General features: G+C 50.3%; 53 protein-coding genes, 1 other RNA gene and 1 riboswitch (1 of these 55 only partly in view). Of the genes, 14 read left to right on the top strand and 40 right to left on the bottom strand.

Annotated elements, in window-relative coordinates:
* Window positions 1-34: 34 nt before the first annotated feature.
* The 3 genes from EKM96_RS05760 to EKM96_RS05750 all read right to left on the bottom strand — a co-directional run bounded on the left by EKM96_RS05760 (window position 35) and on the right by EKM96_RS05750 (window position 2,176).
* Entirely contained in the window at window positions 35-685 is a 651-nt protein-coding gene (locus tag EKM96_RS05760) for an endonuclease III domain-containing protein (protein ID WP_125641037.1), read from the bottom strand.
* Between the two features lie 186 nt (window positions 686-871).
* Window positions 872-1,411 (bottom strand): hypothetical protein, encoded by a 540-nt coding sequence (locus EKM96_RS05755; RefSeq protein WP_125641034.1) that lies wholly within the window; start codon window positions 1,409-1,411, stop codon window positions 872-874.
* A 282-nt stretch (window positions 1,412-1,693) separates the two neighbouring features.
* Window positions 1,694-2,176: a hypothetical protein gene (locus EKM96_RS05750; protein ID WP_125641031.1), complete on the bottom strand. Its 483-nt coding sequence runs from the start codon at window positions 2,174-2,176 to the stop codon at window positions 1,694-1,696.
* A 280-nt stretch (window positions 2,177-2,456) separates the two neighbouring features.
* Here EKM96_RS05750 and EKM96_RS05745 point away from each other — a divergent pair, with 280 nt between their 5' ends.
* Window positions 2,457-2,966, top strand: coding sequence for a VanZ family protein (locus EKM96_RS05745; protein WP_125641029.1), 510 nt, complete (start codon window positions 2,457-2,459; stop codon window positions 2,964-2,966).
* A gap of 46 nt (window positions 2,967-3,012) precedes the next feature.
* Here EKM96_RS05745 and EKM96_RS05740 read toward each other — a convergent pair whose 3' ends face one another.
* The 4 genes from EKM96_RS05740 to EKM96_RS05725 form a co-directional block, all read right to left on the bottom strand.
* The gene (locus EKM96_RS05740; RefSeq protein WP_125641026.1) at window positions 3,013-3,456 is read right to left on the bottom strand and encodes a GtrA family protein; all 444 of its coding nucleotides are present in this window, start codon (window positions 3,454-3,456) and stop codon (window positions 3,013-3,015) included.
* A 278-nt stretch (window positions 3,457-3,734) separates the two neighbouring features.
* Window positions 3,735-4,262, bottom strand: a complete 528-nt coding sequence (locus EKM96_RS05735) for a folate family ECF transporter S component (protein ID WP_125641050.1) — start codon at window positions 4,260-4,262, stop codon at window positions 3,735-3,737.
* 39 nt (window positions 4,263-4,301) lie between these two features.
* A riboswitch (THF riboswitch) is annotated at window positions 4,302-4,398 on the bottom strand.
* A 50-nt stretch (window positions 4,399-4,448) separates the two neighbouring features.
* Window positions 4,449-5,315, bottom strand: a complete 867-nt coding sequence (locus tag EKM96_RS05730; RefSeq protein ID WP_125641023.1) for a DegV family protein — start codon at window positions 5,313-5,315, stop codon at window positions 4,449-4,451.
* Window positions 5,316-5,527: 212 nt separating this feature from the next.
* Window positions 5,528-5,956, bottom strand: a complete 429-nt coding sequence (locus EKM96_RS05725) for a MarR family winged helix-turn-helix transcriptional regulator (protein WP_125641020.1) — start codon at window positions 5,954-5,956, stop codon at window positions 5,528-5,530.
* Window positions 5,957-6,158: 202 nt separating this feature from the next.
* On the opposite strand from EKM96_RS05725, the gene EKM96_RS05720 reads away from it, so the two are divergent.
* The gene (locus EKM96_RS05720; RefSeq protein ID WP_125641017.1) at window positions 6,159-7,865 is read left to right on the top strand and encodes an NFACT RNA binding domain-containing protein; all 1,707 of its coding nucleotides are present in this window, start codon (window positions 6,159-6,161) and stop codon (window positions 7,863-7,865) included.
* 55 nt (window positions 7,866-7,920) lie between these two features.
* Here EKM96_RS05720 and EKM96_RS05715 read toward each other — a convergent pair whose 3' ends face one another.
* From EKM96_RS05715 to EKM96_RS05685, 7 genes are all read right to left on the bottom strand, one after another.
* Window positions 7,921-10,494, bottom strand: coding sequence for a carbamoyl phosphate synthase preATP-grasp domain-containing protein (locus tag EKM96_RS05715; protein WP_125641014.1), 2,574 nt, complete (start codon window positions 10,492-10,494; stop codon window positions 7,921-7,923).
* Window positions 10,495-10,496: 2 nt separating this feature from the next.
* Window positions 10,497-11,573 carry a carbamoyl phosphate synthase small subunit gene (locus tag EKM96_RS05710; RefSeq protein WP_125641011.1) on the bottom strand — a complete coding sequence of 359 codons (1,077 nt, stop codon included), beginning with the start codon at window positions 11,571-11,573 and terminating at the stop codon, window positions 10,497-10,499.
* Between the two features lie 28 nt (window positions 11,574-11,601).
* Complete coding sequence (gene pyrR, locus EKM96_RS05705) at window positions 11,602-12,138, bottom strand: bifunctional pyr operon transcriptional regulator/uracil phosphoribosyltransferase PyrR (protein ID WP_125641008.1); 537 nt, start codon at window positions 12,136-12,138, stop codon at window positions 11,602-11,604.
* A gap of 136 nt (window positions 12,139-12,274) precedes the next feature.
* Window positions 12,275-13,201, bottom strand: a complete 927-nt coding sequence (locus EKM96_RS05700; protein ID WP_125641005.1) for an RluA family pseudouridine synthase — start codon at window positions 13,199-13,201, stop codon at window positions 12,275-12,277.
* Window positions 13,198-13,665 carry a signal peptidase II gene (lspA, locus tag EKM96_RS05695; RefSeq protein WP_125641002.1) on the bottom strand — a complete coding sequence of 156 codons (468 nt, stop codon included), beginning with the start codon at window positions 13,663-13,665 and terminating at the stop codon, window positions 13,198-13,200. Before lspA ends, EKM96_RS05700 begins: the two co-directional genes overlap by 4 nt.
* Window positions 13,666-14,004: 339 nt before the next feature.
* On the bottom strand, window positions 14,005-15,660 hold the full coding sequence (locus EKM96_RS05690) for a formate--tetrahydrofolate ligase (protein WP_125640999.1): 1,656 nt from the start codon (window positions 15,658-15,660) through the stop codon (window positions 14,005-14,007).
* Window positions 15,657-16,067 carry an EbsA family protein gene (locus EKM96_RS05685; protein WP_125640996.1) on the bottom strand — a complete coding sequence of 137 codons (411 nt, stop codon included), beginning with the start codon at window positions 16,065-16,067 and terminating at the stop codon, window positions 15,657-15,659. Before EKM96_RS05685 ends, EKM96_RS05690 begins: the two co-directional genes overlap by 4 nt.
* A 38-nt stretch (window positions 16,068-16,105) precedes the next feature.
* Here EKM96_RS05685 and EKM96_RS05680 point away from each other — a divergent pair, with 38 nt between their 5' ends.
* Window positions 16,106-16,513 carry a ribonuclease HI family protein gene (locus EKM96_RS05680; protein WP_125640994.1) on the top strand — a complete coding sequence of 136 codons (408 nt, stop codon included), beginning with the start codon at window positions 16,106-16,108 and terminating at the stop codon, window positions 16,511-16,513.
* On the opposite strand, the gene EKM96_RS05675 is transcribed toward EKM96_RS05680, so the two are convergent.
* The 3 genes from EKM96_RS05675 to EKM96_RS05665 all read right to left on the bottom strand — a co-directional run bounded on the left by EKM96_RS05675 (window position 16,489) and on the right by EKM96_RS05665 (window position 19,008).
* On the bottom strand, window positions 16,489-17,613 hold the full coding sequence (locus EKM96_RS05675) for an NAD(P)/FAD-dependent oxidoreductase (RefSeq protein ID WP_125640990.1): 1,125 nt from the start codon (window positions 17,611-17,613) through the stop codon (window positions 16,489-16,491). The two genes, EKM96_RS05680 and EKM96_RS05675, sit on opposite strands and share 25 nt — an antisense overlap.
* A gap of 130 nt (window positions 17,614-17,743) precedes the next feature.
* Window positions 17,744-18,346, bottom strand: a complete 603-nt coding sequence (locus EKM96_RS05670) for a nitroreductase family protein (RefSeq protein WP_125640987.1) — start codon at window positions 18,344-18,346, stop codon at window positions 17,744-17,746.
* Window positions 18,347-18,459: 113 nt separating this feature from the next.
* Window positions 18,460-19,008 carry a TetR/AcrR family transcriptional regulator gene (locus EKM96_RS05665; RefSeq protein WP_125640984.1) on the bottom strand — a complete coding sequence of 183 codons (549 nt, stop codon included), beginning with the start codon at window positions 19,006-19,008 and terminating at the stop codon, window positions 18,460-18,462.
* A gap of 157 nt (window positions 19,009-19,165) precedes the next feature.
* Between EKM96_RS05665 and EKM96_RS05660 the strand changes: the two genes are divergently transcribed.
* Window positions 19,166-19,831, top strand: coding sequence for a CPBP family intramembrane glutamic endopeptidase (locus EKM96_RS05660; RefSeq protein WP_125640981.1), 666 nt, complete (start codon window positions 19,166-19,168; stop codon window positions 19,829-19,831).
* Between the two features lie 47 nt (window positions 19,832-19,878).
* Here the strand turns inward: EKM96_RS05660 and EKM96_RS05655 are convergent, their stop codons facing one another.
* From EKM96_RS05655 to EKM96_RS05620, 8 genes are all read right to left on the bottom strand, one after another.
* On the bottom strand, window positions 19,879-20,358 hold the full coding sequence (locus EKM96_RS05655; RefSeq protein WP_125640978.1) for an 8-oxo-dGTP diphosphatase: 480 nt from the start codon (window positions 20,356-20,358) through the stop codon (window positions 19,879-19,881).
* Window positions 20,359-20,464: 106 nt separating this feature from the next.
* On the bottom strand, window positions 20,465-20,653 hold the full coding sequence (locus tag EKM96_RS05650) for a hypothetical protein (RefSeq protein WP_125640975.1): 189 nt from the start codon (window positions 20,651-20,653) through the stop codon (window positions 20,465-20,467).
* A gap of 114 nt (window positions 20,654-20,767) precedes the next feature.
* A complete protein-coding gene (locus tag EKM96_RS05645; protein ID WP_125640972.1) occupies window positions 20,768-22,111 on the bottom strand; it encodes an ammonium transporter in 1,344 nt (447 codons plus the stop codon).
* Window positions 22,112-22,263: 152 nt separating this feature from the next.
* Window positions 22,264-22,647, bottom strand: a complete 384-nt coding sequence (locus EKM96_RS05640) for an HIT family protein (RefSeq protein ID WP_125640969.1) — start codon at window positions 22,645-22,647, stop codon at window positions 22,264-22,266.
* A gap of 2 nt (window positions 22,648-22,649) precedes the next feature.
* The gene (locus EKM96_RS05635) at window positions 22,650-23,792 is read right to left on the bottom strand and encodes a THUMP domain-containing class I SAM-dependent RNA methyltransferase (protein ID WP_125640966.1); all 1,143 of its coding nucleotides are present in this window, start codon (window positions 23,790-23,792) and stop codon (window positions 22,650-22,652) included.
* Window positions 23,793-23,940: 148 nt separating this feature from the next.
* An RNA gene (rnpB, locus tag EKM96_RS05630) (RNase P RNA component class B) lies at window positions 23,941-24,320 on the bottom strand.
* A gap of 19 nt (window positions 24,321-24,339) precedes the next feature.
* A complete protein-coding gene (gene gpsB, locus EKM96_RS05625; protein WP_125640963.1) occupies window positions 24,340-24,693 on the bottom strand; it encodes a cell division regulator GpsB in 354 nt (117 codons plus the stop codon).
* Window positions 24,694-24,748: 55 nt separating this feature from the next.
* Complete coding sequence (locus tag EKM96_RS05620; RefSeq protein ID WP_125640961.1) at window positions 24,749-25,318, bottom strand: DUF1273 domain-containing protein; 570 nt, start codon at window positions 25,316-25,318, stop codon at window positions 24,749-24,751.
* A gap of 194 nt (window positions 25,319-25,512) precedes the next feature.
* Here EKM96_RS05620 and recU point away from each other — a divergent pair, with 194 nt between their 5' ends.
* Together recU and EKM96_RS05610 are read left to right on the top strand one after the other, a co-directional pair.
* Complete coding sequence (recU, locus tag EKM96_RS05615; protein WP_125640958.1) at window positions 25,513-26,127, top strand: Holliday junction resolvase RecU; 615 nt, start codon at window positions 25,513-25,515, stop codon at window positions 26,125-26,127.
* Between the two features lie 33 nt (window positions 26,128-26,160).
* Entirely contained in the window at window positions 26,161-28,440 is a 2,280-nt protein-coding gene (locus EKM96_RS05610) for a transglycosylase domain-containing protein (protein WP_125640955.1), read from the top strand.
* A 113-nt stretch (window positions 28,441-28,553) separates the two neighbouring features.
* Here EKM96_RS05610 and EKM96_RS05605 read toward each other — a convergent pair whose 3' ends face one another.
* The 5 genes from EKM96_RS05605 to EKM96_RS05585 all read right to left on the bottom strand — a co-directional run bounded on the left by EKM96_RS05605 (window position 28,554) and on the right by EKM96_RS05585 (window position 35,248).
* Complete coding sequence (locus tag EKM96_RS05605) at window positions 28,554-29,252, bottom strand: DnaD domain-containing protein (protein WP_125640953.1); 699 nt, start codon at window positions 29,250-29,252, stop codon at window positions 28,554-28,556.
* Between the two features lie 73 nt (window positions 29,253-29,325).
* The gene (asnS, locus tag EKM96_RS05600) at window positions 29,326-30,621 is read right to left on the bottom strand and encodes an asparagine--tRNA ligase (RefSeq protein WP_125640951.1); all 1,296 of its coding nucleotides are present in this window, start codon (window positions 30,619-30,621) and stop codon (window positions 29,326-29,328) included.
* Window positions 30,622-30,652: 31 nt separating this feature from the next.
* Window positions 30,653-31,834 (bottom strand): pyridoxal phosphate-dependent aminotransferase, encoded by a 1,182-nt coding sequence (locus EKM96_RS05595; RefSeq protein ID WP_125640949.1) that lies wholly within the window; start codon window positions 31,832-31,834, stop codon window positions 30,653-30,655.
* A gap of 21 nt (window positions 31,835-31,855) precedes the next feature.
* Window positions 31,856-32,359 carry a cell wall elongation regulator TseB-like domain-containing protein gene (locus EKM96_RS05590; RefSeq protein WP_125640947.1) on the bottom strand — a complete coding sequence of 168 codons (504 nt, stop codon included), beginning with the start codon at window positions 32,357-32,359 and terminating at the stop codon, window positions 31,856-31,858.
* A gap of 48 nt (window positions 32,360-32,407) precedes the next feature.
* Window positions 32,408-35,248: a helicase C-terminal domain-containing protein gene (locus EKM96_RS05585; RefSeq protein ID WP_125640945.1), complete on the bottom strand. Its 2,841-nt coding sequence runs from the start codon at window positions 35,246-35,248 to the stop codon at window positions 32,408-32,410.
* A 231-nt stretch (window positions 35,249-35,479) separates the two neighbouring features.
* On the opposite strand from EKM96_RS05585, the gene mvk reads away from it, so the two are divergent.
* The 4 genes from mvk to fni are packed head-to-tail and all read left to right on the top strand — an operon-like array spanning window position 35,480 to window position 39,559.
* Window positions 35,480-36,430, top strand: coding sequence for a mevalonate kinase (mvk, locus tag EKM96_RS05580; RefSeq protein WP_125640943.1), 951 nt, complete (start codon window positions 35,480-35,482; stop codon window positions 36,428-36,430).
* Complete coding sequence (gene mvaD, locus EKM96_RS05575) at window positions 36,430-37,413, top strand: diphosphomevalonate decarboxylase (RefSeq protein WP_125640941.1); 984 nt, start codon at window positions 36,430-36,432, stop codon at window positions 37,411-37,413. Before mvk ends, mvaD begins: the two co-directional genes overlap by 1 nt.
* Before the next feature lie 24 nt (window positions 37,414-37,437).
* Window positions 37,438-38,511, top strand: a complete 1,074-nt coding sequence (locus EKM96_RS05570) for a phosphomevalonate kinase (RefSeq protein ID WP_125640939.1) — start codon at window positions 37,438-37,440, stop codon at window positions 38,509-38,511.
* A 10-nt stretch (window positions 38,512-38,521) separates the two neighbouring features.
* Window positions 38,522-39,559: a type 2 isopentenyl-diphosphate Delta-isomerase gene (gene fni, locus EKM96_RS05565; protein WP_125640937.1), complete on the top strand. Its 1,038-nt coding sequence runs from the start codon at window positions 38,522-38,524 to the stop codon at window positions 39,557-39,559.
* Window positions 39,560-39,613: 54 nt separating this feature from the next.
* Here the strand turns inward: fni and EKM96_RS05560 are convergent, their stop codons facing one another.
* A complete protein-coding gene (locus EKM96_RS05560) occupies window positions 39,614-40,978 on the bottom strand; it encodes an RsmF rRNA methyltransferase first C-terminal domain-containing protein (RefSeq protein ID WP_125640935.1) in 1,365 nt (454 codons plus the stop codon).
* Between the two features lie 213 nt (window positions 40,979-41,191).
* On the opposite strand from EKM96_RS05560, the gene EKM96_RS05555 reads away from it, so the two are divergent.
* Entirely contained in the window at window positions 41,192-42,004 is an 813-nt protein-coding gene (locus EKM96_RS05555) for a Cof-type HAD-IIB family hydrolase (protein ID WP_125640933.1), read from the top strand.
* Between the two features lie 58 nt (window positions 42,005-42,062).
* Here EKM96_RS05555 and EKM96_RS05550 read toward each other — a convergent pair whose 3' ends face one another.
* From EKM96_RS05550 to EKM96_RS05535, 4 genes are all read right to left on the bottom strand, one after another.
* A complete protein-coding gene (locus EKM96_RS05550) occupies window positions 42,063-43,211 on the bottom strand; it encodes an ArgE/DapE family deacylase (RefSeq protein ID WP_125640931.1) in 1,149 nt (382 codons plus the stop codon).
* 118 nt (window positions 43,212-43,329) lie between these two features.
* Window positions 43,330-44,832, bottom strand: coding sequence for a glycerol kinase GlpK (glpK, locus tag EKM96_RS05545; RefSeq protein WP_125640929.1), 1,503 nt, complete (start codon window positions 44,830-44,832; stop codon window positions 43,330-43,332).
* A gap of 175 nt (window positions 44,833-45,007) precedes the next feature.
* Window positions 45,008-45,196: a 2-hydroxymuconate tautomerase gene (locus EKM96_RS05540; protein ID WP_061776434.1), complete on the bottom strand. Its 189-nt coding sequence runs from the start codon at window positions 45,194-45,196 to the stop codon at window positions 45,008-45,010.
* A gap of 326 nt (window positions 45,197-45,522) precedes the next feature.
* Window positions 45,523-46,110 carry a restriction endonuclease subunit S gene (locus EKM96_RS05535; protein ID WP_125640926.1) on the bottom strand — a complete coding sequence of 196 codons (588 nt, stop codon included), beginning with the start codon at window positions 46,108-46,110 and terminating at the stop codon, window positions 45,523-45,525.
* Between EKM96_RS05535 and EKM96_RS05530 the strand changes: the two genes are divergently transcribed.
* Entirely contained in the window at window positions 46,103-46,726 is a 624-nt protein-coding gene (locus tag EKM96_RS05530) for a restriction endonuclease subunit S domain-containing protein (RefSeq protein WP_164510978.1), read from the top strand. The genes EKM96_RS05535 and EKM96_RS05530 overlap by 8 nt on opposite strands.
* Here EKM96_RS05530 and EKM96_RS05525 read toward each other — a convergent pair.
* From EKM96_RS05525 to EKM96_RS05505, 5 genes are all read right to left on the bottom strand, one after another.
* Window positions 46,719-47,636: a site-specific integrase gene (locus EKM96_RS05525; protein ID WP_125640919.1), complete on the bottom strand. Its 918-nt coding sequence runs from the start codon at window positions 47,634-47,636 to the stop codon at window positions 46,719-46,721. The genes EKM96_RS05530 and EKM96_RS05525 overlap by 8 nt on opposite strands.
* Before the next feature lie 156 nt (window positions 47,637-47,792).
* Window positions 47,793-49,025, bottom strand: a complete 1,233-nt coding sequence (locus tag EKM96_RS05520; protein WP_225417638.1) for a restriction endonuclease subunit S — start codon at window positions 49,023-49,025, stop codon at window positions 47,793-47,795.
* On the bottom strand, window positions 49,022-50,671 hold the full coding sequence (locus EKM96_RS05515) for a type I restriction-modification system subunit M (RefSeq protein ID WP_125640916.1): 1,650 nt from the start codon (window positions 50,669-50,671) through the stop codon (window positions 49,022-49,024). The genes EKM96_RS05520 and EKM96_RS05515 overlap by 4 nt, the downstream gene beginning before the upstream one ends.
* Window positions 50,668-53,796: a type I restriction endonuclease subunit R gene (locus EKM96_RS05510; protein WP_125640913.1), complete on the bottom strand. Its 3,129-nt coding sequence runs from the start codon at window positions 53,794-53,796 to the stop codon at window positions 50,668-50,670. Before EKM96_RS05510 ends, EKM96_RS05515 begins: the two co-directional genes overlap by 4 nt.
* A gap of 21 nt (window positions 53,797-53,817) precedes the next feature.
* On the bottom strand, window positions 53,818-54,702 hold the full coding sequence (locus tag EKM96_RS05505) for a YitT family protein (RefSeq protein ID WP_125640910.1): 885 nt from the start codon (window positions 54,700-54,702) through the stop codon (window positions 53,818-53,820).
* Window positions 54,703-54,987: 285 nt separating this feature from the next.
* On the opposite strand from EKM96_RS05505, the gene EKM96_RS05500 reads away from it, so the two are divergent.
* Both EKM96_RS05500 and yjeM read left to right on the top strand, forming a co-directional pair.
* The gene (locus tag EKM96_RS05500) at window positions 54,988-56,403 is read left to right on the top strand and encodes a C69 family dipeptidase (protein WP_125640907.1); all 1,416 of its coding nucleotides are present in this window, start codon (window positions 54,988-54,990) and stop codon (window positions 56,401-56,403) included.
* Between the two features lie 53 nt (window positions 56,404-56,456).
* Window positions 56,457-57,671, top strand: the 5' portion of a protein-coding gene (gene yjeM, locus EKM96_RS05495) for a glutamate/gamma-aminobutyrate family transporter YjeM (protein WP_125640904.1). The gene runs 297 nt beyond the window's last position; only the first 1,215 of its 1,512 coding nucleotides appear in the window; it begins with the start codon at window positions 56,457-56,459; its stop codon lies off the right edge, out of view.

The raw sequence follows: 57,671 nt of genomic DNA, 5'->3' as shown, positions 1-57,671 counted from the left end.
GCAACATATGCTGGTCGCATACGGATTCGACCGCCTACAGCTCCGCCTCGTTTTCCTCATTCAACTGGTCACAGTCAATAATGAGCTGACAGACTTCTTTTTCTGGCGGCAACTTCATGGAATACTTTCGACCATACTCAATCATCGTGTGATGCGCCTGATGTAGGTCCTCAGGTGCCAGTACGCCCACAATCTTCGTTTCCACCTGTAACGGCGTCGCTGTCCGCGGCACAAAGTGCAGTCGCTTAGAAATTGCCGACACATGGGTGTCCACGGCAAACGTCGCCTGTCCAAAAACATCGCTCAGCACCACATTGGCCGTCTTGCGGCCGGCACCCGGCAAAGCCATGATCCCCTGACGGTCGGTTGGCACGACATCATTTAAATCCTCGTGAACAATTCGCGCAGTCTTGATAATATTCTTGGCCTTGTTGTGAAATAGGCCAACGCTCTTAATAATCGTTTCGACGTCACCAACGTCGGCGGCCATCAGGTCCTGTGGACTGGGATATTTACCAAATAGCATTGGGGTCACCTTATTGACGGATACATCGGTCGCCTGAGCACTTAGGATAACGGAAATTAAAAATTGAAACGGCGTCCTGGCGTCCAGTGAAGGCCCAACTGGCCCGATATCGTCCTCCATTTGATGAATGGCCCAAACAATCTGTTTGTCTGTTAACATGCTTGCCCAACTCCCTTTTTCCATTCCGATTCATTAACCTTATCTTACCGCAAAAAGAGAGGTCGTCCTAGCGTTGGTCATTTGCATAATCGTTGTCAATCCCTGTTGATCCAAAAAACAGTAACGGCGATCGCGGTCGTTACTGACATGAGTTACGCCTTCTATTAGCAGATCCCTGGTGGTCGCTTAACCGACTGTGAAACCAGCACCATGACCACCAAATTTATGGAAAACACCATTATGCTCCTGCATACCACGAATATAGGTTCTGTTGCCCACGCGCTTCACGTGTTCTCTCATGAAAGCAACGGTTCCATCCGGGTCATAGTAAACCGCATAGTGGATGTCCGCCGGATCTTTGCGTTTTTTCAACTGATTTAATTTATGACGATACTTTTTATTTAACTTATTAATCTTGGCGGTTAGCTGCTTAGCTTGATGCGTCGTATAGACCGATCCTTGCTCCCGACCGATTGTTTTCTTGAGGTTCCTGAGCAACTTGATCTTATGGTCAATAACCGCCCGCCAAGCTAACGATAAGCCCTTGCCATTCAGGGTAGCATCTTTTAATGCCCGCTTGTCGGCCTTAATCGCCGTAGTCTTTTCGATTCGGGCACCAGAAGTCCTGGCGGCTAGAACGGTCGTAGACGGCGCCATCAGTCCAAATGCAATGGCCAGAATCATGAGCCCACCGGTAATCCAGTGTGCCACGTTGGATTGAGTCATAGTATTTCCTCCTAATTGCCATAATCACTTCTTTAGCAGATATAGACGCTATTCTTTCAAGCCTTTAATGCTTAAACCATAGCATCTCCCACACCCACTGACAAGTCGCTAATCACTGTCCCAAGGCAATTGTTCCCATTGGTCTGACAATGATTCTTCATTCTTACCGGACGGAGTTACCTCACTAACTAGAATGGTCTGACTTGATAAATAAATACCCTTGTCTGGACTATTTAAATATAACTGACTCGTGGGCGGCCATCGATGCCAAAAGAAAAGCCTTCAATGACTGAAGGACTTTACCAGCCATTTAATTCCTTGTCCGACCATCAAGATCGGACCGAATACAATCAACAATAGTGAATACCAAAGATGCTCAACAAAAATAAATATAGGATTTAAAATTTCGTCAGTACTCTGAGTCGTGTCCGACATGTAGGTCCAAGGGTTAGCCGTCACCCCATTCGGTGTCCAACGACGGTCCTTATGGTTGGCATTCAAATCGCGTTGATGAAGGTCCAGTGCCCGCGTCTTAAAAGACCGCAGATCCGGATCATTCTTCTTAAACATCCTCATATAATGTCGCCGAAGGAATGGGTAGCAGGTTAACCAGCTCAATATCACCCAAACCGTAAACGCTGACAGGTCAATCGTCCAGTGACTTCCCCGATGAACCAAGTTTGATGTGAGTAAAATCATGACTGCTAAGAGACCATAAATTAAGCTCTTTAAATACCGCCAGTATTGCAATCGCTTAAGGCTCATACAGATCACCGTCCTTCACCCCAATAATAGCTGTTAAGTTGAAACCATTATACACCGACACAACGCGAGAAAAACACTTAGATTTGGACAGTTGCGGCATTAATTAGGCTTCATACTTAACGAATTATGATGAAACTGTGAGCAACAACTTATGATTTTTCTAAAGGCGCCAAGAATCGGTTAAGCTCTGTGAGAAATGCCCTCGTAAGGCTAATTCTGCGGTATTCTATAAACATGTTAATCAGAAGCACTCATCGCTACCATCAACGGAGGTGATCACATGCGTTGGGAACCCTTAATCATTATCACCTTAATGGCCAGTGTCGCTGGCCTCTTCATTCTTGCCACCGGTCGTCGTCACCGTTGGGCAGGCATCATTGTGCTAACCTACTTAACCGGTTTAGCCGTGATTCTTTTTACCCCGTTATCCTTCTCGGGAACGGCCGTCTACATCATGCCGCCTGGCATGGGGCGCGTTAACTTGACGCATTTAGACCTATTCAACTTAGGCTTTGCCGAAAACATTGCCTTAACATTACCCATCGGTTTAGCGCTGAAATGGCTGGCACCAAAATTATCGCTCTTAAGCGTTGGGGTCTTCGGCCTCTTCGTGGGAAGCGGGATTGAAACGTTCCAGTATATTCTCTCCAACCATTGGCTAATCAATCGAAGCAGCGACATCAATGATGTCTTAGCCAACGCGCTAGGCATTCTAATCGGCGGCACGATGGTCGCCATCTACCTGCGACTATCTAACAAACAACACACCCGGCAACGAGCCCTAGCTTAATAAAAAATCCCTTCACCAATTTAAACTTGGTGAAGGGATTTTTTCATTAATCATCGATTTCGTTACGGCTAAGCGCCTTCGTCTTACGAAAAACGAACCACTTACTGAAGAAGTAGTTTGCTAGAACAACCACGACTTGGTCGACTAATTTCGTTAACATTTCATTTTGTTGGAGCAGTGATACCCCAATCCACATGATACCGGCATCCATCACTAACGTTGCCGCCCGCACCGAGAAGAATGAAACAACTTCCTTAGTCAGTGCACTCATGGTCGTGAAGTGAGAATGGAAGACCCAGACCCGATTGGTCACGTACGCGAATAGCACCGAAATAAACCATGCCATGGCATTGCCGACCTGGTAGTTCCAGCCCCATAGGGTTGCCGTTAAGTAAAAGACGACGATATTGATCACGGTGGTCAGGCCACCGAAGACCAGATAAGCGAGAACATCTTGATATTTTTGAAAAAGTTGGCGTAATTGTGTCATGAAAAAATCCTCCCCGAATTGCCTCTACCAATATTCGTTATAAAGGACTTTATGCCGTGACGCAAGGGAGTCCCCCGATTTAATAGAAAAAGTTAAAGGTTCGATCGCTAGATACCGAAACTTTGATGGTCATTGGTGTGTCATTATTAGCAGTTGCTGTTATGTTGCCAATTTAGGTTGTTTGGTTGTCTAAAGTTAAAGTAATAAATTTATTGTAACCACTATTTGACCATTGAAAAACACCTTCCAGCCAACCTAATGGTAAGAAGGTGTTCTATTTAGCCTTTTAATCGTGCTTGAACCATCTTAATCATCTGACTGTTCAACAGCCAGTAGACCAAGACAATTTGCAGCGGTGTGACAATCAATTGTTTGATAACCCGTGCTGGTAATAGGCTCCAGAATGGCGTGTGATACATGATGGTCACCCACCACGTATTCAGGATGGCATTGACAACCACCGCGATAACCACCGAGGCCAGGATCACCCGCACCCAGGTTACCGGCTTACCATACAGGAACAACGCGTAAGTCAACGATCCCAGGACCGCCGAAACCGTGAAGCCAACGAAGTACGGCCCACCAGAAATCAGCGTACCGACTACATCGAAAACCACCGCAGTCATCATGCCCCACCACGGTCCATACCATTTGGCAATCAGCGCAACAATCAAAAAGGTAAAACTAACCTTGATCAGGTTGCTGCCAACCGAGAAACGACTAAGGACCAACTGTAGGGCCATTAACATGCCCAAAGTAACCATATTCAACGTGTCCAGCTTGGGTAGCCGGGTATTTGTCATCATTTTCAATTAAGACATCTCCTAAGGGAGTTGCCACATCGCTGCGGCCAATGCGGAAATAGAATCGCGGGGCCCAACCCTTCGTCCGACGTTCACATTGCGTTCCATCGGCACTTAACGCTCTATTTCCTACTCCGTAAATTTAATTACAGGAAACATCATAACATATCCATAACTGGTGTGCACGAGTTATGCCCGGTCGAAGTCCTTCATCCAGGCGAGCGCTAACGCCTTCTCACCAAGGTGGGTCCCAATAACCGGACCGAAGTACGACTGTTCTACCGGAATTTCTGGGTACTGCGTGGCAATCTTATCCGCCCAGGTCTTGCCACCCTCAGGATCGTTAGCATTAATCACCAGCGCCCGTAATGGGTAATCGACCTGTGCCTGCGCCTCAACAAACAAGTCTTCAACACGAGCCAAGGCCTTTTTCCGCGACCGAACCTTTTCAAACGCCACAATTTCATGGGTATCATCGTCAAAGGTCAGCAGTGGCTTAATTCGCAGGACACTCCCAATGAATGCCGAAGCATTCGAGAGCCGACCGCCGCGAACCAAGTTTTGTAAATCATCCACAACGAAGTACTCGCCAATCGTTGACCGCAAGTCATCTAAGCGCGCAATGATTTCCTCGGGTTCAGCACCCTTGTCAGCCATTCGGGACGCCTCAATGGCCAAATACCCCATCAATTTAACGGTAATTTGGCTATCGTAAGGAATTACCTTAATGTTCTCAATGGTTGGGGCAATGTTCTTCAGTTGGTTCACAAAGCCAGAAATCGTGCTGGCTAAATGAATGCTGATCACAGCATCATAACCCTCATCCGCCAATTCATTATATAAGTTAATCATTTCGCCCAATGGCGGCTGGGAAGTACTTGGAAATGACTTGGAATTTCTTAACCGATCGTAGAATTCACTGGTCGTAATATCAACATCTTCATCATAGGAGCGACCATCAATGATCACCGGGATAGGAACAACGTGAATGTGATACCGCTCAACCTCTTCTGCGGACAAATAGCTGGTACTATCGGTGACCACAGCAATCTTCATTATTACACCTACTTTATCTTTTCATTCATCTACCCAGAATAACATAAAACACCCCTGACGACTAGGAATTACCTGCCTCTTAACAGAGACTTAAAAGCCGCGCCACAACAGTCTTTCTCTGCGAAAGCGGCTCCATTCCCGGTTCATTCAGGGATGTTACAAGATTCACTATTCAAAATCGTCCTAAAAAATAACCAACATTAAGACATCGATTACTTTTTAAGCACGCGATGCCGATCAAAACTTTTGTCTAAGCGATTCAATAAAATCTGGAGTAAATTCCGCTCATCGGTCGACCAGTGCTCAAATACATCGTCCGATAGGCCTTCAAAGGCGGCATGAATTTTTTCGGCCGTATTCCTGCCATCATCAGTTATTGTATATAGCAACTGTCGTTTGTCTCGTCCCACGGCCTCTTTAGTCACCATCGACTTGGCCAACAAGCCCTTCAACTGTCGACTCAGTGTTGAGGTATCTAACTTGGTGTTTTGAGCGAGAATCTCCTGCGTGTTCTCTCCACTAGCGATGTGATCAAGCAGCTGCCATTCAGAAACGGTCAGGTGATATTGCTTAGTCATGCGCTGGAGCAACGTTTGTTGCACCTTATTGATGGAAATTAGCGCTGAAAGACTGGATTTCATGACTCCTCACTCCTTTTGATTGTATTGTACAACGATCCCGTTGCTACTCACAAGCGTTAATTCAATAAATTTATCAATAAGGGGCCGCTTAAATCGATAGTTCTTCTTTGCACTTCCGGCGCAGGCCCGGTATACTTGATCTTGTGTTGCCTTTTCGACTCAATTATTTAAAAACTTTTAACTAGAAAGGTGTTGTTTCACGATGTCCTTTGATGGTTCTTTCACCCACGCCATGGTTCAAGAACTCAACCAATCATTGGCTACCGGTCGCGTTAGTAAGATTAACCAACCCTATGCCAACGAAGTTGTTCTGACCATTCGGGCCAACAGCCACAATTATCCCATTCTTCTTTCGGCTAATCCCACCTACGCGCGGATTCAAGTGACGCAGATTCCTTACGTGAATCCACCCGTTCCCACAAACTTTACAATGATCCTACGGAAATACCTGCAGGGGGCCATTCTAAAGGAAGTCACGCAGTCCGCTAATGACCGCGTGGTGCACCTGCATTTTACCTCCCGTAATGAATTAGGTGACCAGCAGGAATTACTCCTAATTATCGAAATCATGGCTCGTCACAGTAACGTCATCCTGGTGGATAGCGCCACCGATAAGATTCTCGATGCCATTAAGCACGTTGGGTCCGATCAAAACCGTTATCGCCTATTGCTTCCCGGTGCACAATACATCACGCCACCCAAGCAGGACCTGGATGACCCCTTCCAGGGTCCGCGTCCTGATCTTGCGCAAACGATTCGTGACTTCCCCAACGAAGATGTCCTGGCCACAACCCTGCAGCATCAATACCAAGGGCTAGGCAAGGACACGGCGGCGGCACTGGCTGCTGCCCTACACGAATCCGGTTCGGCCGAGGATCTCTTCACCAAGTTCTTTGCCGGCTTCAATCAACCGACACCAACCTTGGAAATTTCCCCAAAGCACAAAACCAGCTTTACGGCCTTCCCTTATCCAACAGACGGCACACAGGAGTCGGCCGAAACCCTCAGCGCCCTCTTGGATCACTATTACCAAGATAAGGCCGAACGCGATCGGGTTCAACAACAGGGTAGCGTGCTGATTCGAGTAGTTCGCAATGAACTCAAGAAGAACCGGACCAAGCTGAAGAAGCTACAACGCACCCTGGCCGAAACCGAAAACGCCGACGAGTATCGGATTAAGGGTGAGGTCCTGACGACCTATCTCCATCAGGTCAACCGCGGCGATACTGAAGTGTCGTTGCCAAACTTTTACGACAACAACGCTTCAATTAAGATCGCCCTATCCAATCAGCTCTCGCCCAACCAGAACGCGCAGAAATACTTCAAGCGTTATCAGAAGGCCAAGAACGCGGTCATTTACGTCAATGAACAGCTGAAGATCACCCAGGCTGATGTGGACTACTTTAGCAACATCATGGCGCAAATCGAGCTGGCAGCACCTAAGGACCTGGTCGACATTCGACTAGAACTCCAACAAGGTGGCTACCTGCGGGACCACGATCACCAAAAGAAGGCCAAGAAACAAAAGCGGCAAAAGGTCAGCAAGCCCGATCAATTCACGGCGACCGATGGCACCAAGATCTCCGTGGGTAAGAATAACTTACAAAACGACCAATTGAGTCTGCATACCGCCAAACGAACCGATATCTGGCTACACGTTAAGGACATGCCCGGATCTCACGTGATTGTCCACGATGAGGATCCGAGCGAGGCCACCATCTTGGAGGCCGCCCAGTTGGCTGCGTACTTCTCCAAGGGCCGTGAATCCAGCAACGTGCCCGTCGATTACGTTCCCGTTAAGCGCCTACGTAAGCCCAACGGCGCTAAACCTGGTTTCGTGATCTTTACCGGCCAACGCACCGTCTACGTCACGCCCGACAGTGACTTGGTTGAACGGCTGCAAAATTAATTTAAGAACATATGCAAATGGCGCCACATCCTGAAATAGGATGTGGCGCCACTTTTTATATTGTTCGATTAATAATTTGATCGAGTTCCGCCGTGTCGCTAAGATTCGTCAGGGTTAAGGCCTCACTAGAGCCAAAGGCAATCGTGGCGCCGACCTCTTGGTCCGTGCTCCCTGGTCGATTCAAAACGTGTAATTGGCGGAATGGGAAGGCCGCGTTCATCAGGGCCACCCGTTGGCTATTCAAGTCAATGTTGACCGCCGTTAATTCAGCATCATCTAACGTCCCAATGTGTTGACGCGTCAGCATCCGCACCCAGTTAATCCCCGTGACCTTACTCAAGAAGGCCATTTCGGTCAACCGAGTTGGCCGCACGCCAACGACTTCCAATTGCTTCGATTCGGCACTCTTAGGCGCAAAGAGCACTTGGACCATCCCCGTCAGTTGCCGTTCACTCACGGCCTGCTTGGCCTGTTCAACCAGGTTAAGCCGCTTAGCCTTGGGCAGTTCTGCCGGCATTCTAAATGCGGTCACCTGCGAGAGCTTCTTATTCATCCCGGGGGCAATCAAATCCATGACCCCAATTGCCACCTTCTGGTCATCATTAACGAATAGGCTGACACCAATGGTGGCCGATTCTGGTAAGGGTTCCCCGGTCTCTTGATCGGGTGGCAAGACATGCAGATTAAGTGGTAGCTTCGCCAATTCACGTGCTAAGAAGTGGCGGTTGCCGGGAACGATCACGATATCCGGTTGCTCGACATGAATAACGTTCAAGACATCCCCTAGCTGAATGGGATCGACGTACTGTTTATCCGAGAACTCGGGGGCAATGGCAATCGCATTCGGATTGGTGTTCATCAGGATGGTATGGTATCCGGCGCGCTTCAACTGCTTCAACATTTCTGTTGTGAAGTATTCTGCGGCCGAGTTCGGTCCTAATTGATTCCCACCACGCCCCAAGACTAACGCCGTGCGATCGCCTAATGGCTGGCTTTCATTCTCATATTCGAAGGTACTGTAGTACCCGCTGGTCTCCTCGTCGAACTCACCAGCGGTTGGCTCAATCATCTTGTAGGTTGGCATAATCTTGGCACTCGCGGAGAGTTTCCGAATGGCGGCCGTATCCGTTTGCCAGATCCGTGCAATCATCCCATCCCCAAAGCCATAATACCGGCCCGCCCGCAACGTTTCAACGTCCATCGGGTTAGCCTGAATTTGCTTCTCAATCTCTAAAAGATGTTGCAGCTTCACGAAGTAGAAATTATCAATCTTCGTCAGTTCACTGAGTTCGGCTGGTGAGTACCCCCGCCGTAAGGCTTCGATTAAGACCAGAATCCGGTTGGCCAAAGGATGAATCAACTGCCGAATCATTTCACCATCGGTTAGGTTGCTCACACTAGGCAAGACATCCCGTGGTGAAAACTGTGAGCTGCGGACCGCCTTTAGCATGGCTTCTTCCACCGAACGGCCGAGCCCAACCGTCGATCCCACGGCCTTCATGACCGTGTCCAAATGTTGATCGGCATCCGGCACCTCTTGGAAGGGCCAAATGGGAATTCGGACACTGACATGGTCAACCGTGGGTTCGATCACCGCCGTCTGCTTCACGTAGCGACTGGGAAGCTTAACATCCACTAGTCGTTGCCCTAATAGCAGGCTCCCAACGACTAGGGCCACAGGGTAGCCCGTGGTTCGTGCGGCCAAGGCCACTCCCCGCGTAAAGTATGGGGCAACCTTGGTCACATAGAAACGCTGGTCGGCGGGATTCAGAGCAAAGCTCAGATGCAGGACCCCAACGACCCCCAGCTCCGTGGCAATCCGAAACGTTGCGTCCCGGAGATTTTGATATTCCCGGTCGTTTAACGTCTGGGTAGGCGCCACCAGGATGGAATCGCCCGAGTGAATCCCAATTGGGTCGACGTTCTCCAGGCCGCTGATCAGAATCTTGGTATCGGCAATATCCCGAACGGCCACCATTTCAATTTCCTTAAACCCAACGACACTGTGTTCCAATGTGCATTGATCGAACCGTGATTGTTGGAAACCTTGATTTAAGGCGGTAATCATCTCATCGACATTTTCACAAATCATCCGATTGGTATCTAATCGAGGAGCAACCGGCTTGACGATCAATGGGAACCCGATATTCTCGACCAGTCCCATGGCCTCGTCGGTCGTCTCGACAATCTTAGCCTCGATGACCGGTTCATGAATTTCCTTTAACGTGGCGTTTAACGCGGCGGGATTATTCACCTGATTCATCGTGGTCGTTGGCATCCCCAATAGGGTAATTCCCAACCGCCGAATATCACCATTTTCAATGAGTTCTTGGACAATTCGGATCCCCACCAAGCCACCTAACGTGGGAATGATGGCATCCGGCATATCCTTCTCCAGTATATGCCGGACATTTTCAGTCGTCACAGCCTGGATATACATGTTCGTGGGTTGAATCTCTTCGAGCGCGACCGAAAACGGATTATTATCAATGATTGATGTCCGAATTCCTTGTTTCTTCAATCGCGTAATAATCTGGACAGTGGCACTATCTAGTTCGGTCTCATGGCCAATCTCGGTCGGACCGCTCCCAATGATGAGAACCTTTTGTAGGTCGTTTAAGTTCTGCAAACCTATCCCTCCCGTGCCGTCATGGCTTCCATAAATTCGTCAAATAAATCGCGACTTTCGTGGGGACCGGGCGCCCCGTCGGTAAAGAACTGTACCGAAAAGGCCGGGTAATCCCGGTGACGGAGTCCTTGGACGGTCCCATTGATCAGGTCAACATAGGTGGTAATCAGTCGGTCACGGTCAATGGTCTTATCATCCACCGCATACCCCTGACCCTGGGCCGCATAAATAATATCGTTCGTAATGATTCGCCGAATGGGATGACTACTCCCATGATACTCCACCGGTAGTGGTCGCAGGCTCGCCCCATTCGCCAAGGCAAAGAGCTCATGGCCTAACCCAATGGCAAACAAGGGGATCTCGGCCTGGATGGTTCGAATCATCTCCAGCACGCCTTCACCCAAGTCCAGTGGTGACCCAGGTCCTGTCGACAGTAATACCCCGTCCGGATCCAGGTTCAAGACGTCTTGGGCACTGGCCGTCCACGGTAACACCGTCACATTACAACGACGCTCCGAGAGCTGCCGGAGAATCCCGTGTTTCAAGCCAAAGTCGATGACAACGACATTTTTCCCGGTATCCGGGTTCGGATACGGCTTGGGTGTGGCCACCTGGTCAACCTGCCGATTGGTCAGTACCGTGGCATTCAACTGGTCAAAGGCATGGGCATCGGCAACATCCACGATACTACCCTTGACCGGGCCATCCATGTGGCGCAGCTTACGAATCAGGTGACGGGTATCGATGCCGCTAATCCCCGGGATGTTATGTTGCTGGAGAAACTCATCCAGTGACAGCCGGGATAGCCGATTGGTCGAAATGTTGGTGACGTCACGCACCACCATCCCCTTAGCCGTAGGCAGGATTGACTCGTAACTATCGTGGTTGATCCCCACGTTACCAATCGCCGGCTGTGAAAAAATAAGTATTTGATTATGATAGATCTGGTTGGTAATAATTTCTTGGTACCCTAAAAGACTTAAGTTAGTGATGACCTCACCACTCGTCGTCGCGCCAGCACCAAACCCTTCACCGGCGTAAGCCGAGCCGTCTTCTAAAATTAAATAGCGTTTTGCCATGAAAAATCGGCCCCTTTACCAGTTAGTCCTATGCCTGTTGGATTTCGACAGCGTCACGGTCATCGATCTCGCTAACGGAGACCCGAATCCGTTCATGCTGGGAACTGGGAATGTTCTTGCCCACAAAGTCGGCGCGGATCGGTAATTCGCGGTGACCCCGGTCGACTAGGACCGCCAAGTTAATACTCTTGGGCCGGCCTAAGTCCATGATGGCACTCATTGCCGCCCGAATGGTCCGCCCGGTATACAAAACGTCATCAACCAGGATGACCTTCTTGCCCTCAACGGAGAAGTCAATGTTAGCCGCAGTGACTTCTGGTTCGGCGGAATCGGCATCGTGTTCAATATCGTCACGGTAGGGGGTGATGTCCAAGTCACCCACCGGCACCGTCACATTTTCCAATTGCTGAAGGCGGCTAGCAATGCGCCGTGCTAAATAAACGCCTCGTGTCTTAATCCCGAGGATGACGAGGTCATCGACCCCTTTATTACGTTCAATGATTTCGTAAGTAATTCGGGTTAACGCCCGCTGCATGGCCATTGCATCCACAACTACCTTTGCCATCTGTGTTTCCTCCTTCAAGTTCTGGGTACCGGCAGGTGCAGGAAACGGGCGGGATTCTTCCGTAGGTGATGAAGTCCCCGCCCGCCTGTTTTAACCGGCAAACCCGTTCTGTTGGTTATATTTTAGCATAAAACCGCTAAATTTCCTTATCAATCGGCAGACCAGCCTGTTGCCGCAACCGTTTAACGACGGCCGCGAAGTTGGCTGGCACCGGCGTGCTGAAGGCTAGCTCTTCACCTGTGGCCGGTTGTTTGAAGCCGAGGGTCTTGGCATGCAAATACTGCCCGTCGCCCTTCAGCGTCTTCTTAGGCCCGTATAGTGGGTCACCAGCCACCGGATGATTAATGTAGGCCATGTGAACCCGAATCTGATGGGTCCGGCCGGTTTCAAGGCGACAGGCAATCAGTGAGTAGTCACCATACCGTTCTAACACCCGGAAGTGCGTAACCGCTGGCCGACCGTCGGCAACCACCGCCTGTTTCTTGCGGTCCTTGGGCGACCGACCCAGTGGTGCCTTGATAATCCCGGTTTCTTCCTTGAAATTACCATGGACGATCGCCACGTATTCCCGCAGATTAGTCTTAGCCTGCAACTGTGCCGACAGACTTTGATGGGCCTGGTCATTCTTGGCGACCATCAACAATCCCGAGGTATCCTTGTCGATCCGGTGAACAATTCCGGGCCGCAACTCACCATTGATTTCCGAGAGTGGGCTGTGATACAGCAGGGCATTAACCAGCGTATGGTTGGGATGCCCCGGTGCGGGATGGACGACCATCCCTTGTGGCTTATTGACCACAATCACGTCATCATCTTCATAGACGATATCTAAGGGAATGTTCTCAGGTTCTAAGTCAATCGGCTCTGGATCAGGCAAGCTAATGGCCACCTTAGCGCCAACACTCGCCTTAAACTTAGGCTTAACCGTTTGACCATCCACCGTAATCTGGCCGGCCTCAATCGCCGCCTTGGCCTGTGACCGTGAAATGGTTTCCTCTGTATCTGCAACTAATTTATCAAGTCGTTCTGCGGCTGTTACCGTAAACGCCATGTCTTGTGTCATTTTTGGTCCTCCCGTCGGTCAGCTATGAAGACGCCAATGGCAATTGCCACGACGCCGATTGTCAGACAGCTGTCCGCAAAATTAAAGATTGGAAAATTAACGAAATCCAGTTGGAACATATCGACCACGTAACCTTGCAATAACCGATCAATGAAGTTCCCAATGGTCCCGGCCATCATGAGCGCCAGTCCCAGCTCTTCCAGCCAATGGTCGCGATTCGACCGATATTGCCAGAAGAAATAACCCATGATCCCTAGCGCGGCAATCGCGATCACCGTGAAGAACCACATTTGGCCTTGTAAAATGCTCCAGGCGGCCCCATCGTTACGTAAATGGGTCAGTGATAAGAACCCCGGGATTAGGACGTGTTGTCCCCCTAAGGCAATATTTGCCACCACGGCGTGCTTAATAAGTTGGTCAATGACCACGAGTACGATGATTAAGATTGTATCGACAATCAGCATAAATTAGGGAACACCTTTCCTATAAGTCGTTGTTAAAAAGTATAACAGAAAATCTGAACAACCGAGCGTTGACGCCCGATTAATTTCGATAAATCCCGGGTAAATTGGGGATCTTCCCGGTCATTTGCCGCCTACTCATCCCCCGGAACCCGAATTTCTTTCATATGACCCTTTCTAGTACTCACAAATCCATCTCGAGCATACCGGTCCAGCACCTAAAACCGGTCAAACTTGACCTAATTGCGGTGTTGACTAAACCAATCCGCCCGTAGGCCAATCCCCTGATCAGCCCACAAAAAAAGCCGGAACCTAGGTTCCAGCCGCGTGATTCAGGTGAGTTTAAAATAGTCCGGTAATCTTACCATCGGCATCGATATCCATGTCGAGGGCCGCCGGATGTTTAGGCAAGCCTGGCATCGTTAAGACGTTCCCGGTTAAGGCAACGACGAAGCCGGCTCCCAGCCGGGGGGAAAGCTCCCGCACGTTAATTGTGAAGTCACTAGGTGCCCCCAAGGCATGAGCATCATCCGTTAAGGAATACTGCGTCTTCGCCATGCAGACTGGCAACTTGTCCCAGCCATACTTAGCAAAGGTCTTCAGCTGACGTTGGGCCTTGGCCGACAACTCGACGCGGGCGCCACCGTAAATTTTCTGCGTAATCGTGGTCATCTGCGTCATCAGGTCGGTCCCCGCCGGCGTCAACCGGTGGAAGTCCTTAGGCTGCTGCGTTGCCGCAACGACCTTGGCCGCCAGGTCACTGGCACCGGCACCACCGTCGGCCCACACCGTGGTCGTCGCAACATCAACGTCGAGGTCGGTGACAATCTTGGTCAGGGTCGCAATCTCAGCATCGGTATCACTCGTGAAGCGGTTAATCGCCACGACAACGGGCACACCATACTGTTGCATGCTGGCAATGTGCCGTTTCAAGTTGACGCTCCCTTGTTCTAGGGCGGCAACGTTTTCGTCGGTCAGGTCGGCGCGCTTCACACCACCATTGTACTTAAGGGCCCGCACAGTGGCTACCACAACCACGGCATCCGGCGTCTTGCCTAAGACGGGCGTCTTGATGTCCATGAATTTCTCGCCACCGAGATCGGCACCGAAGCCCGCCTCCGTCACACAATAGTCACCCAGTTGCAGCGCCGTTTGCGTTGCCAAAACCGAGTTACATCCGTGGGCGATATTCGCAAATGGCCCACCGTGAATGATCGCCGGGTTGTGTTCCAACGTTTGAACCAAATTAGGCTTAATGGCATCCTTCAATAACAGCGTAATGGCGCCGCCCACCTTCAAGTCGCCAACGGTGACGGGTTCACGGTCATAGTTATAGCCGATTAGGATGCGGTTAACCCGTTCCTTCAAGTCGCTGAGGTCTTCGCTAAGACACAGGACCGCCATCAATTCACTGGCCACGGTGATGTCAAAGCCATCTTGACGAGGCACCCCGGAGGTCCGGCCACCAAGGCCGATGACCGTCTGCCGTAACTCGCGGTCATTGATATCCAGGACCCGTTTCCAGACGATCTGCCGAGGGTCCAGGTTTAGGGCATTTCCTTGATGAATGTGATTATCGATGAGTGCCGCCAGGGTATCATGAGCCTCCGTTAAGGCGTGCATGTCCCCGGTGAAATGTAGGTTGATGTCTTCCATCGGCACCACCTGGGCGTAACCACCCCCGGTAGCGCCACCCTTCATCCCCATGACGGGGCCCATCGAGGGTTCACGTAAGGCCAGGACCGTTGAGTGGCCCGCCCGATTCATGGCATCCCCCAGACCAACAACGACCGTGGACTTGCCTTCACCGGCCGGCGTCGGGTTAATCGACGTCACCAACACCAATTTACCTTGGGGCTTTGGGTTCTTCAGCGGTAAGGTAATCTTGGCCTTGGTATGACCATAAGGCTCAATCTGATCGGCCGTTAACCCAACCTTGGCCGCAATTTTTTCGATGGGTTCTAATGTCGTTTGCTGTGAAATTTCAATGTCGTTCAAGCTTTTTCCTCCTCAATCCCGGTGGCTTCACTAATCAATCCGGCGAGTTCGATCGCCGAGTTACGTGGCAACAGGAATTGATAAATCTTGCCCTGTGCCACAATTCCCAACCGGTAGCGACTGAGATGGACGCTACTGATTTGCTTTAAGGGAATGACCAAGTGACGATGATTCAAGACGGTACTAACCGTCAAGACCCCCTTGGCCATCGTGATATTTCTGAAATGAATCTCGAGCCAGCACAGAAAGGCAAAGGCAACGAAGAAGCCCAGTGTATACCAATTAAAATGCGTAACTTCCAGCCAGAAGATGGCCCCCATCATCAACACAATCAGGGTCCAACTCCAGTTAATCACGGAGCTAAGCGGATTGGGTTGATATAAAAAACGTCGTTCTTGGGTTATCATTAACTACAACACCTCATCAATAGATTGGAGTGATTCTTGTGTATACGTTGTATACCGATGCCGCCACCCAGCCCCAAACGGGCCTAAGTGCCGGCGGAATCCTAATGGTTCATGACCATCATCAGACCCAGCTCAAGCTCCCTCTTACCGCGATGACGAATCACACCGCGGAATTTGAGATCGCCCGCCTAGGCTTTGAACACCTGGCACGGCTGGTGGGTGACGATGCGGCCACGACCACTGTTTTATTTTATACCGATAGCCAGATCGTCAGTGACAGTTTGACGAAACATTATGCAAAACATTACCAGATTTGGGTGGACGACCTATTGGCCGCCCAGGCACCGTTTCAACTAGTTCTGACCCAATGGGTACCAGAAAAGCAAAACCAAGGGGCCCATACCTTAGCCAATCAGGCCCTTCATTCCGCCGAGGAAGACAGATAAGTCGTCAACGGCTTTTCGTACTCGCTCCAGTCGGGCTCGCCACCGTATAAGGCGGAGCCGGCTAACAGCCGACCAATCTCTGGGCCCGTGGTCAATCCTGATGATCCTAAGCCGGAGGCCACCAGTAACTTCTCGTGTTCCGGTACCGGCCCAAAGAACGGGGCAAAGTCTGGCGTATAGGCCCGAGTACCCACGCGCATCCCTGTAATACTGTCGGCGCTCAGACCGCTAACGAGTCGTTGGGCACTGGCCAGCAGATCCGCCTTAACCGCGGGATCGCGACTCAGGTCAAACTTGCCGCCGTCCTCGTGCGTGGCACCAACGATTAATTTACCATGGCCAAATGGAATAAAGTCCCGTTCACCTTCCGGCATCAACACGGGCATCTGTTCTTGCAATGGATAATCCTTGACGGCGAGCTCGATGAGCTGGCCTTTTTGTGGTCGGACATCCGCCGTAATTCCAACGGGAGCCAAGACCTCTTTTAACCAGGCACCAACGGCAACGATCACGCGATCGAAGCGTTGAGGCCCCATCGAGGTCACAACATCCCCGTCGGTCGTCAGGGTAACGCGCTCACGCTTGACGCTGAGGTTGACCGCACTCGCCCGGTCCAATAACCCTTGCACCAATGCGGGCCCATCGACTCTGGCACCCCCACTGATCAAGACCCCGGGTTGTGGATTGGTTAGCAAGGGAATCTGGGCCTGCACGTCCTTCGCCGACAAGACGCTGACGGTTCCCATGGTCGGTGCTGTCCGTCGTCGTTCCTGGGCCAGATCGGCTAACACCTCGAGATCCACGGCGGCCTCACGCGTCACGATGGTGCCGGTCTGCTGATAAACCTCGGTCCCCAATTGGGCATCGTGCATTAACTCCGGATACAGGGCCGCGCCTGCCTTCGCTAGGCGATACCACCGTTGATTCCGACGCTTAGATAGCCAGGGCGAAATGATGCCTGCCGCCGCGCTGGTTGCTTGACCAACGCCATCGTCAAACAAGGTCACCTTCACCTGTTGTGCGCCTGGTAACTGACTCAGATAAAAAGCAGCCGTGGCCCCCACAATACCGCCACCAATAATTGCAATTCTCTTTTGCATCCTTATCTTGCCTCCTGACCCATTCATGACCAAACTTACTGAGACCATTTTAGCATATCTCCCGGGCGCCACCACAAATGTTGGCGCAGAAAAAAACGGCGACCTGCCTAGCAGATCGCCGAGTCTCTAATTAATTAAAAACCTTGAATAACTCATCGTCAGCCAAGTGGTCCTTGTCGCCGGCAGGCGTTTCAATGGACCCAAAGTCCATTTCTGCCCGTAACCGCCAGCTGGCAGGAATATTAAACGCTGCCCGAACATCATCATCAATCAGTGGATTGTAATGTTGCAGGTTTGCCCCGATGCCATTCTCGGCTAAGGCCGTCCAAACGGCATATTGCGCGTTCCCCTGAGCCTGTTCGGACCAGTCTTGGAAGTTTGCCGCGTACAGTGGGAAGTTATTTTCAAATTCCGTAACCGTCTTCGTTTCGGTGAAGTAAAGAATGGTCCCGAAGGCCGCCTTGAACGCGTTAACCTTAGCACTTGTCTTAGCAAAGGCCGCCTCGTCCGGCACCTCGCTCTTCAACCGGTTAATCACAATGTCCCATAACTTTTCATGCGAATCGCCGAACAGAATGACCGCTCGAGTCGTTTGATTGTTAAAGGAAGAGGGCGACTGCTTGATGGTGTCCTTGATCAAGGTCGTCAATTCATCCTGCGTGAATGAAACGTTGCGGCCCAAATCATAGATGGTCCGTCGTTGCTTAGCTAATTCTAAAAAGTTTGTTTTCATATTTAAGATTCCTCATTTCTCCGGCCACCTGACTCGCGTTATCGTCAGGGGCATTAATTAACCCAATAGCCCTAGTTTATCACTTACTTTTTGGAAGTAAAGAATTTACTCACCTAATCGCGATCGTTACCGATTGAATCTGTGAAGGGCCGCAACAGGTGTTCGCAGACGGCGAACACGGACGCAGCCGAAAGCGAACAGTCCGGTTGGGCCACTACACCAATGAGGAAGGCCCAGACGCTGGCCGCCTGGTGAGGCAGTGTCGTCCGGCCATTTGCTGTGTTCACAAGGTTGATGACCGTGGCCAGTCCCTGCGGCAGCGTCAGTGGCCCTTGTAAATAAAACGCCACCATCAAGGGCTGTTCCTGTCGGAGCGTCAATATGTTCTGAATCATCTTCCGATACATCGCGGTGGCATCACTGGAAACCAGGACACCCACCTGAAGGGTCGCCTGGACCTCTTCGCTAACGGTCTCCTGTAATTGAGCCAGCAAGGCTTGTTTGTCCGGATAATGCCGATAAACGGCCGCCGGTGAGACCCCCAGATCCCGCGCAATCTGGCGTAATGACAGCTGATCGACGCCTTCACTTCCCAATTGCTGGCGCGCCTGTTGCGCAATCGCTGCCGCAAGATTTTTCCGATGATAGGATGACTGTACCATGAAATCACGTCCTTTCCTCCAATGTTATCACTGATTACATCAAATGTAAACAGTGACAACATCAGTCGTATTTGCCACCTCGCGGAAGTTTTTCAGCATTCCCCCACCACGTGACTTATAATGAAAAGTAAACCTGTTAAAAGAAAAGAGTGGCAACATGAAAAATCGTCTTTCCCTGGCGCGACTGGGCATTCAGTTCGCCGGTTTTTGGCTATTATGGCTAATCGTTCAAAGCCTGCTAAACACACCCATTGAGCGTCGTTTGACCGGTTGGCCACAGGAGTTTGCCCTGGATGCCATTAAATTGATCGTTTGGTTGGGAGCTGCCTGGTGGTTCATCCACCGGGCCGGCGACCAGCCACTGGCTACCGGCAGTCGTGAGCAGTGGCGACCTAACTGGCGGTTCGCTGCCGGCTACTTTGTCTGGGGACTCGTCGTGGTCTACCTGGTCGGTCAAGCCTGGCTGGCGCACCATGGCCTGCGCATCAGTCCCACCTTCATCCCTCAGTACTGGGGACGTTACTTCCTGGTTGTTGGGGTTGCCGAGGAGTTCTTGTTTCGGGGCTACTTCTATAACGCCCTGCGAAACCGATTCAGCTTCGGTCTGGCCAATACCATTCAAGCGCTGGCCTTCGCTAGCATGCACATCCCCCGCTACCTCACGACCGTGCCTGCCATGAGTCCCCTAGCCTGGATCACCAATCTCATCACGGTGGCCATGCTTGGGTTACTCTTCGGGTGGCTTTACGAACGCAGCCACTCGCTATGGCCTGGCATCGTCGTCCACATGACTTGGGACATCTTGGTCACCTTATTAGGTTAACGAAAAATGCGAACCGATCCGTCAAGTTGACGATCAGTTCGCATTTTTTAATTATTTGCCTTAAATTGACCGGTGTCGGCGGCCAAATCACCGTTCCATTCGCCGCTCACAACTGCAGGAATCTCCCGGTTGAAGACCCGCAACATTTCAGGTAATCCGGTGGCCGTGTTATCTGGCGTCAGGTCGCTCATTGGTAGCCAATGAATCTCTCCCTCATCACTCGCCTGCAACTGACCGCTAAAATCCTGACCACGGTAGAGCAGACCCAGCTTACGCCGACCAGCGGCCGTGTCGAACCATTCACAGGTGCCACAGAAGCTCACCGCCGTCAGTCGGAGTCCGGTTTCCTCATAGACTTCCCGAATAGCGGCAGCCGCACAGCTTTCACCAACTTCAACGTGCCCTCCGGGAAAACTATGGCCAGCCTTCCAGGGAACGTGACGTTTATCTTCTACTAAGACCCGGTTGGTCGTGGGATCGGTCACCAAGACCATTGTCACCAATTCAACGGGTTGCGTCCGTGCCATCTTGATTCCTCCTCAAATAGTAAAGCTATTGTCATTCTAGCAAGTGACGGCCAGTCCTGTAAAGACCAACAAAAAAGACGGCTCACCGGCCGTCATTATTTTCTGTCTATGCTTCGCGATCGCCGCGGTTATATTTTGCCATCAATGAATCTACGCCGTAGCATACCAATGCCAGCGCTGCAAAAGCCAGTGGGAATAAGGCCCAGAAGACCGACTTCATCAGAACTAACACGAGCCCTAAAAAGATGACGGCTAAAACAACTAAAATACTCAGAACCATTTTGTCGTTTTTCATTTTTGCTCCCCCCAAGCTAATTGATTAAATTGTGGCCCCTAACCACAGTTTCAGAATATCAGGTTCACGCCCATTCAGCAATCATTCTGAACAACCTTAATAAAGTCACTATAATTACCAATCATCCGGATGAGCTGAATCCTTACCCGGATGCCTTAGCCGCTGTAGTTGTCCCTTAAATTCAGGACCGAACCGCGATTGATCGGGCTCCAGTGCCGTCAGGTGTTCGCTCAGTTGCACCGTGTAATCCGCCCGTTCACCATGTTCCCCCTGGTCGAGTCCCAGCCGTTCCTCGGCAGCATCCACCCGCATGGGCGTTAACCGTCGCAGGATGAGAATGATCGCACTACCAACCACCGCAACCAGGATAATCGTCAGTGCCGTGGCCGCCGTTTGGATGCCGAGCAGATGCCAGCCACCGCCATACAGCAGCCCGTTTTCGGTCACTTGCGGATTGACGGCCTTGCTGGCGAAGAACCCGGTCAACAGGCTACCAATAATACCACTCACTCCGTGACAGCCAAAAGCGTCCAACGTATCATCAACGCCTAGTCGAGGTTTGATGAGGTGAACGTAACCGTAACTGGCCAGAGTCGTGAGTACACCAATGAGCAGCGACCCACCCACCGTGACGTAGCCGGCCGCCGGGGTAATACCAACCAGGCCGCACAAGGTTCCCGTGCAAACACCGACTAAGGTCGGCTTGCCGCCGGTGGCTACATCCAGGGTCAGCCAGGTCACCATCGCGGTCGCCGTCGCCATGGTGGTTGTGATAGCGGCTTGCAGGGCCACGGCATTCACGGCCAGCGCACTCCCGGCATTAAAGCCATACCAACCAACCCACAGAATGGCGGTCCCGAGTAAGACCCATGGCAAGTTGTAGTGATGTTCCAGTGAGGTGCTGGGCAGCCGTGGCCCTAACCAAGCCGCGAGGACCAGAGCGGTGACCCCGGCGTTGATATGGACAACAGTGCCGCCGGCAAAATCGAGCACACCGAGCTCCGCCAACCAGCCGTGTGGGCTCCAGACCAAATGGACCATGGGATAGTAAACGCAAATCGACCAAATCAATAAGAACCACAACAGGAACTTGAAACGAATCCGGCCAACCACTGCCCCCACGAACAAGGCCGGGGTAATCACTGCGAACATCATTTGAAACAGGGAGTACGCCCCCTCGGGAATCTCGCCCGTGGTCAGGGTCTCCAGATTGACGCCATTTAACAAGACATGGTTAAAGTTACCGATCACTCCCGCAAAATCGCCGGAGAAGGCCAACGAATAGCCCACTAACACCCAGAGCAAACAGGCGATCCCCGTCATAATGAACACCGAGAGCATCGTGTTCACCACATTCTTTTCAGAAACCAGGCCACCATAGAAAAAGGCCAGCCCCGGGGTCATCAAGAGGACGAGCACACTGGCAAATAAGACAAACGCTGTATTGGTAGAATTCATGACTCAGCCTCTTTTCACCCTTAATGTTAGAAATTCTAACACCATTTCTTTGCAAAGTCACCGACTATTTTCATAATTCTCTCATTTAATAAAAAAAGGCCTCCGAGCGGACCGCGCTGAACGGTCGCCGAGAGCCTTTCCGACGTTAATTTTTAATGACGTAATAACTTCTTGACCGCGTGAGGAATCATCCGGCGAATCCCACCCGTGGGATCGGGAACATCCCCCTCATAGCGGGGAATCAGGTGAACATGCGCGTGCATCACCGTCTGACCAGCCGCCGCATCCACGTTGATGCCAATGTTGAAGCCTGCCGGATGGTACCGTTCGATCAGCAGGTCCCGGGCGTCAAACAGCAGGTGATCCATGGCCACCCGTGTGGCCGCAGGAACCTCAAAGTACGTGGTGTAATGGTCCTTGGGCACCACCAATAGGTGCCCCTTGCGCACCGGATGCAGGTCCCAGAAAGCCTTGGCCAAGTCATTCTCCAAGATAATGTCCGTCTTTTGACAGAAAATGCAATCGGCTTCCTGCATGGCTAGTCTCGCTGACGTGGTTGCCGTTTGGCCCAGAACTGGAAGTAATCCGTCCGTAAGGCCCCGTTGTAAAGCTTCCGCGTCTTGGTCGCCTTCTGACCATAGAAGTGTTCAAATTCCAAGTCAGCGGTCAAAATGTACTTTGACCAATCGGATAACGGCTTGAAGACCTGGCCCATCTGCTTGTAGAGTTCCCGGACGCTGGCCTGGTCACTCAACCGTTCCCCATAAGGGGGATTGGCCACGATGACCCCATGCTTCAGGTCCGTCTTGAAGTCTTGAACCGCCAATTGGCTGAACGTGACATCTTGTGACAAGCCGGCTTCTTGAGCGTTACGCTTGGCAATAGCCACCATATTCTCATCGATATCCGTCCCAAAAATCTGCAGCGGCGTATCGTAATCCGCCTTAGCATCGGCCTCATCACGGATCTGGTCACTTAATTCCTGTGGCACCCAGCTCCAGCTTTCACAGGTGAAACTACGATTAAACCCAGGCGCCAAGTTGCGGCCAATCAGTGCAGCTTCAATGGGGATGGTCCCAGATCCACAGACGGGATCCCAGAAAGGCATGTCCTTGTGCCAGCTAGTCAAGGCAATTAAGGCAGCGGCCATGTTTTCCTTCAACGGCGCGCCCCCTTTACCAACCCGGTAGCCACGCTTGAAGAGGCTCGATCCCGTGGTATCCAGCGTCAGCATGACATGATCCTTATCAATCATGACTTCCAACGGGTAGGTTGCCCCGGTTTCGGGCATCCGGGTCCGTCGATGATAGACGGCAGCTAATTTGGTTGCGACGGCCTTTTTAACAATCGCCTGCGCGTCTGGCACACTATGTAATTGCGACTTCTTAGAACGGCCCTCAACGGGGAATGCGGCGTCCATTGGTAGAAGTTCATCCCAGGCAACGGCCTTGGTGGCTTCGAATAATTCATCAAAAGTGACCGCATCAAATTCGGCCACGATGATGCGAACACGATCAGCTGTCCGTAGCCAAAGGTTGGCCCGTAAAATATCTTCAATTGTCCCATCGAAACGAACCCGGCCGTTTTCGACCTGCGTCTCGTAACCTAGGTCCCGTAATTCTCGGCCGGCAATGGCTTCAATTCCACTGGCAGTCGCTGCGTATAAATGAAATTTTTTCATAACGCCCTCCTGTTTTCTCATTATCTACTGGTACTCGACGGCCAGGCTCACCAACCGATGGCGACCATCGTTTCTTGCCCAATCAAGGCTAATTATAGCTATAAAAAAAGGTGGGAGCAAGCTCCCACCAACCTGACATGGTGCAAATCCCTGTAAGCCATGTTTTGTACCCCGCGACTGTTTCAGGCAAACAATCACGTGGCAGTAATCATCTATCTCGAGAGTTTCCTCTCCCCCCACACTTCGTTCAATTCCATGTGTGAAGCGCCCCTACCAAAAGTTTGGGTTGCCCGCTCGAGGGGTTTACCGCGTTCCACCGCCTAGGTTTCCCTAGACGTATCGTCACTGTGGCACTTTTCAGGGATACTAGGACATAGCCGAAGCCTTAGTCGTTTTTTCCCGCCGTAACGTTGTTCCTAACGTCCCCCGGCTTATTTTTTCACCGAGCACGAACACTACAGGCATCGCAGCCTGTGCGAGCATGGACTTTCCTCAGCCGACATATGCCGACCGCGATTACTCAGGATTTACACCAGTCTATATAATTCTACAAACGATGTGACTCGTTTGGATCATTATCTAATTGTGAACCGAAAACGTGCCGTTCCAAATTGGAAAGCCGCTTCAAGATGTCCATGTTCGTGACACTTGAAGTTGCCTGGCTAGTTGTCGTTGCTGCTGGTTGACTTGCGCCCACGGAAACTTGTTTCGTGAGTTCGTCGACCTTGGCCAACAACCGTTCGTTTTCTTCTTGAAGCCGTTGATTCTCTTTTACAAAAGTATCGTAGTCCTTGATGACGTTGTCCAAGAAACTGTCAACGTCGTCAGGGTCATAACCCCGCATTTTTTGACGGAATTGCTTTTGCAAAATCTCCTTGGGAGTAAAATTAACGTTTTCCATTGATCATTACACCTCGTTATCCTAATCAAACCGGCGATATTAATAATACCAGTTTTTACTCAAATTGGGAACCATTATTTAAATTTTCTTGATATTCGTTGGCACTTTCTTGTAACCAGTCCATATCAATCAGTGTTAGCGGATAAGCATGCTGGTCTTGATACCGGTGAATCACCTGGTAATCATACTTAGGCTTTCCTTCAACCTCTAAATCATAAACCATGACCGCCTCATCCGTGTGGGTCAACATAAATTCTTGATAGTTTCTTAACTGTTGGGGCCCATGATAGGGTTGCTCACTGACGGATTGGTGAAAATCCACCTGGCTGGCAAGTTGCGCATACCGCCCCTTGTTATCCTCGTTCCAGTTGCCCCCGAAGTCGGAAAATGGCGTCATGACCGCAATCTTCAGCTCGGGATAGTCTGGTTTCAGACTCAGACCAACCTCAACCGCCCACTGTTCAACGCCTAATTGGCCGCCGGTAATCAACCAGTCCGTGCCATTTTCTATCTTATTAATCAGTAATTTTTTGAGGGTATCCTTGATCACTAATAACTTCGGGTCTTGGTTACCAAACACCCCGAGCTCATAGCTACGGTAACCCGTTAACCACAATCGACTCACGGCGTCATCTCCTTTTAACAATAACTTAAGTGTAACAAAAAAAGCCGCCCATTCCACCAAAAACGCGTAAAATTAACGTTGTTCAATTTATGAAGGCCGGTTTAGTTGTTTTTATTTCTTCTTGAGGTTGGTATAATGTCAATAACTGGGCCGCAATTTAACGTGTGGTTTTTTCTAAAGGAGTGTGAGCATCCATGACTATCCGGTATCCCAACGGGAATGCCTATCAATCACCAGCCGGTAAAACGGGGCCCCGCTTCCCCAGTACCTATACGAACTATGGCAAACGGGGCATGTCATTAGAGGAAGCATTGAACGAAAGTAATACCTATTACGAGTCACGGGGAAAAGCGGTTGTTCATAAGAAGCCAACGCCCATTCAAATTGTCAAGGTTGACTACCCTAAGCGAAGTGCGGCTGTCATTAAGGAGGCCTACTTCAGTACCGCCTCCACCACGGACTACAATGGCGTGTACCGCGGTCACTACTTGGACTTCGATGCCAAGGAAACCCGCAACCAAGGGTCGTTTCCCCTCAAGAATTTCCATGAACACCAGATTGACCATATGCGAGCCTGCGTCGCTCAAGGTGGGATTTGTTTTGCTATTATTAAATTCGTTGCCCACGAAGAGACCTACTTGTATCCGGCCAAATACTTATTTCAGTTCTGGGATGCCCAGGCGACGGGCGGACGTAAGTCTGTTCCGTACACCGAGATTCAAACCAACGGGATTTTAATTCCCGCTGCGCTTCAGATTCCAGTTCCTTATCTTAATGCCGTGGATGAGTTGATTGAAACACTTTCGTAAGTTCCATCCCGGTTAAACATAAAGGAGATTACCATGTCTAGTAACAATACCACTCGTGAAACTCGGATGAGTCGCAACGCCGAGCGAACTCCGGGTCCCAAAAAGCCGCGTCGAAACGGCTGGCGCTTGTTCCGGCGCATTCTGTTTATCATTGTCGCCGTCGGTGTGCTCCTCCTACTGGCCGGCGCTGGGTTGTTCTTCTACTATGCTCAGAGCGCGCCTAAGGTCACGCAAGGCGCCCTGTCTAGTGACACGTCGACCCGGGTCTACGATGCCAAGGGCAACATTATTTCACGGCTGGGGGCCCAGAACCGTAGCTATGTGAAGTCCGACGACATCCCGGCTACCTTGAAGAAAGCCGTCGTTTCTACCGAAGACCGGCGTTTCTACAAGAACGACGGGGTTGACCCCATCCGGATTCTTGGGGCAGCCTTCGCCAACGTCAGTGGATCCTCATTGGGGATGCAAGGTGGGAGTACCTTAACCCAACAATTGGTTAAGCTCTCCGTCTTCTCCACTGCGGCCTCCGACCGAACCCTGAAGCGGAAGGCCCAGGAAGCCTGGTTAGCCTTAAAGGTTGACCATGAATACTCGAAGGACCAGATCCTGGAATACTATGTGAACAAGGTCTACATGGGTAACGGGGTCTATGGGATGGAAACGGCCGCCGAGTACTATTACGGGACTAGCCTTAAGAAGTTAGGATTACCCCAATTGGCGTTACTGGCCGGGATGCCACAATCGCCAACGAACTACGACCCAACGTCCTATCCTCAATATGCTAAGAAACGGCGGGACCTGGTCCTGTCCGCAATGGCTAAGAATAATGTCATCACCAGTGCGCAAGCCAGTCAGGCCCAGGCAACCAGCATCACAGCTGGCCTGGCTAAGACCCACAAGACTTCCGGCACCAGCGCCAAGACCACCAAGGTCATTGACGCCTACCTCAAGCAGGTCTACGCCGAATTGAAATCTAAGGGCTATAACACCACGACCGGTGGCCTTAAGGTTCACACAAACCTGGATCTCGATGCTCAAAAGAAACTCTATGACATCGCTAATGGTAGCAGCTACATCACCTATCCTTCCAGCAAATTCCAGGTTGGATCAACCATCGTGGAACCCAATTCCGGGAAGGTCGTCGCCATGCTGGGTGGTCGTAAGACCGGTAAGGTCACCTTCGGCCTGAACCGGGCCGTTCAAACCGACCGGTCAAGCGCATCAACGGCTAAGCCATTGATGGATTACGGTCCAGCAATTGAATATCTTAACTATCCAACCTACGAACCGGTCAAGGATAGTGCCTTCACCTACCCCGGGACCGACAAGAACCTCTACGACTGGGACCGGCAGTACCAAGGAACCATTACCATGCGTAAGGCCCTTTACGAATCACGGAACATTCCGGCGGTTCGGACGTTACAAAACGTGGGGATCAGCAAGGCAACCGACTTCTTGAAAGGCCTCGGCATGAGTTTCGACAAGACCCTGACCCTGCAAAATGGGATTGGGTTGTACATCTCAACGGAACAAGAGGCCGCAGCCTATGCCGCCTTCGCCAACGGTGGGACGTACTACAAGCCTTACCTGGTCTCACGCGTCGTCACGCAAGATGGCAAGTCGCATAACTATGCCTCTACCGGGAAGAAAGCCATGTCCGCCGCAACGGCCTTCATGATTACCGACATGATGAAGGATGTTATTACCAACGACAATGGTTCCGGGACAGCCGCCGAGATTTCTGGCCTCTATCAGGCTGGGAAGACCGGGACGGACTCCTACCCCGATGACTATGCCGATCAGGTGCCGGATGGCGCGACGATGGATTCCTGGTTCTCGGGTTACACCAAGAACTACTCCGTCTCCGTATGGACCGGTTATGATAAGCAGTTCCAGGCTGGTCACTACGTCAGCGAGTCGGAAACCAAGATTGCCCAACAAATTTACAAATACGAAATGAGTTACCTCTCGACGAAGGTTACCAATTCCGATTGGACGGCACCAAGTACCGTCACCGAAACCACGCAAAACAATCAAAAGGAATACTACGTTACCGGTCATCCTGGTACCGTTGGCGACACCACGGCCACGAGTCAGTATGGGTCAACCAACACCACCAACTCATCGGCTTACAGTAGCAACAACCAAGTGACAACCAATAGCAGTTCGTCACATGCCTCAACGACCGAGTCCAGTAGTAGTAAAGAGTCCGCTAGCACGGAACAGAAGCCTAGCGGTGGTACTGGTAACGACACCAATACCAACTCTACGGATACGTCCAATGCGACAACTAACAAGAACGATAACAGTTAGGCTTGGTTAACTCAAAGGCGCCGCAATTCATTAACGAATTGCGGCGCTTTTTTAGTTTCCGGACGTAAAAAAAAGCAGGACCGGTCTGATTACCGGTCCTGCCTCATTAAGATTTAGTGGTCAGTCAATTTAAAGATTGGGACATCCGGAATGGCCGAGTCAGCTGCCGAATCCGGGGCCTTCGAACGACGTGGTTCCTGGCGCTCGCGTTCACGTTGGACCTGAGCCGCCGTGGTCAGATGCTTCTTCTCCCAGCTTAGCAGAATCCGGTCCATGTATTTCAGGCTGTACGCTTGACTGAGGACGGCCTCCTTCAAGGCCAACTGAATCAATTCGGGCTGATAATGGTCTTCGTCCAGCCATTGATTAATACTTTCCATTTCTAGTGGCGACAATGGGCGGCCAAATTCCGTCTCAATTTGATTAAACACGGTTGCCCGATTGGTTGTAGCCGCCTTCTGAACGGTCTGACGCGTCTCCTGAGCCGCCAGATGGCTCAGCTTGTCCGTCAGCAGGCTAAAGTCATAACTGTCCTGCTTCTGCCCCTGAGCATTGGTAATCGTCGTGATACTCATCAGCTTACCCGAAATCAATTCGTGCAGCACCTGATAGACCCGCGGCTTATCCCAGCCCAGTCGTTGTGCCAGAATTTCGGCATCGGGAAGTTCATCCCCCCGGTCAATCTGGCGCCGAACCTGCAGATAAATCAGAAACTGGTCATTACTTAGGCCAATCTCCCGATAGTGGTCGATGAGATAATTGGCGATGCTGGTCTGACCAGCGGCAATATAACGACGGGTAAAATCATCCATGAGCTAAACCTCCTCTGACTAATAAACGACCGCTCCCACAAAAAGTGAGGCGGCCGTTTGACATTTCAAATGATTAAGGGTAAATCCGGTTAAGCAAACGTGGGAATGGAATGGCCTCACGAACATGTTCTTCACCGGTAATCCAGGTCAAGAACCGTTCGAGTCCCATCCCGAAGCCGGAGTGAGGCACGGAACCATACTTCCGTAAGTCAAGGTACCAGCTGTATTCGTCTGGGTCCAGACCAGCCTTCTTAACTTGTTCCAATAAGAGGTCGTAATCGACTTCACGTTCGGAGCCCCCAATAATTTCCCCGTAGCCTTCTGGGGCTAACAGGTCGGCACAGATGTAAACATCCTCCCGAGTTGGGTGTGGCTTCATGTAGAATGGCTTGATAGCCTTAGGGTAGTTCAGGACAAAGACTGGCTTGTCGAAGTGATCCGCCAGGAAAGTTTCTTCTGGTGAACCGAAGTCGACACCCCATTCCAAGTCGAAGCCGTTTTGCTTCAACAGGTCGATGGCTTCATCGTAACTGATCCGTGGGTAAGGTAATTGGGTGTACTTCTTCAAGACATCCACATCCCGGCCCAAGGTCTTCAAGTCAGCGGCACAGTGGTCGATGACGTTTTGAACCAAGAAGGCCACGTATTGTTCTTGAACTTCCAGGCTTTCTTCTTGGTGCATGAAGGCCATTTCGGGTTCAATCATCCAGAATTCGATCAAGTGACGACGCGTCTTAGACTTTTCTGCCCGGAATGTTGGCCCAAAGGTAAAGACCTTGTTGAAGGCCATGGCGCCGGCTTCAGCATACAATTGGCCAGATTGTGACAGGTAAGCGTCACGGTCAAAGTATTCCGTGTGGAACAGGTCGGTCGTGCCTTCGGGGGCACTCCCGGTTAAGATTGGTGAATCAATCTTGGTGAAGCCTTCCTTGTTGTAGAATTCGTAGGTTGCCCGAATGACTTCGTTACGGATCCGCATCAAGGCATGCGGCTTGGATGAACGGAGCCACAAGTGACGGTGGTCCATCAAGAAGTCCACCCCATGTTCCTTAGGCGTAATTGGGTAGTCTTCACTTTCCCCAATCACTTCAATCCCTTCAACTTCGATTTCATAGCCAAAGTGGGACCGGTCATCTTGATGAATAATCCCGGTGATCCACATACTGGTTTCCTGGCGGAGTTCCTTGGCTAATTCAAAAGTCTCTTCGTCTACAGCTTTCTTAAGCACAACGCCTTGGAAGAAGGCGGTCCCGTCACGTAACTGTAGGAAGGCAATCTTACCGCTTGAACGCTTATTGGTTAGCCAAACACCAATCTTTACTTTTTCGTCAACGTGTTTGCTAGCATCAATAATATTGATCTGTTCCAAGTCAATTCCTCCATCTCTTAACAATTTTTAGTTAATCTTGCATAAATGTGTTAATTCGCTGCATGGCCTGTTTTAAGGTAGCCAGATCCGTGGCGTAGCTTAAACGGATGTGGTTAGCCAGACCAAAGGCTTCTCCCGCCACAACGGCCACATGGGCCTCGTTAAGGAGTAAGTCAGCGAACTCTGCCGACGTTGCACAATGTTTCTGTGCCATCGCCTGCGTCACCTCAGGGAAGAGATAAAACGCCCCCTGTGGCTTTAATGGCAACTCAAAACCTGGAATGGCCATTAATAAAGGATAGATGGTGTCCAGTCGGTCCTTAAAGGCTGCACGCATGGTGGTTACCGCCGATTGGTCGCCCGTTAAGGCACCCAAAGCAGCCGCCTGACTGACGGCCGCGGTGTTCCCGGTCATATGCGACAGCACCTTATTGACGGCGCCAACCACCGCCGGTTGGCCAATTAAGAAGCCGATCCGCCAGCCCGTCATGGCATAGGTTTTAGAAACCCCATTGATCACCACGACATTAGCCGTGATGGCCGGGTCAATCCCAAGCATTGACGGCGCAGGCGTATTTCCATCATACAATAATTCGCCATAGATTTCATCAGCAATTACTAATAAGTCGTGGTCAACCGCCCAGGCACCGATAGCCTTCAACTCGGCCTGCGTGTAAACAACCCCACTAGGATTCTGGGGCGAGTTCAACACGACAGCCTTCGTCGATGGCGTTAAGGCCGTCGCCAATTGGTCTGGCGTCACCTTGAATGAGCTCGTTGGGGCAATTTCAATGGGACGGCCGCCAGCCAAGCGAACCTGTTCGCCGTAGCTCACCCAGTAAGGTGCCGGGATGAGGACGTCATCGCCCGGATCAAGAATGGCTTGGAATAGCGCATATAACGCCATCTTAGCCCCCGTTGTCACGACAACTTGGTCGGCGGTAAAGGTCGTTTCACCCTGTGGCATCACAATGTGATCGATCACCGCTTGACGTAACGGGGTGATCCCTGGCGTGGCGGTATACCCGTCAACCTGGTCGGCTCGGATGGCCGCTACCGTGGCATCCTTAATATTTGTGGGTGTCGGAAAATCCGGTTGCCCAATACAAAGATTAATCACATCAACCCCTGTGGCTTGTAATGCATCGGCCTTTTGGGCCGTCGCAAAGGTCGCCGAGGGTTGAACTGCCTGTGCTCGTTTTGAAATTTGCATAGTCGACCTCCTCAATGTGTGCTAGATATTAGAGATTTGCTGTAAAACCTTTCCGTTACTGTACTGATAGGTAATGTAACAAAGTTTGCCACTCTTATTCAAGTAGCTAACCTGCCAAGCCGGTTTACCATTGAAGATGCTTAAGGCCGCCCCTAAGACTTTCTTGGGGTTCCGTTGCCAAACCTTCTCGAGCACCGCGTTGCGGGTAATACCAGCACTTTGCTGAACCACCGTCACGTCCTTACCCGACTTTGGTACGATGGCATAGACACTTTGTTTGGCTTTATTTTGACCAGAAACAGTGTAGTAAGTTGATCCCAGATTCGTCCAGTAAAACTTATCCGTTGAGGTTAAGTGACCGGACTTCTGAGCAACGGTTTCCGCCTTGTCCTGTTGTTGACTCAGCGGCTTAGTTGCTTTATGAATAATGATTGCGCCGCTCAACAAGAGCACCAGGATGACCACTAGGATTCCTAGTAGAACCCAATGGTGTGGCCGTTGGCGCCGTTGATATTGTTGTCTCATCAATTTTCCATCGTACTCCCTTTTCAAATTTAATCTCTTTAAATTATATCAGACTTCAGGAGGCGTCTGCGGCTTGTTCGGCTTTTTTTCAAAAAATTTAACTAAGCTCGTCGCAATCTCGTCAATGCTTCCCGTCTGTTTGGAAAGGTCACTAGGTAAGGCTCGTAAGATACTCTGCCCATACCGTTGTTCAACCACCCGTTGATCAAGAATCACGATCGCCCCACGGTCGGTCGGTGTCCGGATTAAGCGGCCCACCCCTTGACGTAGCTTTAAGGTAGCCGCTGGCAAGGCGGCATTGTAAAACGGATTCTTTCCGGCCGCCGTTAAACGCTCGTAATTAGCCTTAACAAAGACACGGTCAGGTGAATCGAACGGCAATCGGGTCACAATCAGGAGTTCCAGTTGTTCGGCGGGCAAATCAATCCCTTCCCAGAAACTAGCTGCGCCTAACAAGATGGCGCCATGACTGGTTGCAAAACGTTTGGCAATCCGTTCACGGCTCCCACTAATACCCTGCGCAAAGATTTCTCGCTTGGCAAATTCTGCCCGGCCAACTAACCGTTGATAGACCCGTTCGATCACCGACAATGAATTAAAGAGGACCAGCGTCTGCTTGTCGACCGCACCCGCGATCTTCGTGATCGCCGTCACTAAATAATCCACGTAGTCATCCGGCGCCACCCGGCTCAGATTAGGCCCACTGTCCGCAATCAGCAATTCGGCTTGGTTGGCGTAATCAAAGCTCGACCGCATCCGGTGCGTCACCGTCTCCTCTCGATCCAGGTCGAATTGGTCCAGCACATACTGTGACCGTCCGGATGAGAAGAGGGTTGCCCCGGTCAAGAGGACCGGTTGGAACCCCGCGTATAGGTGCTGGCGCATGAAGCCTTCCGTGGCGAGTAGACCACTGGCCAGTTGCAGGCTATTGCGATCGCCAATGTGATTAATGGTCAGCCAGAATAGACTGGCCGGCTTGTGATCCTTGACCTGTTCCAAAATGGTCAGGAGCCGAACCATTTGGTCGTCAAATTGATGAATCTGCGTATCAACCTGTTCAAATAGGTAGCGTTCGTTAGCCGAGAAGCGATCCTGCTGCTGATCGAACCGTTGTCGTAGGCTACCCAAGGCGGCCAAAAGGTTATCGGTTGCCGTTTGAATGTCGGCAATCGATTGCCCTTGGCTCAGCTGTTGCCGCAGGTCTGCCACGGGAATCAGTTCCTCAATGATTTGGTTATGATTGCCCAGACGCTTATTCGCCAAGAAGCGAATGAACAGTTGGCCCACTAACTGACTCAGTTGATGTTCCAATGTTTGACTGACGGCCAGCATTTCCCGCAGACTGAGCGTGGCCTCGCCATCCTCGGCGAACAGGGACAGGAGATTTGGCCCAATCTCACGGCTAACGTCGCGTTGAACGTGATGAAGCGCATTGATTAACTGAGAAAACTTAACCTGCGTCCGGCGTTGCCGTAACGTATTATCGGCGAGATGCTGGGCCTCATCGATAACCAAGTATGGCCGATGAAGGCGTTCCCCCAAGTCCAGGGCATGCTCGCTAAGATAGGCATGGTTCACAATCACAATTTGTGCTTGGGCCATCTGTTGATCACGCCGCCGCAAGAAATCATCGTCAAAGAATGGATTGTCTTCGGTGACCGTTCCCTCATGAATCACTTCTTGGAAGTAAGGGGCGCGATAGGTGGCTAGGTGCAGCTCATCGAGATCACCCGACGTGGTCATGGTGAGCCAGACCAGTAAGCGAAGCTTCAAGAGCTGCGTTTGTTTAGAGGTTTCCGTTAATTTTAAAGTGGTCGCGAACCGTTGTAGATCCAAGTAATGCCGACTCCCTTTAATCAGGACCGCATTAATGGTGAAGGGCACGATCTGCTTAAGTAATGGGACCGATTGATCCAACAATTGTTCTTGCAACAGTGTGGTGGCCGTGCTGATGACGACCGGCCGGCCCTTCTGCCCCAGATACGCCATTGGCAGTAGGTAGCCGAGACTCTTCCCGATTCCCGTGGGGGCCTCCACGATCATCTGCTTAACCGGGTGTTGATCGGCAGCGGCATAATTCTTGTAGATATAATTCATCATCTTGGCCTGTTCGGGCCGCCACTCCAAGTTGTCCGGCATTAGTCGTTGTTTCTGTTTCTTAGTCTTCGGATATTTCTGTGGTTCGGCCAAAGTTGCTGGCTCCTGGGCCGCCGGTTTGCGCAACGCCAGACCGTTCTTAATATAGAGGTAATCCGGTAGCTTACGCGGCTTGGCCTCATTCAAGCGTTGGGCCACGCCAAAAAGATCCGCCGTTTGGCGAGGCAATTCGGCGTGCATGGCGATCATGCGTTCAAGCGTCACCATCGGCAGCGCTCGTAACCGCCGGAATAAGAAAATAAAGAGTTCCGCGGTCGCACTGGCATCGCTATCCGCCGAATGAGGATTGTCGTGTTCAATGTTGAAGAGCCCACTCAGGTCCCGTAGACGGAAGCTCGTGGCCGTTGGCAAGAGAATCTGGCTCATCGACACAGTGTCCACCGCCGCAATCTCTAATTCCGGGTAGCCTACCCGTGAGAACTCGGCATTAATAAAGGGCAAGTCAAAATTGACGTTGTGGGCCACGAAGACCGTATTGGTCAACAGGCTATACAACGTCCCCGCGACATCGTCGAAGAGCGGCGCGTGACGAACGCGTTGGTTCGTAATCCCTGTTAGCCGTGAGATCGCCGAGGGGATCTCACGTAGCGGATTCACGTCCGTTTCAAAATGATTAATGATTTGGTTGTGCTGGACGAAGACGCACCCGACTTGGATAATGCGGTCGCCATCTGTCACACTGGTTCCAGTGGTCTCAATATCCACCACTGCATAAACCGTGTCTTTATCCATAATATATTCACCAATTTCTGCACAATTTGCGATTATAACTGGCACTATGATACACCACTTAGAAAGCCAGCGCCACGTTCAACCCACGCCGATAGGCCGGCTTTAACAAAACTTTCTATAGAAAGAGTTAACTTTTACCCCGTTTCCCGGGATTTTGACTGGCAAAACTAGCACAACTGTATTCAGTAGAGTATGATATTCTGGTAGATAAATTCAGAAGAAAGCGAGCGGATGGCGTTGAAACGTACGGTAACGGGCACGAGTAATGCCAAAATTATTTTGATCGGTGACCATAGCGTGGTGTACCACCAACCCGCGATTGCCCTTCCCTTACCCTCCGTCACGACACGGGTTAACCTGACGAGTACTAAAGTCGGACAACAGCTAAACAGCCGGTACTTCGACGGTCCGTTGACCGAGATGGGACAAAATCTCTCCGGCACGGCCAAACTGATCCAAACGCTGTTAAATCGCTTTGACGCCACCGAGGTTCCCTTTGAGATGACCATCGCCAGCGACCTCCCTGCCGAGCGAGGCATGGGGTCATCGGCGGCGGTTGCTGTCGCGGTAACCCGGGCCATGTATCAATTCTTTGACCGGCCGTTGAACCGTGAGCTCCTGCTCGCCACGGCCGCCATCGCGGAAAAAATCACGCACGGCCACCCAAGCGGCATCGATGCCGCAACGGTGAGCTCACACGCCCCCATTTGGTTTATTCCTGGCCACGAAAGCCTCCAGATTCCCTTCAACCTTCCGGGATACCTGGTCATTGCAGACAGTGGTGTCAAGGGCCAAACCGGCAAAGCGGTTGCTGCCGTTGCCCGGCGAAAGACCACCATGCCCCAGACAACCAATGAACAGATTGAAACGCTCGGCCACTTAACGACCGAAACCCGGGCGACCTTAGCCAGTGCCGACCTCGACCGATTAGGAACCATCCTGACGGCCGCCCAGCATGAATTAAAGGGCCTCGGCGTGAGTTCACCGGAACTGGACAAACTGACGCATGTCGCTTGTGCCAACGGTGCCCTAGGCGCTAAATTAACTGGTGGTGGCATGGGTGGCTGCCTTATCTCCCTGTGTGCCGACTGGGAAACCACTCAGCGCGTCCAGCAGGCCCTAACGGATGCCGGCGCCACGCAAACCTGGATTGAAGCCTTTGAAACCGAGGAGGAACACTGATGACCCCAGCTGCCACCGCACGTGCGCACACCAATATTGCCCTAGTTAAATATTGGGGCAAGGCCGACACGACGCAGATGCTACCGCAAACCAGTAGTTTGTCGTTGACCCTCGACCAATTCTATACCGACACCACCGTTCAGTTCGACTCGGCATTAACGGCCGACGAGGTAACGCTGAATGATGACCGCCTATCGCCCCAGGCTAGTGGTAAGGTTCAGCGTTTCTTGGACCTGGTTCGTCCAGACGGTCAGTTTGCCCGCGTTCAGTCCACAAACCACGTACCAACGGCTGCCGGACTTGCTTCTTCGGCATCGGCCTTTGCCGCCCTTGCCGGCGCCGCTAGTCGTGCGGCCGGCCTGGACCTGACGCGGACCGAGCTTTCACGTTTGGCCCGCCACGGCTCCGGGTCGGCGACCCGCTCCATCTTTGGGGGATTCGCCGAATGGACGGCCGGGACTGACGATCAATCCTCAGTCGCCCACCCAATCGACGAAACGGTCGATTGGCCCATCGCCGTCGTGGCCTTGGTCTTAAATGCCCACCAGAAAAAGGTTAGTTCGCGTCAGGGCATGCAAAGCAGCGTGGACACTTCGCCCTTTTACCCCGCTTGGAAAGACGTTGTCGCTCACGACCTGGCCGCCATACGGCCGGCCATCGCGACACATGACTTCCAGCAAATGGGGGAAATCTTGGAGAGCAATGCCATGCGCATGCATGCCCTGACCTTGAGCGCTAACCCACCCTTCACCTATTTCAACGGTGACAGTCTGGTGGCCATGCAGGCGGTGCAAGACCTCCGTGACGCCGGGACAGCCTGCTATTACACCTTAGATGCGGGCCCCAACGTCAAGCTTTTCTGTCAAACCAAAGATTTACCTAAAATCACACAAACCATGGCCGATTTATTCGGCAGTGAACATGTCATCGTGGCTCATCCCGGACCCGGGATTCAATTCTTGAGCTCACCTGCTAAATTTTAATTGTACGAGAAGGGACCTGATTTTTTGATTTCCGCGCAAGCACCCGGAAAACTTTATATTGCTGGCGAGTACGCCGTGGTCGAACCGGGTTATCCGGCAATTATCGTTGCCCTTAACCAATTCGTCACCGTCACGATTACTCCGAGCCAAGACTATGGCCGGATCGCCTCCAAGCAATACCAAGAGAACTCCCTTTACTGGCAACGCCAGGGAACTGAGCTCGTTTTTGACAATCGTGATAATCCATTCCATTACATTCTTTCGGCCATCCGCCTCACTGAGCAATATGCCCAAGTGTTGGGCAAGCCCTTGGCGATGTATCACCTGAACGTCAACAGTGAACTGGACAGTGCCGATGGCAAGAAGTACGGCCTAGGCTCTTCAGCCGCCGTCACCGTCGCCACCATTAAGGCCCTCTGCCAATTCTATGATATCCCCATGACCAAGGACCGACTATTCAAGTTGGCCGCGATTGCCCATCTGGATGTTCAAGGAAACGGTTCACTGGGCGACATTGCCGCCTCCGTTTACGGCGGATGGATTGCCTATCAGGCCTTCGACCACGACTGGTTAGCCTCTGCACGCCGGGAATTATCCCTGACCGACCTCCTAACAACGGATTGGCCAGGCCTACAAATCGAACTCTTAACGCCCCCCGAATCCTTGAAACTCATGATCGGCTGGACGGGAACGCCAGCGTCAACCTCCCACCTAGTGGACAAGGTTGCCATCTTCAAAGCCACTCAACGCCAAGAATACCGCGCCTTTCTCGATGAGAGTCGCGACTGTCTCCACCGGATGATTGACGGGTTCCATCATCAAGATCTTGCCGCCATCCAACATGAGATCGCGGTTAACCGTGATCTTTTAAATCGCTTGGCCCGTCTCAGCCACGTGACCATTGAAACCGAATTGCTGAAGACCATGTGCGACATCGCCGTTCAGGTTGGCGGTGCAGCCAAGTCCTCCGGTGCCGGTGGTGGTGACTGTGGCATCGTCATCATCGATGCCGCCAACAACCTGGCACACCTTTTAAAAGAATGGCAGGTCCGCGGGATCGAACCGCTTAAGCTAAACGTCCATCACGTGATTGAATAAGGAGCTTACTATGGAAATCTCACGCCACGCCCACCGCAAGGATGAACATTTTTCCTTGGCCGAAAAATTTTATGCCTCAACCGCCAACAGTCAATTTGACGAGCTGCGGTTCATGCACCAGAGCTTCCCGGAAATGGGACTGGCCGACGTGAGCCTGACCACCCAATTCGGCCCATTAACCCTGACCAATCCCTTCTTGATTGAAGCCATGACTGGCGGCAGTCCCCGGACGGGTAAAATTAACGCCGCCCTCGGTCGAATTGCGGCGGCCAGCGGGGTTGCCGTGGCCAGTGGTTCCCAAAGCATTGCCCTAAAGGATGAATCGGCCATCGAATCCTTCACCCCATTACGGGAAAATAACCCGGATGGCATTGTCTTCGCGAACATTGGCGCCAACCACGGCGTTGCGGCCGCCAAGGCAGCGGTTGCGATGCTGGCGGCGGATGCCCTAGAGGTCCACGTCAACACCGCCCAGGAGTTAGTCATGCCCGAGGGCGATCGAGACTTTCACTGGTTAGATGAGATCGGCAATATCGTGGCTGCCCTCGACGTTCCCGTCATTGTAAAGGAAGTCGGTTTTGGGATGGCTCGAGAAACCCTGGAACAGCTGGTTGCCGTTGGCGTGCACTACGTCGACGTTGGTGGCCGGGGCGGCACTAACTTTGCCCAGATCGAAAACTTCCGGCGGCCCGAGAAGGAACTCAGTTATCTCGCCGGCTGGGGGCAATCCACCGTCGAATCACTGTTAGAAACCCAGACGACCCCTGAACTGGCCGTCATTGCTACCGGTGGCGTCCGCCAACCCTTGGACGCTGCTAAGTCACTGGCACTGGGCGCCCAAATGGTGGGCAGTGCCGGACATATCCTACATACGTTACTGACGACCGATGAAGTCACGACCAGCACGATGTTGACGAACTGGCAGACGGATCTGAAACGGATCATGACCCTGCTTGGCCATCGAGACCTGCAAAGTCTCGGCCAAGAACACCTGCTACTCTCACCGACCCTGCTGAATTATTGTGACCAGCGGCATCTCATTTACTAAGTCAAAAAGCTCGCTACCAACGATTGTTGATAGCGAGCTTTATTTTGTCATTGCTTATTCATCGTCTTCGTAAACCATAAACCGCAGACCCTTCGGGAAGAAGTTCTTTACCGTCTGACCCACAACCTTGCCGAAACCAACCGGTTGGTCGGCGGCGGTCAGGCGATACCACCCCTTGGTCGGGGCCTCGTCAAGGGTAAACGTCTCGCCGTGAACCCAGGCGCGCCACTGATCATCGGTAATCGCCAAGGAACGCTGAACGTCCCAGTCGGCACTGGCCAATGCTAAGGCATAGGCTGGCTCAAACCGGTTCTTCTTGAATGTTCCCAAATGAAGGCCCGGACGAAAGACATGTAGCCGTTTAAGATCGGGCAGGCCTGCCGGAACGGCGAACAGCTGGTCCTTAACCGTGACCAAATCGCTAAATGGTTGCTGACCAAGGACCTGCTTAGCGAAGTCACGCCACAGCCCCTGTTGGTCACTGGTCAGACGTTGCCCCAAATTGGCGGCCCCACGTGGCGACGTCGCCGGTCCCTCATCGCGAACCAACTTGGCTACGAAATGACCCTCGCCAGCCATCCGTTGTGGGAATAACCGCGCGGCATTAGCCAATTCAGGATTGCCATCGGCCCAATCAGGCCGGGCATCACTCACGCCACCCACCTTGGTGATGGGCGCCAAGTGAAAGTCGGGAAAGGTCTTCAGGACCCAGGCCATCATCTGTTCGTCTTCCTCTGGAGCAAACGTACAGGTCGAATAGATTAGTTGCCCACCGGGCTTAACCATTTTAATGGCCTCGGTCATGATCTCCCGTTGCCGGTCGGCACATTCCTGCACGTAGTCCAATGACCAATATTGCATGGCATCTGGGTCTTTACGGAACATTCCCTCACCGGAACAAGGCGCATCGACCAAAACCTTATCAAAGAAGTCAGGAAAGATTGGGCTCAGTCGATCGGGTGATTCGTTGAGGATCACAGCCGACCGAATACCAAACCGTTCCACGTTCTCGGCCAAAACTTTTACCCGCTTCCGGTTAATCTCGTTGGTTACCAATAACCCCTGGCCTTGAAGATAGCTGGCAAGATGCGTCGTCTTACCACCAGGTGCCGCGCACAGGTCCAACACCTTATCGCCAGGCTGTGGTGCAGCGGTTGCTCCCACAAACATGGCGCTGGGTTCCTGACTGTAAACGGCCCCACTCTGATGCATCAAAGAGCGCCCCTTCACCGATCCAAAATGGCCCCAAGGTTCATAGGGGACCGATTCGGCAGTCGTCACATCACCTGGAAGATTTCGGTGACTGGGATTAATCCGATAGCCCGACGTACTTGGTTGATCGAAACTGGCGAAGAAGTCGGCCGCCTCGTCACCTAAGAGGCGTTGGTATTTTGTTATAAAGTCTGCTGGTAGATTCACAATCATCGCTCCATCTTGTTAGTTACAACTAGTTATTTGTATATGACAATATGCTATTCCTAATCAAAACTTTCCGCGATTAATTATACGCGTTTCCACAGGACTCCTCCACCCTTTAAGCCCAAATTAAATGGTCGCATGTTTTCAGAAAATATGGTAAGTTAGGATGATTGATTCACCCGTTTTTCAAAAATAATTGTGAGGTGCCGCCACATGGAAAGAAAATTGATTGCCATCGATCTCGATGGTACGACTCTCAACTCCCAAGCCAAAATTTCACCAAAGACTCACGCCGTCTTGACCCGGGCGCGCGAGGCCGGCCACATTGTCAGCATCGTGACGGGCCGACCGAATCGAATCTCCGCAAACTTTTACGATGACCTAAAGCTGACGGGCCCCATGATCAACTTCAATGGTAGCCTAGGACACGTTCCCCATCAACAGTCGCCGGACGAGTATCAATACACCTTCAGTCGCGACATTGCCTTTGATCTCCTGCAACATCGAGAAGAACTTGGCATTCATATGATCGCTGCCGAGGGCAAGGACCTGTTCCTGGCCGTGCGTGATCAGCCAGTCGAGGTTGGCTTCTTCCCCACACAACTCCAAAGTAACCAGATTCTAAATCAAAAGTCCTTGAACAATAACCCCACCAGCTTGACCATTGCCGTTGACCGGCCCCAGCAACAAGGCCTCTTAGACTATCTGCGCACCAACTTCGATGACGAGATTGACGCTGCCCCGTGGGGCGGTCCTAATTCGGTCGTCGAACTTGGGGTTAAGGGCATACAAAAGGCTACCGGCGTTGAATTCTTAGCTCATCATTATCATGTCGATCGGCAGAACATCATTGCTTTTGGTGACGAACACAACGACTCCGCCATGATCGACTATGCCGGCTGGGGTGTCGCCATGCAAAACGCGACCGCGCCCATCAAGTCCCTGGCAAATGACATTACCCAACTCAACAACGACCAGGATGGCCTGGCAACCTACCTGGAAGACTATCTAAAATTAGCTGAATAAACGATCGACTAAGGGCGACATCTTCTTGATGTCGCCCTTTTTGTTAGAACCAAGTTCTTTAGTTTTCTAGATAAGCCGTGAATAATTTCTGGTACAGGCTCGTGAAGTCGAGAAACATTTGCCGGTCCACAAACTCATCCACTTGATGGGCACTCTCATTACCGGGACCAAAGACGATAAACGGAAATTGGTGGCCCTTGTCCTTCAACAGGTTCGAGGCATCGGTGACGGCCGGCAAGGCCAACTTAGGAATCGGCCCACCGGCGAATGATGCCCCGATCCGTGCAGCCAAATCGCTGAGAGGGGAATCCTTAGGCTCTTGCACCGGATTTTGCGACATGTAGACGTTCATCTCAATCTGGCCTCCCTGGTCATTGGCCTGATCGACTAACTTCTGAAGCGTCGTGGTAACCTGGTCATTATCGAACTCCGGAATCGTCCGGACGTTCATTTCGGCCGTCGCTGCCTCCGGAATTGAATTAACCTGATTGCCGCCATTGAAGACCGTCGTGTTGAAGGTCAGGTCCCCCAGAAAGTCATTGTACCGGTCGGTCTGCCGGAAATCTTGATTGGCCTGATGCAACAGGTCCAACAACGGATCGATGGCGTTAGCCCCTAGCTCCGGCATCGAACTGTGCGCTGCCTGTCCACGTGACGTTAATTTGATATCCATGGAACCCTTATGCGACGAGAACAGGTTATAGCCACTGGGTTCACCAATTAGTAGGGCCGACACGTCATCCATGGCACCTTGTTCATAGAAGGCCTGTGAACCGAACTCACCCACTTCTTCTGCAATGGTGGCCATTAACCGAATTCGGCCTTGCTGGGGTTGACCGGCCGCATGCAGTTCAATCATGGCAATCACCATGGCGGCAAGCCCCGCCTTCATGTCAACGGCCCCCCGACCCACCAATTTGCCATCGTGTTCCGTGAGCGTAAAGGGATCGCTGGCCCACTGGCTGACCTCACCCGGGGAGACAACGTCCATATGGCCGGAGATTCCCAAGACGGGGCCGCCTTGACCAATCTCTGCCACGAGGTTCGCCCGGTTGGTCGCCACCGGTAACAGCTTGGCCGCGATGCCATGATCGACCAAGACCTTTTGTAAATAGGTCGCCACCTGTTCCTCGTGATCATTCACCGATTGAATCGCGACCAAATCACTTAAGAGCTGAATCTTCTGATTTTCAGTAAAAACGGCCATACTCAATTCCTCCTTTAATCACTGCTGTCCCTGTCCAATAACGCGCGTCGATCGCCAATCCCCTAAACGATTGGCCTTACCAAAAAGGCACGGCTCCTAAAGAGTCGTGCCCGTATTCTTAATTTTGATGGAAAGCTTGGGTCGCTGAAATTGCGGCTTGCCAGCCATCGTAGCAGCGCTTCCGCTTGTCTTCAGCCATATGCGGCGTAAATTCATCACGGGATTTGTGCATCTTACGAATGCTATCTAGATCTGGCCAGAAACCAACGGCCAAACCGGCCAGATAGGCGGCACCTAAGGCAGTTGTTTCGTTAATCGCTGCCCGTCTAATTGGCGTATCCAGGATATCCGCTTGGAACTGCATCAGGAAGTCGTTGTTAGCGGCCCCACCGTCAACACTCAGGGATTGCAGGTTCAACCCGGTTTCCTTCGTCATCGTGTCGACCACGTCGCGCGTCTGGTAGGCAATCGCTTCAACCGTGGCCCGCACGAATTGTTCCCGCGTGGTGCCACGAGTCAGGCCGAAGACGGCGCCACGCGTCTCTTGGTTCCAGTATGGGGCACCCAGCCCGGTAAAGGCAGGAACCACGTAAACATCGCCCGTCGTCTTGGCATCGACCGCCATCTTCTCGGATTCGCTGGCATGCTCAAAGAAGCGCATCCCGTCACGCAACCATTGAACGGCAGAGCCCGCCACGAAGATGGACCCTTCGAGAGCATACGTGACATTACCATCGATCCCGTAGGCAATGGTCGTCAACAGACCATTATGGGAAATGGTTGGCTTGTCACCGGTGTTCATCACGATGAAGGCCCCGGTCCCATAGGTGTTCTTGATCATCCCTTTATCGAAGGCCGTTTGCCCAAACAAGGCCGCCTGTTGGTCCCCGGCAATCCCGGCGATTGGCACTTGGACCCCACTAAAGGTATACCCAGCGGTGTAACCGTAAATTTCGGATGAAGACCGGACATCGGGCAGCATTGAAGCCGGGATGTTCAAAATCTTCAGGATCTCATCGTCCCACTTTAAATCATTGATGTTGTAAAGCATCGTCCGGCTAGCGTTGGTGTAGTCGGTCGCATGTACACGGCCGCCAGTGAGCTTCCAGAGGATCCAGGTGTCAATGGTCCCAAAGAGTAATTCGCCGCGTTCAGCGCGTTCCTGAGCCCCTTCAACGTGGTCCAGAATCCAACGGATCTTGGTAGCGGAGAAGTAAGAGTCCACCACCAGCCCCGTTTTTTCGTGAATCATGTCTTCATAACCATCGGCCTTCAATTGGTCGGCGATTTCACTGGTTTGTTTAGATTGCCAAACAACCGCGTGGTAGATGGGTTCGCCAGTCTTTTTGTCCCAGATAATGGCGGTTTCCCGTTGATTGGTAATCCCAATCCCACGGACCTTGTAAGGTTGGACGTCTGAATCAATTAAGGCATCAGAAATCACGGATTGAACCGCATTCCAGATTTCATTGGCATCGTGTTCGACCCAACCTGGTTGGGGGAAGTATTGATGGAATTCACGTTGTGCCTGCCCTGCAATTTGGCCGTGCCGGTCGAATAAAATAGCGCGGGTACTCGTCGTCCCTTCGTCAATTGCCATCATGTATTGTTGATCATTCATCGTTTAGACTCTCCATTCATTCGTTGTTAGCAACGGCCTATTAATGCCGTGATATCGCACTTGGTTCCCAGTATACCGAAAACTTGCGATCAAGCCAAACGATTTTGCAAATGAAACCGCCACCATCGCCGATGTATCGGGTTTGGTGGCGGTTTATAAGTTTTCGCAAATGTTTTTACTTTTCGTCGCTCTTGAGGACACCCGCAACCCCGTAACGGTCTGGTTGCATCTCACGTAGGATCACGTGGACGTGTTCTGCTGGGGCTCCAGTGTTCTTCGTGACAGCGGTGGTAACGTCTTGTACCAAGGCCTTGAGTTGTTCCTGTGATCGGCCAGCGATCAGGTCAATGTTTACGATTGGCATAGTTGGCATTCCCTTCTTTGGTTGCTTTCGATAAGGCTATTATACCGGGAAAATTGGGGCGGGACAACTGGAAATGATTGTTAGGATTGCTGAATTTTGGGCAAAATAACTCTCAGTGACGATTGTTTGGTTGATTTACTAAGTTGTTGTGGGTAGACAGTAAGTAGCATCTGGATGATTGAATGCATATCTAGGCATTTTGAGAGATTTGATGAGTTTTAATGCAAAATACACTGCTGGAGGACGATTTCATTTCAAATGAGTAATTCTTTGAGATCATTCTCAAAAGAAATTGACGATTTTCCATCACGGAATTCTAATTACACTTATAGAATATTTGTAATGGTGAGCTGTCTGATTTCTATTGATCCTTTTTTACTCAGCATACGCTGTCGTTCATTGGCAACGATAAGGGCGTCTACAAAATTACTCAGTTGACCAATCTTTTTTTGCTCACTTATCTCTCCAGGTACCATAAATTCCAAGAACTTTAGATTTCTTTGACTTACACCATGAGCGGTTCCTCCTGTTGAAAGTCTTCTTAGCAACTGATGTATTCCTGGGGTAGTCAAAGCTACTCCCAAAAATGCGCTGTTAACCATTTCAACATCTGGTCTCAAAGCAATCACTCTTTGGCTTAGAATATAGTGATGGTCATTATGATGCAGAACGACAACATTTCCCATCGGAGCTTCAGTTGTGAAAATAATGTCATCTTTTCTCAGCTCCGAACTTTTCATCCATCGGGAATAAAGCAATTCATCTCCAAAATGTGCATCAACTGTGGTATCAATGTAACCATTCTTTATATTTAGTGCTGAAAGTGCTGCGAATGATCCGGATGGCGTCCAGGTTAAACCAAGCTTTTTTGGAGTTCGTCCTCTAAAATCAATGATTTCTTTAACATTGTTCAAAAACTTACGCTGCTCCCAAGTAAGAGAAACAAATGAAACCGTTTTGAGCGTGATTACCTGGGAGCAGCGTAAGTTAAATGAAATTGCCGTTATTAATCCGAGTGAGAGCTTGCCATCAAGATTTTATTATATTGATTTAGATGCTGTTAATCGTGGGAGAATAACGAATAGGAAAAAGTTGTCCCTCGCTGAAGCTCCTTCAAGAGCACAACGAGTTGCACACTTACAGGATGTTTTCTTTCAAAACGTTCGACCTTATCAGAAAAACAATGTGATTTACTCTAATAGTTCAATTCCAACGGTATTTTCATCAGGGTATACACAGATTAGAACTAAGATCGACTCCGAATTTATGATATCAGCACTGGAGGACGACCTATTTGTTCATAATGTATTAATGCACAGTACAGGAACTAGTTATCCGGCTATATCATCAAAGCAATTAGGTGCCCTTCAATTGTTTATACCTGAAAAAAAAGAAACAGAATACGTTGGTAGCCTTTTTAATGTGGTTGACAACCTTATCGCTGCCAATGAACGACAGAATAAAAATAAGCATCTGTGGTCTTGCGTACCAACAGAAGCTCATTTAAGGAAAAACATATTAACTAAATAAGACTGGCCAAATGTTTCATCACCTTATCATTATCTTGATTCTCAAGTTCCTGAATAATGTGTAGATAAGTTTGTTGTGTCGTAGTCATATTAGAGTGGCCTAATCTTCGTGCAACGGAAGCAATACTAACACCAGCATATAACAAGAGAGAAGCGTGTGTATGTCTGAGCCCATGAACCGAAATCACCGGCACTTGCGCCCGTTTACAAAGTCTCTCAAGATAATGATTCACTGTGTCATTGTAGATTTTGCCATTTACAAATATCGGTTTGTCCTCTGGCAGCCCCTTTGTTAACTGAGAGAATTGAATCACACTTTGCCAATCCAAGGGAATTTTTCGCACAGATGAATCATTCTTGGTTGGCGCAAAGCCGCCCTCATTAGATTTATAATCCCAAGTCTTATTCACCGTTAACGTCTGATGAGCGAAGTCAAAATCCTCTGGCGTAACCCCTAAAGCTTCCGCAAATCTCAAACCAGTCTTGGCAATTAGTGAAATAAAATAGTCCCAGTTCACTTCACCTTCAAGGTGCAATTCGTTCAAGAGTGCTTGAAGCTCATACTGATGTAAATACTTAATCTTATGCTGCTGATGCGGTGTCCCCTTGATGATGGCCTTCCTTGTTGGATCCCGACTGATCAGGCCCTCTTCCAACGCATCTAATAACGAGCTCTTTAAATGGCGATGAAAGTCCATTGTCGTCTGTCGTTCATGTGTCTCGGCATAATCATTCAAGAGTTGCTGATAACTCAATCGTGTAAGTTCTGACATCTTCAACTCCGGCGCTAATTTTCTTAATTGTTTAGCAGTCATCTCGTACTTTTTATAAGTCACTGACCTGACTGCACCCAACTTATACAACTCCATCCACTGACTGAAGTATTGGTAGAACCTTTGAGTATTATTCATATCCATTCCCCCAAAATTAAAAAAGTTGACTAATCTTTAATCGATTAATCAACTCTTTTATATCTGAATGAATATTCAAACTACCAGTAAAACAACTCACAACATCCAGCTATTGTCGCTCAACCGCAGTGTATAGCCTACTTGATTGAATAGATATTAAACAAACAAATTCTGCATCAAGAACTTCTTGACTTGTTTGAGTCTTTCCAACTTATCCTCATTGGCAGCGATAAGGGAATCGATCTCTAATAATATGGACACGATCTTGTGTTGTTCTTGAAGCTTTGATGATAACTGTACTTTCCCTTTCAGCACATCTTCATTTTTTACTTTCATGTCATTCTTGGCACCTTTATTTACCAACGGTCGCAAATAATTATTTAGTCGTGCATTACTTTCAAAATAGTACTGGATTAGTGGAGAGTAAAGTGTTGGCAAAGGATTATATACGGCATACAAAGTTGAAACAATACCGGCTACGCCACTGTTAGTTTTTATGATTCCGTAAGGATTCTTTTTTAAAGGGCTCTTTGTATATACAATGTCCCCGTGTTGAACTATCCCATAGCTCAGAACAGACTTCCCGGCAAACGAGCGTCCTTGAAACTTGATTTGATTCACTACACCGTATTCTCCAGATATTGAAAGCACGTCAGTTTTTTTGAACAAGCTTTCTAGATTCTTTTTTCTAGAAACTTGTAAGTAATAACTTAGCTTACGCTGCTCCCAATGGTCCTTAAAACCCTTAAATCGCCATTCTACCGAAAAAAGTTTTTGCAACAGTAACCTTTTCAGTAGTTTTAATTGTCCTACGTTTTTCTCATTGGCAGCGATAAGGGAATCAACTTCAGTAAGAATTTGTCCAATTTTATCCTGCTCAATAGTCTTTGTAGGTACATTGAGTTTCATTACTAATAATTCAGGCTTTGTCACACCTTTAATTGATGTGCCTTGTGCCACTTCCCCCATAAAAGGCATCATGACATAGAGCTTATATAACAAAAATAACGGAGATATTCGTAAACCTACCAGGGTCAAAAAATCTTGACTAGTTGCATATTGGAACGGGACATAAGCGATTTTTCCAACACCCACTCTAGTTACAATTGAAATTGAATTTTTAGAAATTAATTTGGCTGCAGATTCTTTTAAAGCCCTTTTTGAAATAAATTGTTTTATTTCAGCTTTTTTCAAGACCAAATGTTCGAGTTGAACATTCGAACTTTGGATCCAAGGAATGTCGCCTTGCCAAAAATCCCGGATTTTTTTGGAAGGTGTTCCACCTCCTATTGTCTGCTCAGTTAACTCTCCCAGCTTACGCTGCTCCCAATCATCCTCAAATCCCTTAAACCGGATCCGCGGATTCATTTGCTTTTTCTTCTCCATCATTTAAAAATCCTCTTAAGAGCCTCAAGCTGCTGTTGAGCGTCAGCGTCTTGGCCAACCAAATCATCCAGCATCCCGCTTAAACTGCTCTGTAATTCATCAATCTGCTTATCTGTTTCCTGCATGTCGGCAACTAACTTATCAACATCTACAGGGGGTTCTTCTTCGAAAGTATCCACGTAACGAGGAATATTTAGATTGAATTCATTTTCCTCAATCTCTGCTAAATCAGCCTTATGGGCATATTTATCAACATCTTCTCGCTTCACATAGGTATCGATAATCTTATCAATATCCGTATCGCGTAAGTAGTTTTGATTCTTTCCCTTCTCAAAGCCCTGTGAAGCGTCAATAAAGAAAATGTCCTTCGTCGACCTGTGCTTCGAGAAGACCAAAACAGTCGTGGGAATTGAAGTAGAATAGAACAATTTATCCGGCATTCCAATAACCCCATCTAAATAATTCTTTTGAATCAAGGCTTTACGAATCGTTCCTTCAGCAGCGCCACGGAACAAGACCCCATGTGGAAGGACAATCGCCATCTTCCCGCTATCTGACAAGTGATAAAGGCCATGCAAGAGGAAGGCAAAGTCCGCCTTTGATGCCGGTGCCAGCTTTCCATAATCCTTGAACCGCGGGTCCTTCAATTTATTGGCATTGTTATCCCACTTGCTAGAGTATGGCGGGTTAGCAACCACGGCGTCAAAGCTCCGAGGATGGTCAACACCGTCGGCATCAGTTCCATCGGGCCAGTCAGACTCCAAGGTATCCCCGTTGCGGAGATCCATGTTTTGATATTCCACCCCATGCATCATCAAATTCATCCGTGCCAAGTTGTAAGTCGTGGTATTTAATTCCTGTCCGTGGAAGTGAACGCGATCATGGTCACCCTGTTCATTCAAAGCCTCTTGAACGGTTAACAGCAACGATCCTGAACCCATAGTTGGGTCATAAACGCTGAATTGGCTACTGCCACTCTGGACGTCCAATGTAGCCAGACGAGCCAAAACCTTGGAAACTTCGTGCGGCGTGTAAAATTCTCCGGCCTTTTTCCCGGAGTTACCTGCGAACTTAGCAATGAGGTATTCATAGACATCCCCTAAGATGTCATGGCCCGCTTCATCATTGTAATCAAAGGTGTCCACGGACTGAACGATTTGGCTCAGGGCTTGTGCTCGAGACACCGTCGAATTCCCCAGCCGAGAATTTCCCAAGTTAACATCGTTAAAGATCCCACGAAAGTCTTGTTGTGAATTGCTGTTTAACTGGGCATTCTTATCAAATTCATCAAACATGTCTTGGAAATCGGAAGGCTTGATCTGACTGTCATTAACCTTTTGCGTAATTGTCCGCCAAGTAAACTCTGGGGCAATCGCATACCCCAATTCACTCGCAGCATCCTCAAGGTAGTCGTCGACACCATCTTCGGCAACCGCTGCCGTATAAGCGTCATTTACCGACTGTCCTTCGGCAACATCGAAGACTTTAGATTTAATCCAGTGTTGTTCTTGATGCTCCGAGAGATACCGATAAAACATGAATCCTAAGATATAGTTTCTGAACTCGCTGGCATCCATATTTCCCCGCAGGTCATTGGCCATGGCCCACAACCGCGATGTCATGTCTTGTGCTTCTTCTCTTTTACTCATAGTTGCTCCTTAAATTCTTGATTGATTTGGTCGGCGAATTTCGTAAATTCACTCCGCAATTGATTACGATACTTAATCTTCGACAATGCCTGAATATTTTCATCCGTCGCATCGGTCTTGTAGTAGCGTTGACCTTTGGTAATGATGTCGGTCAACTCGTTATTTTCGCTTAAGTCATCGTTACCCGTGATGTGTCGATCCAGGATCAAATTCATCTCGTCCTTCACACCCTCGGCATCGACTAGCCCCCATTTTTGCCGAAAAGCCAAAATGACGGTCCGCCGACTCCGTTGATTATGTTCCTCCAAGATGCCTTTAATCGCCGAAGACTTAACGGGATACTCTGGAACCAAGTCGTGGTCCAATTGGCCATTGTGAACATCTGCGGCCATTCGCTTAACCTGCTGACCATATTGACGATCTGCCAGTTGATCGGCCATATCATTAATCTTGCCAAAGGTTTCATCTGCGGCATCTTGATCACCATCATTGGTTTCATTCAGGAACTGTGCAATCAATTCTTCAAGATAGTCATAATTAACCTTGACCTCGTTGACGTGTTCCATTTGTAAGTCGAAGTCGCCATAGTTAATACCATTGTCAGTATCACGTTTAACAATAGCGTCAACTAAGTTATTAGCAATCGAATTGGTCAGTCGAACCTCTTGATCCGGGGTAATACCAATTGTTTCCAATAGCTTATCTGGCTCATCATAATCATATGAATCGTCTTGCTTTAGCAGGGCCATCGCGTGATTATATTGCTTTAACAGATCCAGGGCCTGGTCTTGCTTGGCCTCACTCGCCGGGATATGGTCGAAACCATTAGTTAAGTCCGCCAACTGGTCAACCAGCTTGGTAGCCGTAGCCTGCGTGGCCTCAAAGTCTGGAGCAATAACATCCACGCCGTCTTCATCAGTATTTGGCAGTTCAATTTGAATATTCGCCGAATTCCGGTCGGCATACGTCCGCAAGGCTTCGTTCATGAGCTTCTCAGTCTGCGCCGGCCAACGATAGTTAACGATTCGGCCATAGGGCTTCTGTTGCATATCCTGAATCCGGTTGGTCCGTGAGTATGCCTGAATCAAGTTAGCGCCCTGCATGGTCCGATCAACGTAAAGGGTATTCAAGTATGGGGCATCAAATCCGGTCAGCAACTGGTCGATGACGATTACAATATTTAGATAATCAGCGGGATCCGTACTGATACTCCGATTCAATCGGGACACCACATCCTCGGTATATTCCTTGACGGTATCATCCCCGAAGGCCGTTCCAAATTGCTTATTGTAGGCCACCATTGCATTGTGCAAGCCCTGATTGGTCTGCAACATATGATTACCATTGGAATTGTCCTGGCTAAACGTCACCGCAACCTTCAGTCGCTTGTCAGCTGGGAGCTCAGCATTCCGCCGTTGAAATTCCTCAAAATACTTAATTGCCATGGGTGACGAGGCCTTCCCGCCACCAACATGGGTCGTCAACATGGCGCTGTACCGGCCGGAAACGGACCGATTTCGCCACTTATTTAAGATATCATCGACCACCAATTTAACGTGATCGTCATTATCATCATAGACACCGGAATTAACGGAGTCGTCCATGTCCTCACGGGATAAATGGTCAATCTTGTATTTAATCTGTTCCTGAGTCCAGTCGGGATGCTTCTCCTGATAGAAGGCCGGTAAGTACTGTTCCTTCAACACATCCTCGGACAGCGTCGTATTGAAATCGACCTTGAATCCCAAGACATTTCGGTCCGCAATGGCCTCCCGAATCGTATACGCGTGAAGTAAATCGCCAAAGATCTCCTGCGTCGTGATTCCGTCAAAGCTTGGCGTCCCGGTATAACCAACCCAAGCGCCATGCGGGAAGCCAGCCTTCGCCCGTTGTAACATGTCACCACTGGTTGAACGATGGGCCTCATCAACAATGAACACGATATGTTGATCGGGCTTCTTAAAGTTAGCCCGTTGAACCAATCGATCCAGCTTTTGAATCGACGTAACCACGATACCGCCGCCCTTTTGTCGAATCTTTTGGCCCAAGACACTGACGTTCGCGGTGTCCGTCACGACCCCATTTTTATTTTCATCATTGGTATCCGGATCGTAGGCGGAATAATTATCAACCGTTTGCTGAGTCAACGCAATGCGGTCCACGATGAAGACGACCTTATCGACATTGGGTAACCTTGACGCCAACCAAGCCGTCTTAAAACTGCTGATGGTCTTCCCTGAACCGGTCGTGTGCCAGATGTAGCCAAGTTTCTGACTATCTAAATTAAAGCTAGCCTCCTTGATCTGTTGAATAACCTTGCGCGTCGCATACACCTGGTATGGCCGCATCACCTTTAACATTTGGTGATGCTGAGTGCCATCCAGAATCATATAGTTAGTCGCCATCTGATGGGCCATGGGAATCGACAACATCCGATTCAAGAAGTCTCGCCAGGCCATGACTGGTTGATTATTATCTTCCCGCTGCCAGTGAAAGGCAAAGTCAAAGTTGAACTTATCCGCCGTCGTATTCGCCATATAACGGGTATCGTCCGGCGTCATCCCAATCAGAATTTGCACCGTGGAATAAATATCCGTGAACTGCCCTTCGGTGGCGTACTGTTCCATCTGGTTCAGGGCCTCTGTAACGTTATGATTCGCGGCCTTTTCCTCAATATGAATAATCGGGAGCCCGTTAATCAACAACGTGGTATCAAAGCGCCGATCCCGGTAGCCCGCCAACTTATGTGGCCGTTCAATCTGATTCACCACTTGATAGACGGTATTTCCTGCTCCAACATTGGCCTGATCAAATACCGTGAGGAAGATATGCCGACCGTCATCCATGTCAATTTCGACCTGGGAAACCCCATTTAAACCATACAAAAACTTTCCGGCTAGATACGGTGTCTCCAAATCATCAATTTGTTTTTTCACTTGAGCGAATTCGTTACCACTCAAGGGTTTGTCGATTTTATCCTGATTATTTTTCTCAAGAATTTGTTTAAAATTAGCCCACAACTGTTCCGTCTGGGTAATGTCAGGCACGTATTGCCATTGCTTGGTCCCACCAATCTGTTCGAGGTAACCAATCAACTTGTTCTCAAACTCTAATTCCGCATCCATCGTTGTCCATCCTCCCGATTTCTACTGCTGGGCCTGCTTGGCTTCCCGCTGTTCCGACTGACTAATAAAGTTTCCTTCAATGTCGATGGTGTTGACCAGGTTAACGAAGGCGTGTTCGTCGACTTCCTTAACGGCCTGTTCCAGGTCATACAACTCATAACGAGAAATAACCACCATCAACACGTTATTTTCCTTGCCGGTATAGGCACCGGTTGACGGTAACACCGTGATCCCCCGAATCAGGGTCCGGTTCAATTCATCAACCACCGTTTGCTTGTGACTGGTCACGATGAAGGCCGTTAACTTCTGATGTCCGGTATGAATACCATCAACGACGCGCGACATGGCATAAATGGAAATGATGGTGTATAGCGCACTCTCCCAGCCAAACATGAAGCCGGCCACCACCACGATGGTAAAGTTAATCATCATCATGAGGGTCCCAATCGTTCGGCCAGTGGTCTTCTCCAAGACAACAGCAATGATATCCATACCACCCGTTGAGAACCCGTATTTTAAGGGATAACCAATCGAGACGCCGGATAGAATGCCCCCAAACAGGGCCGCTAACAGAGGATTATTTGAAATATTATGTACGGGTACGACAATCGTCAAGACAGAGGTCAGAATCGCCACGATAATGGAATATAGCGTGAACCGCCGCCCCACCTTGAACCAGCCTAACAGGCCAATGGGGATGTTGAAGAGTAGGATAAACCACCCGGTACTGACGTGCATCCCCGTCATCTCTAGAACGGTCGCGATAATCTGTGAGACCCCGTTGATCCCCGCCGAGAAAATCTTCCCCGGCACCAGGAACTCATTCAGTGCAATCGCACTGACTACTGAAGACATGACCATGATTAATAACTGTTTAGCCAGCTCGCGCTGCCGCTTGTTACCCATAACTATCGTCCTTTCCAGAAACATTGCTCCCATCATTATACCTAATTTAATGAATAAATGGCTCATATTTCCCGGGCTTTCCCAAATGTTTCGCGCGGACAATACTCTTAATTTCCAATCCAATCGATGTTATTAATGAATATATTAGTTCAAAATGTATAAATATTTGAATATCCAGAAAATATAAATAATTCAATGTAAATTCTGCCGAAAAGGCCCGGTTTTCCACGAAACATGATAGAATAGAAAACGTAAATTTATTCATTAGAGAGAGGAGCGCTCCGTTTGAACTATTCGGCTTGCACGAGTATTTTAATTGGACCCCGGGCAACGACCGATGGGTCCGTCATCATTGGGCGTAACGAGGATGCTAAGGCCGCTTGGCCAAAACACTTCGTCGTTCACCCAGCAACGACCGCAACCACGCCGCAAACCTTTGTCAGTCAGGATAATGGCTTCACCATGCCATTACCCCTGCACGCTGCCAAATATACCGCCACGCCCGAATGGACGTCTAAGTATGGCCTATTCGAAGAAGACGGCTTCAACGAATTTGGCATCGCCATGAGCGGCACCGAGAGTACCTATTCAAATGAGCGCGTCCTAGGCGCCGATCCCTTGGTTAAGGACGGTTTGGGTGAAGAGGCCATGATTACCGTGGTCCTGCCTTACATTCATACCGCTCGCGAAGGAGTCGCCCGCCTAGGCCAATTGATTGAACACTACGGGACCAGCGAATCAAACGGGATTCTGTTTGCCGATCAACACGAGGCCTGGTACCTGGAAACGGGTGCCGGTCACTACTGGGTCGCTCAACGAATTCCCGAAAATGGGTACGCCGTCGTCGCCAATCAAATGGCCATTCAGGCCATCGACTTCAACGATGCCGACAACTTCATGTTTGCCCGCGACCTCCAAGCGTTTGTCGCCGACAATCACTTGAATCGGCATCGCAATCAATTCATTTGGCGGGATATTTTTGGGACGCAAGATCAATCCGACCTGTACTACAATACCCCACGGGTTTGGTACGGACAAAAGACCTTGACCCCGAGTGTTTCTCAGGCTCCCCAGTCGTTCGACCTGCCATTCATTCAGTATGCCGACCGACTGCTGAGTGTCGATGACGCCCAGGCCTTCTTGAGTAGTCATTACGAGGAGACACCGTACGATCCCGTTGGTTCCGGCTCACCCGAACAACGAACGGCATTCCGACCAATCAGCTTGGCTAAGACGCAGGAATCACACGTCTTACAGGTGCGGCCCGACATGGACCCTGCCCTGGCCGGCATTCAATGGTTAGCCATGGGCGTCGCGGCGCAAAGTGTTTACGTGCCTTTCTACGCCGGCATCGATAGCACGCCGGATGCGTATCATCTGGGGGCCGAAACCTACGACACCCAGTCGGCCTACTGGGTCTATAAGTTGGTGAGCGTCCTGACGGATGCCCACTACCACGAGGCTTGGCCCACCGTCAGCGCCGTTCAAAAGGATCTGCGCATCGCCTTCAAGCAATCCGTTCAACACACGGACCTGGTTGGCAAGCAACTGTCTGGTCCCGAACTCAATCACTTCTTAACGCAACAAGCCTTCGGCAACGCCGCATTGGGAATTCGGCGTTACCGAGAGTTGGCCGCGACCTTAATCACTCAGGCCACCGACCTTGGTCCGCTGAATTATCATCAGGATCTAAATCTATAAACAAGGTGGTTGTCGCTAATTGAGCGGCTTCACTATAAATGGGAGATATCATCATGGGAAAGCAAAAAAAGATCGGCGTTTCGAGCCTGATCTTAATGATTTTTTCGGCCATCTACGGTTTCGCTAACACGACCGTTGCTTATGACCAAATGGGTTACGCAAGTATTATCTGGTACATTTTAGCTGCACTACTGTTCTTCTTGCCAAGTGCCTTGATGCTGGCCGAATATGGGTCCGCCTTCAAGGAAGCCAAGGGGGGCATTTACTCCTGGCTGGCCGGATCAATCGGTGAAAAGTGGGCCTTCATTGGGACCTTCATCTGGTTATCCTCATGGATTATCTGGATGTTATCCACTTCCACCAAGGTTTGGATTCCACTCTCCACGTTAATCTCTGGGAGTGACCAGACGCAAACCTGGTCCTTCTTGGGCTTGTCCTCAACGCAAACGGTTGGCCTGCTCGGGATCTTCTGGATCCTGGCCGTCACCTTCTTCGCTACACGTGGGATGAACTCTATTGCCAAGATTTCTTCACTCGGGGGCTTCTTCGTGATGTTCCTGACCGGGGTCTTCTTCGTGGCCAGCATTGTCATCTGGTTCTTAAATGGTGGCCAACTCGCCGAACCAATCCATGGCATTCACAGCTTCGTCAGCTCACCAAATCCTGGCTTCTCATCCCCACTGGCCCTGCTTTCCTTCATCACGTATGCGGTCTTCGCATACGCCGGCATGGAATCCATGGGTGGGATTACCGATAGTATGGACAAGCCTGAAAAGACGTTCCCTAAGGGACTTATCATTTCAACGATTGCCATCACCATCATGTATTCCCTCTCCATCTTCATGTGGGGGATCAGCACCAACTGGCACCAAGTGTTGGGTGGCGACGAGGTTAACCTTGGGAATATCTCTTACGTCCTGATGAACAACCTCGGGCTGGTCTTAGGGAAGGCCATGCACCTTTCCACTAGCACCGCTGCAACCATGGGCCAACTCTTGGCTCGCTTCACTGGGTTGAGTATGTTCATGGCCTACTTAGGGTCCTTCTTCGTTCTGGTTTACTCCCCACTGAAGTCCTTCATCATGGGATCTTCACCAAAGCTATGGCCTAAGAAGATGACGAAGTTAAACAAGGCCGGTTTACCAGCCTTCTCCATGTGGCTCCAAGCCATCGTGGTCGCCGTCTTCATCTTCTTGGTGGCCTTCGGGGGTTCCGCTGCGAACAAGTTCTACTTGATTCTGACCGACATGGCTAACGTCTCCACGTCC

Origin of the sequence: Levilactobacillus tangyuanensis, from assembly GCF_003946545.1 — a bacterium.
Lineage (GTDB): Bacteria > Bacillota > Bacilli > Lactobacillales > Lactobacillaceae > Levilactobacillus > Levilactobacillus tangyuanensis.
This window is presented reverse-complemented; position numbering and strand designations above follow the sequence as displayed.

Coding starts and splice junctions, on each gene's coding strand:
- EKM96_RS05700 (WP_125641005.1), bottom strand. CDS start 13,201: ATGACACAAGACATGGCGTTTACGGTAACAGCCGCAGAACGACTTGAT.
- EKM96_RS05720 (WP_125641017.1), top strand. CDS start 6,159: ATGTCCTTTGATGGTTCTTTCACCCACGCCATGGTTCAAGAACTCAAC.
- EKM96_RS05510 (WP_125640913.1), bottom strand. CDS start 53,796: ATGGATGCGGAATTAGAGTTTGAGAACAAGTTGATTGGTTACCTCGAA.
- EKM96_RS05640 (WP_125640969.1), bottom strand. CDS start 22,647: ATGCAGGAAGCCGATTGCATTTTCTGTCAAAAGACGGACATTATCTTG.
- EKM96_RS05635 (WP_125640966.1), bottom strand. CDS start 23,792: ATGAAAAAATTTCATTTATACGCAGCGACTGCCAGTGGAATTGAAGCC.
- EKM96_RS05755 (WP_125641034.1), bottom strand. CDS start 1,411: ATGACTCAATCCAACGTGGCACACTGGATTACCGGTGGGCTCATGATT.
- EKM96_RS05590 (WP_125640947.1), bottom strand. CDS start 32,359: ATGAGACAACAATATCAACGGCGCCAACGGCCACACCATTGGGTTCTA.
- EKM96_RS05525 (WP_125640919.1), bottom strand. CDS start 47,636: ATGAATAATACTCAAAGGTTCTACCAATACTTCAGTCAGTGGATGGAG.
- EKM96_RS05740 (WP_125641026.1), bottom strand. CDS start 3,456: ATGACACAATTACGCCAACTTTTTCAAAAATATCAAGATGTTCTCGCT.
- EKM96_RS05725 (WP_125641020.1), bottom strand. CDS start 5,956: ATGAAATCCAGTCTTTCAGCGCTAATTTCCATCAATAAGGTGCAACAA.
- glpK (WP_125640929.1), bottom strand. CDS start 44,832: ATGAATGATCAACAATACATGATGGCAATTGACGAAGGGACGACGAGT.
- EKM96_RS05685 (WP_125640996.1), bottom strand. CDS start 16,067: ATGATAACCCAAGAACGACGTTTTTTATATCAACCCAATCCGCTTAGC.
- EKM96_RS05515 (WP_125640916.1), bottom strand. CDS start 50,671: ATGAGTAAAAGAGAAGAAGCACAAGACATGACATCGCGGTTGTGGGCC.
- recU (WP_125640958.1), top strand. CDS start 25,513: ATGACTATCCGGTATCCCAACGGGAATGCCTATCAATCACCAGCCGGT.
- EKM96_RS05550 (WP_125640931.1), bottom strand. CDS start 43,211: ATGGCCGTTTTTACTGAAAATCAGAAGATTCAGCTCTTAAGTGATTTG.
- fni (WP_125640937.1), top strand. CDS start 38,522: ATGGAAATCTCACGCCACGCCCACCGCAAGGATGAACATTTTTCCTTG.
- EKM96_RS05760 (WP_125641037.1), bottom strand. CDS start 685: ATGTTAACAGACAAACAGATTGTTTGGGCCATTCATCAAATGGAGGAC.
- EKM96_RS05595 (WP_125640949.1), bottom strand. CDS start 31,834: ATGCAAATTTCAAAACGAGCACAGGCAGTTCAACCCTCGGCGACCTTT.
- EKM96_RS05520 (WP_225417638.1), bottom strand. CDS start 49,025: ATGATGGAGAAGAAAAAGCAAATGAATCCGCGGATCCGGTTTAAGGGA.
- EKM96_RS05650 (WP_125640975.1), bottom strand. CDS start 20,653: ATGAAAAACGACAAAATGGTTCTGAGTATTTTAGTTGTTTTAGCCGTC.
- EKM96_RS05735 (WP_125641050.1), bottom strand. CDS start 4,262: ATGATGACAAATACCCGGCTACCCAAGCTGGACACGTTGAATATGGTT.
- EKM96_RS05750 (WP_125641031.1), bottom strand. CDS start 2,176: ATGAGCCTTAAGCGATTGCAATACTGGCGGTATTTAAAGAGCTTAATT.
- EKM96_RS05660 (WP_125640981.1), top strand. CDS start 19,166: ATGAAAAATCGTCTTTCCCTGGCGCGACTGGGCATTCAGTTCGCCGGT.
- EKM96_RS05710 (WP_125641011.1), bottom strand. CDS start 11,573: ATGGCAAAACGCTATTTAATTTTAGAAGACGGCTCGGCTTACGCCGGT.
- EKM96_RS05610 (WP_125640955.1), top strand. CDS start 26,161: ATGTCTAGTAACAATACCACTCGTGAAACTCGGATGAGTCGCAACGCC.
- pyrR (WP_125641008.1), bottom strand. CDS start 12,138: ATGGCAAAGGTAGTTGTGGATGCAATGGCCATGCAGCGGGCGTTAACC.
- EKM96_RS05585 (WP_125640945.1), bottom strand. CDS start 35,248: ATGGATAAAGACACGGTTTATGCAGTGGTGGATATTGAGACCACTGGA.
- EKM96_RS05670 (WP_125640987.1), bottom strand. CDS start 18,346: ATGAAAACAAACTTTTTAGAATTAGCTAAGCAACGACGGACCATCTAT.
- EKM96_RS05675 (WP_125640990.1), bottom strand. CDS start 17,613: ATGCAAAAGAGAATTGCAATTATTGGTGGCGGTATTGTGGGGGCCACG.
- EKM96_RS05665 (WP_125640984.1), bottom strand. CDS start 19,008: ATGGTACAGTCATCCTATCATCGGAAAAATCTTGCGGCAGCGATTGCG.
- EKM96_RS05645 (WP_125640972.1), bottom strand. CDS start 22,111: ATGAATTCTACCAATACAGCGTTTGTCTTATTTGCCAGTGTGCTCGTC.
- mvk (WP_125640943.1), top strand. CDS start 35,480: ATGGCGTTGAAACGTACGGTAACGGGCACGAGTAATGCCAAAATTATT.
- EKM96_RS05730 (WP_125641023.1), bottom strand. CDS start 5,315: ATGAAGATTGCTGTGGTCACCGATAGTACCAGCTATTTGTCCGCAGAA.
- EKM96_RS05505 (WP_125640910.1), bottom strand. CDS start 54,702: ATGGGTAACAAGCGGCAGCGCGAGCTGGCTAAACAGTTATTAATCATG.
- mvaD (WP_125640941.1), top strand. CDS start 36,430: ATGACCCCAGCTGCCACCGCACGTGCGCACACCAATATTGCCCTAGTT.
- EKM96_RS05745 (WP_125641029.1), top strand. CDS start 2,457: ATGCGTTGGGAACCCTTAATCATTATCACCTTAATGGCCAGTGTCGCT.
- EKM96_RS05555 (WP_125640933.1), top strand. CDS start 41,192: ATGGAAAGAAAATTGATTGCCATCGATCTCGATGGTACGACTCTCAAC.
- gpsB (WP_125640963.1), bottom strand. CDS start 24,693: ATGGAAAACGTTAATTTTACTCCCAAGGAGATTTTGCAAAAGCAATTC.
- EKM96_RS05605 (WP_125640953.1), bottom strand. CDS start 29,252: ATGGATGATTTTACCCGTCGTTATATTGCCGCTGGTCAGACCAGCATC.
- EKM96_RS05540 (WP_061776434.1), bottom strand. CDS start 45,196: ATGCCAATCGTAAACATTGACCTGATCGCTGGCCGATCACAGGAACAA.
- lspA (WP_125641002.1), bottom strand. CDS start 13,665: ATGCTGATTGTCGATACAATCTTAATCATCGTACTCGTGGTCATTGAC.
- EKM96_RS05655 (WP_125640978.1), bottom strand. CDS start 20,358: ATGGCACGGACGCAACCCGTTGAATTGGTGACAATGGTCTTGGTGACC.